This is a genomic window from Streptomyces sp. NRRL B-1140 (assembly GCF_001280065.1).
Classification (GTDB): Bacteria; Actinomycetota; Actinomycetes; order Streptomycetales; family Streptomycetaceae; genus Streptomyces.
Window position 1 is genome coordinate 1 of the sequence record NZ_LGEA01000097.1, and the last position, 57,671, is coordinate 57,671.

48 protein-coding genes and 3 pseudogenes (1 of these 51 running past the window's edge) are annotated in these 57,671 nt (G+C 70.5%); 22 read left to right on the top strand and 29 right to left on the bottom strand.

What is annotated here, in order from left to right:
* Window positions 1-99 (top strand): annotated as a pseudogene (locus ADK65_RS38080) (IS481 family transposase); the annotation flags it as partial.
* Here ADK65_RS38080 and ADK65_RS17875 read toward each other — a convergent pair.
* From ADK65_RS17875 to ADK65_RS17885, 3 genes are all read right to left on the bottom strand, one after another.
* The gene (locus ADK65_RS17875; protein WP_053671176.1) at window positions 96-1,202 is read right to left on the bottom strand and encodes an amidohydrolase family protein; all 1,107 of its coding nucleotides are present in this window, start codon (window positions 1,200-1,202) and stop codon (window positions 96-98) included. The pseudogene ADK65_RS38080 and the gene ADK65_RS17875 overlap by 4 nt on opposite strands.
* A gap of 177 nt (window positions 1,203-1,379) precedes the next feature.
* Complete coding sequence (locus ADK65_RS17880) at window positions 1,380-1,712, bottom strand: hypothetical protein (RefSeq protein WP_053671177.1); 333 nt, start codon at window positions 1,710-1,712, stop codon at window positions 1,380-1,382.
* Window positions 1,713-1,770: 58 nt separating this feature from the next.
* Entirely contained in the window at window positions 1,771-2,688 is a 918-nt protein-coding gene (locus ADK65_RS17885) for a heme o synthase (RefSeq protein ID WP_199825656.1), read from the bottom strand.
* Between the two features lie 383 nt (window positions 2,689-3,071).
* On the opposite strand from ADK65_RS17885, the gene tkt reads away from it, so the two are divergent.
* Genes tkt through pgl form a run of 5 tightly spaced genes read left to right on the top strand, consistent with a single transcriptional unit; the run spans window position 3,072 to window position 9,752 of the window.
* Entirely contained in the window at window positions 3,072-5,159 is a 2,088-nt protein-coding gene (gene tkt / locus ADK65_RS17890) for a transketolase (protein WP_053671179.1), read from the top strand.
* A 34-nt stretch (window positions 5,160-5,193) separates the two neighbouring features.
* Entirely contained in the window at window positions 5,194-6,312 is a 1,119-nt protein-coding gene (gene tal / locus ADK65_RS17895) for a transaldolase (RefSeq protein ID WP_053671180.1), read from the top strand.
* A 4-nt stretch (window positions 6,313-6,316) separates the two neighbouring features.
* Window positions 6,317-7,840, top strand: coding sequence for a glucose-6-phosphate dehydrogenase (zwf, locus tag ADK65_RS17900; protein WP_053671181.1), 1,524 nt, complete (start codon window positions 6,317-6,319; stop codon window positions 7,838-7,840).
* Entirely contained in the window at window positions 7,837-8,970 is a 1,134-nt protein-coding gene (opcA, locus tag ADK65_RS17905) for a glucose-6-phosphate dehydrogenase assembly protein OpcA (protein ID WP_053671182.1), read from the top strand. Before zwf ends, opcA begins: the two co-directional genes overlap by 4 nt.
* Window positions 8,967-9,752, top strand: a complete 786-nt coding sequence (gene pgl / locus ADK65_RS17910; RefSeq protein WP_078956028.1) for a 6-phosphogluconolactonase — start codon at window positions 8,967-8,969, stop codon at window positions 9,750-9,752. The genes opcA and pgl overlap by 4 nt, the downstream gene beginning before the upstream one ends.
* 168 nt (window positions 9,753-9,920) lie before the next feature.
* Here pgl and ADK65_RS17915 read toward each other — a convergent pair whose 3' ends face one another.
* The 5 genes from ADK65_RS17915 to ADK65_RS17935 all read right to left on the bottom strand — a co-directional run bounded on the left by ADK65_RS17915 (window position 9,921) and on the right by ADK65_RS17935 (window position 16,577).
* A complete protein-coding gene (locus tag ADK65_RS17915; RefSeq protein WP_053671183.1) occupies window positions 9,921-10,760 on the bottom strand; it encodes a carbohydrate ABC transporter permease in 840 nt (279 codons plus the stop codon).
* Complete coding sequence (locus ADK65_RS17920) at window positions 10,757-12,118, bottom strand: carbohydrate ABC transporter permease (RefSeq protein ID WP_053671184.1); 1,362 nt, start codon at window positions 12,116-12,118, stop codon at window positions 10,757-10,759. Before ADK65_RS17920 ends, ADK65_RS17915 begins: the two co-directional genes overlap by 4 nt.
* Window positions 12,119-12,124: 6 nt before the next feature.
* Window positions 12,125-13,450, bottom strand: coding sequence for an ABC transporter substrate-binding protein (locus ADK65_RS17925; protein ID WP_053671322.1), 1,326 nt, complete (start codon window positions 13,448-13,450; stop codon window positions 12,125-12,127).
* 52 nt (window positions 13,451-13,502) lie between these two features.
* A complete protein-coding gene (locus ADK65_RS17930) occupies window positions 13,503-15,152 on the bottom strand; it encodes a glycoside hydrolase family 13 protein (protein ID WP_199825657.1) in 1,650 nt (549 codons plus the stop codon).
* A gap of 153 nt (window positions 15,153-15,305) precedes the next feature.
* Window positions 15,306-16,577 carry an ABC transporter substrate-binding protein gene (locus ADK65_RS17935; RefSeq protein ID WP_053671186.1) on the bottom strand — a complete coding sequence of 424 codons (1,272 nt, stop codon included), beginning with the start codon at window positions 16,575-16,577 and terminating at the stop codon, window positions 15,306-15,308.
* 122 nt (window positions 16,578-16,699) lie between these two features.
* Here ADK65_RS17935 and ADK65_RS17940 point away from each other — a divergent pair, with 122 nt between their 5' ends.
* Genes ADK65_RS17940 through ADK65_RS17950 form a run of 3 tightly spaced genes read left to right on the top strand, consistent with a single transcriptional unit; the run spans window position 16,700 to window position 20,292 of the window.
* Window positions 16,700-17,215: a PadR family transcriptional regulator gene (locus ADK65_RS17940; protein ID WP_053671187.1), complete on the top strand. Its 516-nt coding sequence runs from the start codon at window positions 16,700-16,702 to the stop codon at window positions 17,213-17,215.
* On the top strand, window positions 17,212-17,970 hold the full coding sequence (locus tag ADK65_RS17945) for an ABC transporter ATP-binding protein (RefSeq protein ID WP_107092316.1): 759 nt from the start codon (window positions 17,212-17,214) through the stop codon (window positions 17,968-17,970). The genes ADK65_RS17940 and ADK65_RS17945 overlap by 4 nt, the downstream gene beginning before the upstream one ends.
* A gap of 39 nt (window positions 17,971-18,009) precedes the next feature.
* The gene (locus tag ADK65_RS17950; RefSeq protein WP_053671189.1) at window positions 18,010-20,292 is read left to right on the top strand and encodes an ABC transporter permease; all 2,283 of its coding nucleotides are present in this window, start codon (window positions 18,010-18,012) and stop codon (window positions 20,290-20,292) included.
* 19 nt (window positions 20,293-20,311) lie between these two features.
* On the opposite strand, the gene ADK65_RS17955 is transcribed toward ADK65_RS17950, so the two are convergent.
* From ADK65_RS17955 to uvrC, 13 genes are all read right to left on the bottom strand, one after another.
* Window positions 20,312-21,244 carry a hypothetical protein gene (locus ADK65_RS17955; protein ID WP_053671190.1) on the bottom strand — a complete coding sequence of 311 codons (933 nt, stop codon included), beginning with the start codon at window positions 21,242-21,244 and terminating at the stop codon, window positions 20,312-20,314.
* Between the two features lie 92 nt (window positions 21,245-21,336).
* Window positions 21,337-22,989, bottom strand: a complete 1,653-nt coding sequence (gene pgi, locus ADK65_RS17960; RefSeq protein ID WP_053671191.1) for a glucose-6-phosphate isomerase — start codon at window positions 22,987-22,989, stop codon at window positions 21,337-21,339.
* A 69-nt stretch (window positions 22,990-23,058) separates the two neighbouring features.
* Window positions 23,059-24,327, bottom strand: a complete 1,269-nt coding sequence (locus tag ADK65_RS17965; RefSeq protein ID WP_053671192.1) for an MFS transporter — start codon at window positions 24,325-24,327, stop codon at window positions 23,059-23,061.
* Between the two features lie 151 nt (window positions 24,328-24,478).
* A complete protein-coding gene (locus ADK65_RS17970; RefSeq protein WP_003957010.1) occupies window positions 24,479-24,814 on the bottom strand; it encodes an RNA polymerase-binding protein RbpA in 336 nt (111 codons plus the stop codon).
* A gap of 209 nt (window positions 24,815-25,023) precedes the next feature.
* Window positions 25,024-25,260, bottom strand: a complete 237-nt coding sequence (gene secG, locus ADK65_RS17975) for a preprotein translocase subunit SecG (RefSeq protein WP_094052663.1) — start codon at window positions 25,258-25,260, stop codon at window positions 25,024-25,026.
* A gap of 95 nt (window positions 25,261-25,355) precedes the next feature.
* On the bottom strand, window positions 25,356-26,132 hold the full coding sequence (gene tpiA / locus ADK65_RS17980; RefSeq protein WP_053671193.1) for a triose-phosphate isomerase: 777 nt from the start codon (window positions 26,130-26,132) through the stop codon (window positions 25,356-25,358).
* Window positions 26,133-26,138: 6 nt separating this feature from the next.
* Window positions 26,139-27,350 (bottom strand): phosphoglycerate kinase, encoded by a 1,212-nt coding sequence (locus ADK65_RS17985; RefSeq protein ID WP_053671194.1) that lies wholly within the window; start codon window positions 27,348-27,350, stop codon window positions 26,139-26,141.
* Between the two features lie 143 nt (window positions 27,351-27,493).
* Window positions 27,494-28,501, bottom strand: a complete 1,008-nt coding sequence (gene gap, locus ADK65_RS17990; protein ID WP_053671195.1) for a type I glyceraldehyde-3-phosphate dehydrogenase — start codon at window positions 28,499-28,501, stop codon at window positions 27,494-27,496.
* A 227-nt stretch (window positions 28,502-28,728) separates the two neighbouring features.
* Window positions 28,729-31,683, bottom strand: a complete 2,955-nt coding sequence (locus tag ADK65_RS17995; protein WP_053671196.1) for a M14 family metallopeptidase — start codon at window positions 31,681-31,683, stop codon at window positions 28,729-28,731.
* A gap of 151 nt (window positions 31,684-31,834) precedes the next feature.
* On the bottom strand, window positions 31,835-32,824 hold the full coding sequence (gene whiA / locus ADK65_RS18000) for a DNA-binding protein WhiA (protein ID WP_033310739.1): 990 nt from the start codon (window positions 32,822-32,824) through the stop codon (window positions 31,835-31,837).
* Window positions 32,815-33,900 carry a gluconeogenesis factor YvcK family protein gene (locus ADK65_RS18005; RefSeq protein WP_053671197.1) on the bottom strand — a complete coding sequence of 362 codons (1,086 nt, stop codon included), beginning with the start codon at window positions 33,898-33,900 and terminating at the stop codon, window positions 32,815-32,817. Before ADK65_RS18005 ends, whiA begins: the two co-directional genes overlap by 10 nt.
* Window positions 33,897-34,856: an RNase adapter RapZ gene (rapZ, locus tag ADK65_RS18010; RefSeq protein ID WP_053671198.1), complete on the bottom strand. Its 960-nt coding sequence runs from the start codon at window positions 34,854-34,856 to the stop codon at window positions 33,897-33,899. Before rapZ ends, ADK65_RS18005 begins: the two co-directional genes overlap by 4 nt.
* Window positions 34,853-36,937 (bottom strand): excinuclease ABC subunit UvrC, encoded by a 2,085-nt coding sequence (gene uvrC / locus ADK65_RS18015; RefSeq protein ID WP_053671199.1) that lies wholly within the window; start codon window positions 36,935-36,937, stop codon window positions 34,853-34,855. Before uvrC ends, rapZ begins: the two co-directional genes overlap by 4 nt.
* 263 nt (window positions 36,938-37,200) lie before the next feature.
* Here uvrC and ADK65_RS38860 point away from each other — a divergent pair, with 263 nt between their 5' ends.
* The 4 genes from ADK65_RS38860 (at window position 37,201) to ADK65_RS18030 (ending at window position 40,638) form a co-directional block, all read left to right on the top strand.
* The gene (locus ADK65_RS38860; protein WP_199825658.1) at window positions 37,201-37,353 is read left to right on the top strand and encodes a hypothetical protein; all 153 of its coding nucleotides are present in this window, start codon (window positions 37,201-37,203) and stop codon (window positions 37,351-37,353) included.
* 251 nt (window positions 37,354-37,604) lie between these two features.
* Entirely contained in the window at window positions 37,605-38,552 is a 948-nt protein-coding gene (locus ADK65_RS18020) for a hypothetical protein (protein ID WP_053671200.1), read from the top strand.
* 140 nt (window positions 38,553-38,692) lie between these two features.
* Window positions 38,693-39,736, top strand: a complete 1,044-nt coding sequence (locus ADK65_RS18025; protein WP_053671201.1) for a LacI family DNA-binding transcriptional regulator — start codon at window positions 38,693-38,695, stop codon at window positions 39,734-39,736.
* Complete coding sequence (locus ADK65_RS18030) at window positions 39,733-40,638, top strand: carbohydrate kinase family protein (protein WP_053671202.1); 906 nt, start codon at window positions 39,733-39,735, stop codon at window positions 40,636-40,638. The genes ADK65_RS18025 and ADK65_RS18030 overlap by 4 nt, the downstream gene beginning before the upstream one ends.
* A 125-nt stretch (window positions 40,639-40,763) precedes the next feature.
* Here the strand turns inward: ADK65_RS18030 and uvrA are convergent, their stop codons facing one another.
* Window positions 40,764-43,796 carry an excinuclease ABC subunit UvrA gene (uvrA, locus tag ADK65_RS18035; RefSeq protein ID WP_053671324.1) on the bottom strand — a complete coding sequence of 1,011 codons (3,033 nt, stop codon included), beginning with the start codon at window positions 43,794-43,796 and terminating at the stop codon, window positions 40,764-40,766.
* A gap of 222 nt (window positions 43,797-44,018) precedes the next feature.
* Here uvrA and ADK65_RS18040 point away from each other — a divergent pair, with 222 nt between their 5' ends.
* From ADK65_RS18040 to ADK65_RS39940, 3 genes and pseudogenes are all read left to right on the top strand, one after another.
* Complete coding sequence (locus ADK65_RS18040) at window positions 44,019-44,711, top strand: maleylpyruvate isomerase family mycothiol-dependent enzyme (RefSeq protein WP_053671203.1); 693 nt, start codon at window positions 44,019-44,021, stop codon at window positions 44,709-44,711.
* Window positions 44,712-44,721: 10 nt separating this feature from the next.
* The gene (locus ADK65_RS18045; protein WP_053671204.1) at window positions 44,722-45,372 is read left to right on the top strand and encodes an MBL fold metallo-hydrolase; all 651 of its coding nucleotides are present in this window, start codon (window positions 44,722-44,724) and stop codon (window positions 45,370-45,372) included.
* A 7-nt stretch (window positions 45,373-45,379) separates the two neighbouring features.
* Window positions 45,380-45,564, top strand: a pseudogene (locus tag ADK65_RS39940) (IS701 family transposase); the annotation flags it as partial.
* Between the two features lie 25 nt (window positions 45,565-45,589).
* Here the strand turns inward: ADK65_RS39940 and ADK65_RS18050 are convergent.
* Window positions 45,590-45,880, bottom strand: a complete 291-nt coding sequence (locus ADK65_RS18050) for a protealysin inhibitor emfourin (RefSeq protein ID WP_234352906.1) — start codon at window positions 45,878-45,880, stop codon at window positions 45,590-45,592.
* A gap of 2 nt (window positions 45,881-45,882) precedes the next feature.
* A complete protein-coding gene (locus ADK65_RS18055) occupies window positions 45,883-47,088 on the bottom strand; it encodes a M4 family metallopeptidase (RefSeq protein ID WP_053671206.1) in 1,206 nt (401 codons plus the stop codon).
* Between the two features lie 448 nt (window positions 47,089-47,536).
* Here ADK65_RS18055 and ADK65_RS37215 point away from each other — a divergent pair.
* The 4 genes and pseudogenes from ADK65_RS37215 to ADK65_RS18070 form a co-directional block, all read left to right on the top strand.
* Window positions 47,537-47,677 (top strand): annotated as a pseudogene (locus ADK65_RS37215) (MBL fold metallo-hydrolase); the annotation flags it as partial.
* A 361-nt stretch (window positions 47,678-48,038) separates the two neighbouring features.
* Window positions 48,039-48,911, top strand: a complete 873-nt coding sequence (locus ADK65_RS18060) for an ABC transporter substrate-binding protein (RefSeq protein ID WP_053671207.1) — start codon at window positions 48,039-48,041, stop codon at window positions 48,909-48,911.
* Complete coding sequence (locus tag ADK65_RS18065) at window positions 48,908-49,804, top strand: amino acid ABC transporter permease (protein WP_053671208.1); 897 nt, start codon at window positions 48,908-48,910, stop codon at window positions 49,802-49,804. The genes ADK65_RS18060 and ADK65_RS18065 overlap by 4 nt, the downstream gene beginning before the upstream one ends.
* Window positions 49,801-50,553 (top strand): amino acid ABC transporter ATP-binding protein, encoded by a 753-nt coding sequence (locus ADK65_RS18070; protein WP_053671209.1) that lies wholly within the window; start codon window positions 49,801-49,803, stop codon window positions 50,551-50,553. The genes ADK65_RS18065 and ADK65_RS18070 overlap by 4 nt, the downstream gene beginning before the upstream one ends.
* 54 nt (window positions 50,554-50,607) lie before the next feature.
* Here the strand turns inward: ADK65_RS18070 and aroQ are convergent, their stop codons facing one another.
* Complete coding sequence (gene aroQ / locus ADK65_RS18075; RefSeq protein WP_053671210.1) at window positions 50,608-51,081, bottom strand: type II 3-dehydroquinate dehydratase; 474 nt, start codon at window positions 51,079-51,081, stop codon at window positions 50,608-50,610.
* 112 nt (window positions 51,082-51,193) lie between these two features.
* Here aroQ and ADK65_RS18080 point away from each other — a divergent pair, with 112 nt between their 5' ends.
* Window positions 51,194-52,240: a S66 family peptidase gene (locus ADK65_RS18080; RefSeq protein ID WP_053671326.1), complete on the top strand. Its 1,047-nt coding sequence runs from the start codon at window positions 51,194-51,196 to the stop codon at window positions 52,238-52,240.
* A 93-nt stretch (window positions 52,241-52,333) separates the two neighbouring features.
* Window positions 52,334-53,608: an MFS transporter gene (locus tag ADK65_RS18085; protein WP_053671211.1), complete on the top strand. Its 1,275-nt coding sequence runs from the start codon at window positions 52,334-52,336 to the stop codon at window positions 53,606-53,608.
* A 50-nt stretch (window positions 53,609-53,658) separates the two neighbouring features.
* Here ADK65_RS18085 and ADK65_RS18090 read toward each other — a convergent pair whose 3' ends face one another.
* The 4 genes from ADK65_RS18090 to ADK65_RS18105 all read right to left on the bottom strand — a co-directional run.
* Window positions 53,659-54,759, bottom strand: coding sequence for a calcium:proton antiporter (locus ADK65_RS18090; protein ID WP_053671212.1), 1,101 nt, complete (start codon window positions 54,757-54,759; stop codon window positions 53,659-53,661).
* Between the two features lie 72 nt (window positions 54,760-54,831).
* Window positions 54,832-55,134, bottom strand: a complete 303-nt coding sequence (locus ADK65_RS18095) for a hypothetical protein (RefSeq protein ID WP_053671213.1) — start codon at window positions 55,132-55,134, stop codon at window positions 54,832-54,834.
* A 130-nt stretch (window positions 55,135-55,264) separates the two neighbouring features.
* A complete protein-coding gene (locus ADK65_RS18100; RefSeq protein WP_078956030.1) occupies window positions 55,265-56,266 on the bottom strand; it encodes a TerC/Alx family metal homeostasis membrane protein in 1,002 nt (333 codons plus the stop codon).
* A gap of 222 nt (window positions 56,267-56,488) precedes the next feature.
* On the bottom strand, window positions 56,489-57,671 hold the 3' portion of the coding sequence (locus ADK65_RS18105; protein ID WP_053671215.1) for a TerD family protein. 833 nt of this gene lie beyond the right edge of the window; 1,183 of the gene's 2,016 nt are visible here — the last part of the coding sequence; its start codon lies beyond the right edge, outside the window; the stop codon is at window positions 56,489-56,491.

The following is a 57,671-nucleotide window of genomic DNA, read 5'->3' on the forward strand; positions in this document are numbered from 1 at the left end:
GACTTCCTCCACGTCTACAACTACCATCGCTGCCACACCGCACTCGGAGGCCAGCCACCGATCAGCCGTGTGAACAACGCTCCAGGTCAATACACCTAGTCGAGCCCGTAGACCCGTCTCGCGTTCCCCGACGCCAGCATGCCCGCCACCCGCTGCGCGTCGGCCGGTGACCAGGCGCCCTCGGCTACCCAGGTGCCGAGCACCCGCCCCAGGGCCTCACGGAACAGCCGGGCCCCCACCACGTGCAGCTCGGGCAGGCCCTGGGCGCCGGTGGAGAAGAGGATCTTGCCGAAGGGGGCCAGCTCCAGGATCTCCGCGAGGACGGTCGCGGCCCGGGCGCCCGTGCGGACCAGGGCCGCGCCGCAGTCGACGTGGACGTGCGGGAAGACACCGGCGAGATGGGCGGCCTGCCGGTGGTACGGGTAGCCGTGCAGCAGGACCAGGTCCGTGCCGAGACCGGCGGTGGCCCGAACGAAGTCCGTCAGGAGCACCGGGTCCGTCCCGTCGGCCCGCAGCCCCGGTGCGCCGAGCCCCGCGTGCAGCTGCAGCGGCAGCCCCGAGGCGACCGCGCTCCACAGCAGGTGCCGTAGCAGCACCGGATCGCTCAGCTCTTCGCCGACCCCGCGCCCGGCGAGCCAGCGGCCGGCCGCGCCCCGCACCTCCCCCGGCCCGGGCGGCTCCGGCGCGAGGGCGAGGCCGTGCCGTGTGCCGGCGACCGAGGTGAAGGCGACGGCGGTCGCGGCGGCCGCGTGCACCGACTCGGCGAGGTTGGCGAGGAAGGACTCGACGGTGCCGGAGGTGTCGGCGACCTGCTCGGCGAGGAGTTCCAGGCGCACGATCTCGCGGGCCCGGGCGGCTCCCGCGCTGGCCAGTTCCCCCGGTTCCGTCAGGTCGCCGGGGAGGCCGGTGTCGACCAGGTAGGTGGTGATGCCGCTGCCGCGCAACAGGCGGCGGCCGGACTCCAGGACGCCCAGTTCCCGGCGTCGGGCCAGGTAGCGCGCGGGTGTGCAGTGGGATTCGAGGCCGAGCAGCGGCGGGCACCAGCGCCGCACGGCGAAGCCGGTCTGGGTGTCGAAGAGGGTGGTGCCGGGGGCGGGTGGGCCCTCGGTGCGGCTGAGGTGGGCCTCGAAGGTGCCGAGGCCCAGCTCCGTCCGGAGTACTCCGTGGCAGTACTGGTCCACCAGTGACGGCGTTTCGATCATCCGGGCCTCCCGGGGTGGACCCTGTTGCTCTCAAGGGTCCTAACGGGTGAACCGGGTGTGAGGTCGCGGGGCCGTCGTGGGAGTACCGGTGGGTTCGGCGGGTGCGGGGCCGTTGTGGCTGGTCGCGCCCACGCGGCGGAGCCGCACATCGATACAGCCCCGCGCCCCCGAAACGGGTCAGTCGTTCTTGGGGCCGCCGACCTGGATGCCGGCCATGCGCGACCACTCGTAGCGGCCGGTCTTGACCTTGGCCGCGAACTCGCCGTCGAAGGACTCGTGGCGGGTGATGCCCGCCTTCTGCACGGCCTGCTCGGCGATGTCGTAGGACGGGGCGACCAGGTCGCCCCAGTTGCCGTCCTCGCCGACCAGGACGATGCGGGCGCCGCGCTCGCCGAGGTAGGCGACCTGGCCCTCGGCGCCGCCGTGGGCCGCGGAGAAGGAGGAGATCTGCTTGGCCAGCCGGGCCACCTTGCGCTCGGCCTTCGGGTCAACCTGCTGCGTGTCTGCCATGGCCAGGATGCTACTCACGAGTAGATCGACTCGCGAGGGCGGGGCGGTGTGACGTGCGTCAGCGCAGGAAGGGGTCGACCGCGACCGCCACGAAGAGCAGCGACACATAGGTGATCGACCAGTGGAACAGGCGCATCTCCTTCAGCTTCGCGCCCGTCACCTCAGCCTTGGCGCGGTTCTGCAGGCCGTGCGCCTCCCAGAGCCAGAAGCCGCCCGCCAGCAGGGCCACCGAGGTGTAGAACCAGCCGGTGTAGCCCAGCGGGGTGAGCAGGAGCGAGACGCCGACCATGACCCAGCTGTAGATCACGATCTGCTTGGCGACCACCTTGTTGGAGGCCACCACCGGCAGCATGGGCACGCCCACGCGCGCGTAGTCGTCCTTGACCTTCATGGACAGCGGCCAGTAGTGCGGCGGCGTCCAGAAGAACATGACCATGAAGAGGATGACCGGCGCCCACGACATCGAGTTCGTGACCGAGGACCAGCCGATCAGCACCGGCAGGCAGCCGGCGATGCCGCCCCACACGATGTTCTGCGAGGTGCGGCGCTTGAGGATCATCGTGTAGACGACGACGTAGAAGAGGAGCGCGCCGAGGGCGAGCCAGGCGCTCAGCCAGTTCACGGTGAGGCCGAAGAGCAGGGTGGACGTGATGGCCAGGGTGATGCCGAAGGCCAGGCACTCGCGCGGGCTGACCATGCCGGTGACCAGCGGGCGCTGCGAGGTGCGGTCCATGAGCGCGTCGATGTCGCGGTCGATGTACATGTTGAGCGCGTTCGCGCCGCCCGCGGACAGGTAGCCGCCGAGACACGTCAGCAGCACCAGTGTCAGGTCGGGCACGCCCTGCTGCGCCAGGAACATCACCGGCACCGTGGTGATCAGCAGCAGCTCGATGATCCGCGGCTTGGTGAGAGCCACGAAAGCCATGACACGGGCCCCGAGCGGCCGGTGAGCCGGGCTCTGGTCCGCCCCGGTCATCCCCGCTGGACGGGATTCAACGGCCGTCACGCACACCCCTACAGAGACATCCCAGCAAGCCTCACCGCTGTGAAGTCCCGGTAAAGGCTCGCGCGTACCACGCCACTTTAGACGTTGCCCAGACTCGGACATTCGCGGGGGTCGTCTCGTGTTGGCGGGCACCTTCCGAAGGGCGCGCCGAAGCTCGATTGAGCACCCGGATGAGCGGCTCCGTATTCACCTGTCGAATACGGTACGGCCCAGTCAGGAAGCGGATCGGGATCCGTCCCGGCACTCTGGAGTGACTCGAAAAAACGCACGTCCCACGGGGGTAGGCTCGACTGCGGCCGGTGGGCGCCCCGATACACCGGCATCCGACATGTGGAGAGGAGCCCTGACCCAGGGTGAGCACCAAGCCGACCACCACAGACCTCGAGTGGACCGAGTTGGACCAGCGGTCCGTCGACACCGCGCGTGTCCTGGCCGCCGATGCCGTACAGAAGGTCGGCAACGGCCATCCGGGTACGGCGATGAGCCTGGCGCCTGCCGCCTACACCCTCTTCCAGAAGGTGATGCGGCACGACCCGGCGGACGCCGACTGGGTCGGACGGGACCGCTTCGTGCTGTCCGCCGGCCACTCGTCCCTGACCCTCTACACCCAGCTGTACCTGGCCGGCTTCGGCCTGGAGCTGGACGACCTGAAGTCCTTCCGCACGTGGGGCTCCAAGACCCCCGGTCACCCCGAGTACGGGCACACGACCGGTGTGGAGACGACGACCGGCCCGCTCGGCCAGGGTGTCGCGAACGCGGTCGGCATGGCGATGGCCGCCCGCTACGAGCGCGGCCTGTTCGACCCGGAGGCCGCCGAGGGCGAGTCGCCCTTCGACCACTTCGTCTACTGCATCGCCGGTGACGGCTGCCTCCAGGAGGGCATCTCCGCCGAGGCGTCCTCGATGGCGGGCCACCAGAAGCTCGGCAACCTGATCCTGCTGTGGGACGACAACCACATCTCGATCGAGGGCGACACCGAGACGGCCGTGTCCGAGGACACCGTCAAGCGGTACGAGGCGTACGGCTGGCACGTCCAGCGGGTGGAGCCGAAGGCCGACGGGGACCTGGACCCGGCCGCGATCTACGAGGCGATCCAGAAGGCCAAGGCCGTGACGGACAGGCCGTCGTTCATCGCGATGCGCTCGATCATCGCCTGGCCGGCCCCGAACGCGCAGAACACCGAGGCCGCGCACGGCTCGGCGCTGGGCGACGACGAGGTCGCGGCGACCAAGCGGGTCCTCGGCTTCGACCCGGAGCAGTCCTTCGAGGTGTCCGACGAGGTCATCTCGCACACCCGCAAGGCGCTGGAGCGGGGCCAGGCGGCCCGCGCGGTGTGGGAGAAGGCGTACCAGCAGTGGCGGGACAACAACCCCGAGCGCGCCGCGGAGTACGACCGGATCGCCAAGGGTGAGCTGCCCAAGGGCTGGGAGGAGAAGATCCCGGTCTTCGAGGTCGGCAAGGGTGTCGCCACGCGCGCCGCCTCCGGCAAGATCCTCCAGGCGCTCGGCGGGGTCGTCCCCGAGCTGTGGGGCGGATCGGCCGACCTGGCCGGCTCCAACAACACCACGATCGACAAGACCAGCTCCTTCCTCCCGGCGGACAACCCGCTGCCGGAGGCGGACCCGTACGGCCGCACGATCCACTTCGGTATCCGCGAGCACGCGATGGCCGCCGAGATGAACGGCATCGCGCTGCACGGCAACACCCGCATCTACGGCGGCACCTTCCTGGTGTTCTCCGACTACATGCGCAACGCGGTGCGGCTGTCGGCGCTGATGCACCTGCCGGTGACGTACGTGTGGACGCACGACTCCATCGGTCTGGGCGAGGACGGCCCGACGCACCAGCCGGTCGAGCACCTCGCCTCGCTGCGCGCGATCCCGGGCCTGAACGTCGTGCGCCCGGCCGACGCCAACGAGACCGCCATCGCCTGGCGCGAGATCCTCAAGCGCTGGACGAAGGAGTTCGGCAAGGGCCAGCCGCACGGTCTGGCGCTGACGCGTCAGGGCGTGCCGACGTACGCGCCCAACGAGGGTGCCGCGCGCGGCGGTTACGTGCTGTTCGAGGCCGACGGCGGCGAGCCCGAGGTCATCCTGATCGCCACCGGCTCGGAGGTGCACGTCGCCGTCGAGGCGCGCGAGCAGCTCCAGAGCGCCGGCGTGCCCACGCGCGTCGTGTCCATGCCGTCGGTGGAGTGGTTCGAGCAGCAGGACCAGGGGTACCGGGACAGCGTCCTGCCGCCGTCCGTCCGGGCTCGTGTCGCGGTGGAGGCCGGTATCGGTCTCACGTGGCACAAGTACGTGGGGGACGCCGGCCGCATCGTTTCCCTGGAGCACTTCGGTGCTTCGGCCGACGGCAAGGTCCTCTTCCGCGAGTTCGGCTTCACTCCCGAGAACGTGGCCGCCGCCGCGCGGGAATCGATCGCCGCAGCTCAGCGCTGACGCTTATACACGACACGTAGGAGATGGAATTTCCATGACAGACGCACTGAAGCGCCTCTCCGAGGAAGGCGTGGCGATCTGGCTGGACGACCTGTCGCGCAAGCGGATCACGTCCGGCAACCTCGCCGAGCTGATCGACCAGCAGCACGTCGTGGGCGTCACCACCAACCCGTCGATCTTCCAGAAGGCGATCTCGCAGGGCGACGGCTACGACACGCAGCTGACCGACCTCGCCGCCCGCAAGGTCACGGTCGAAGAGGCCATCCGCATGATCACGACGGCGGACGTCCGCGACGCCGCCGACATCCTGCGCCCGGTCTTCGACGCCACCGGCGGCCAGGACGGCCGGGTCTCGATCGAGGTCGACCCGCGCCTGGCGCACCACACGCGGGCGACGGTCGCCGAGGCCAAGCAGCTCGCCTGGCTGGTGGACCGGCCCAACACCCTCATCAAGATCCCGGCGACCGAGGCGGGCATCCCGGCCATCGCCGAGACCATCGGCCTGGGCATCAGCGTCAACGTCACGCTGATCTTCTCGCTGGAGCGCTACCGCCTGGTCATGGACGCGTTCCTGGAGGGCCTGGAGAAGGCCAAGGAGCGCGGCCTGGACCTGTCGCAGATCCACTCCGTGGCCTCGTTCTTCGTGTCCCGCGTGGACACCGAGATCGACAAGCGGATCGACGCGCTGGGCACCGACGAGGCCAAGGCCGCGCGGGGCAAGGCCGGTATCGCCAACGCCCGGCTGGCCTACCAGGCGTACGAGGAGGTCTTCTCCTCGGACCGCTGGAGCGCGCTGGAGAAGGCGGGCGCCAACAAGCAGCGTCCGCTGTGGGCGTCCACCGGCGTGAAGGACAAGGCGTACAAGCCCACCCTGTACGTCGACGAGCTGGTCGCGCCCAACACGGTGAACACCATGCCGGAGGCGACGCTGTTCGCCACGGAGGAGCAGGGCGAGATCCGCGGCAACGCCGTCGCCGGTACGTACGAGCAGGCCCGCGCCGACCTCGACGCGGTCGAGAAGCTCGGGATCAAGTACGACGACGTGGTGCGGCTGCTGGAGGAGGAGGGCGTCCAGAAGTTCGAGGACTCCTGGACCGACCTGCTGAAGTCGACCGAGGCCGAGCTTCAGCGCCTCGCCCCCTCGGAGGGCTGAACAGGTGTCGAGCAGCAACCCGCTGCGTGACCCCGCGGACCGACGGCTCCCGCGCATCGCGGGGCCGTCGGGCCTGGTCATCTTCGGCGTCACGGGGGACCTGTCCCGCAAGAAGCTCATGCCCGCCGTGTACGACCTCGCCAACCGGGGTCTGCTGCCGCCGGGCTTCTCGCTGGTCGGCTTCGCCCGCCGCGAGTGGGCGCACGAGGACTTCGCGCAGGAGGTCCACGACGCCGTCAAGGAGCACGCCCGCACGCCCTTCCGCGAGGAGGTCTGGCAGCAGCTCATCCAGGGCATGCGCTTCGTGCAGGGCACGTTCGACGACGACGACGCCTTCGAGCGGCTGCGCTCCACGATCGAGGAGCTCGACAAGGCACAGGGCACGGGCGGCAACTTCGCCTTCTACCTGTCGGTGCCGCCGTCGGCCTTCCCGGTGGTCATCAAGCAGCTGAAGAAGCACCAGCTGGCCGACCAGACGGGCGGTTCCTGGCGGCGCGCGATCATCGAGAAGCCGTTCGGCCACAACCTGGAGTCGGCCGAGGAGCTCAACAAGCTCGTCCACGAGGTCTTCGCCCCGGACCAGGTCTTCCGCATCGACCACTACCTGGGCAAGGAGACCGTCCAGAACATCCTGGCGCTGCGCTTCGCCAACACCATGTTCGAGCCGATCTGGAACCGGTCCCTCGTGGACCACGTGCAGATCACCATGGCCGAGGACATCGGCATCGGCGGCCGGGCCGGGTACTACGACGGCATCGGCGCCGCCCGGGACGTCATCCAGAACCACCTGCTCCAGCTGATGGCCCTGACGGCCATGGAGGAGCCGGCCTCCTTCGACGCGGACGCGCTGGCCGCGGAGAAGACGAAGGTGCTCGGCGCCGTGCGGCTGCCGAAGGACATGGGCCGCGACACCGTGCGCGCCCAGTACGCGGCCGGCTGGCAGGGCGGCGCGAAGGTGATCGGCTATCTCGACGAGGACGGTATCGACGCCTCCTCGAAGACCGACACGTACGCCGCGATCAAGCTGGAGATCGACAACCGCCGCTGGGCGGGCGTCCCCTTCTACCTGCGCACCGGCAAGCGCCTGGGCCGCCGGGTGACGGAGATCGCGGTCGTCTTCCAGCGGGCCCCGCACTCCCCCTTCGACTCCACCGCCACCGAGGAGCTCGGCTCCAACGCGATCGTCATCCGCGTCCAGCCGGACGAAGGCGTGACGGTCCGCTTCGGCTCGAAGGTGCCGGGTACGTCGATGGAGATCCGGGACGTGTCGATGGACTTCGCCTACGGCGAGTCCTTCACGGAGTCCAGCCCGGAGGCGTACGAGCGTCTGATCCTGGACGTTCTGCTCGGTGACTCGAACCTCTTCCCGCGCACCGAGGAGGTCGAGCTGTCCTGGAAGATCCTCGACCCGATCGAGGAGTACTGGGACAAGAACGGCAAGCCCGCCCAGTACCCGGCCGGTACCTGGGGGCCCGTCGAGGCGGACGAAATGCTCGAGCGACACGGACGGAGCTGGCGCCGGCCATGAAGACAGACCTCACGGACACCACGGCCAGCAAGGTCAACAAGGCCCTGGTGCAGGGGCGCCGGGCGATCGGCACTCCGGCGGTCGGCATGGTGCTCACGCTGGTCATCGTGACGGACGAGGAGAACGCCTACGACGCGCTGAAGGCCGCGAGCGACGCCGCGCACGAGCATCCCTCGCGCACGCTCGTGGTGATCAAGCGCGTCTCCCGCTCGCCCCGCGACCGCACACAGTCCCGTCTGGACGCGGAGGTCCGGGTCGGCGCGGACGCGGGCACCGGTGAGACGGTCGTGCTCCGGCTGTACGGCGAGGTCGCGGACCACGCCCAGTCGGTGGTGCTGCCGTTGCTGCTGCCGGACGCCCCGGTGGTGGTGTGGTGGCCGGTGAACGCGCCGCTGGACCCGGCGAAGGACCCCCTGGGTGCCCTCGCGCAGCGCCGCGTCACCGACACCTACGCCTCCGAGCAGCCGGTCCGCGACCTTGCGACCAGGTCCCGGGCCTACACCCCCGGTGACACGGACCTGTCCTGGACCCGCATCACGCCCTGGCGTTCCATGCTGGCGGCGGCCCTCGACCAGGTGGCCTGCGAGGTGCGGGCCGTCGAGGTGGAGGGCGAGGAGTTCAACCCGAGTTGTGAGCTGCTGGCGATGTGGCTCGCGGACCGGCTGGACGTCCCCGTGAAGCGCTCGCTGTCCAGCGGCCCGGGTCTGACGGCGGTCCGGATGGACACCAACTGCGGGCCGATCAAGCTGGACCGTGCCGACGGTTCGCTGGCGACGCTCTCCATCGAGGGCCAGCCGGACCGGGCCGTCGCGCTCAAGCGCAGGGAGACCGCCGAGCTGATGGCGGAGGAGCTGCGCCGCCTGGACCCGGACGACACATACGCGTCGGCGCTGCGGTTCGGGGTGGACCGGCTGAAGTCGTCCTGGTCGGCTCCGGCGCCGCGGGTCCCCGGGGACTCGGCCGCCAAAGGAGAGCGCGGAGAGCCCAAAAGTGACGGGCGAGGACGACTCGCCCTCCCCGCTCCCGTTGAAGCGGCTGCGAAAGCTCCCGCTTCACAAGCGACGGCGGAGGAACCGGTGAGGCAGGAACCGCCCGCGCTGGAACCGGTACGGAAGGCGACGACGAAGTGAGTACGGCACCGCAGCTGGTCGTCCACCGCGACAAGGAGCTGATGGCGCAGGCCGCGGCGGCGCGGCTGATCACCAGGATCGTGGACGCGCAGGCCTCCCGGGGTTCGGCGTCCGTGGTCCTGACGGGCGGCCGCAACGGCAACGGCCTGCTTGCCGCGTTGGCCGCGGCGCCCGCCCGGGACGCGATCGACTGGAGCCGGCTCGACCTCTGGTGGGGCGACGAGCGGTTCCTGCCCGAGGGCGACCCCGAGCGCAACGTCACCCAGGCCAGGGAGGCCCTGCTCGACTCGGTGCCGCTCGATCCGAAGCGGGTGCACGCGATGCCCGCGTCGGACGGGCCGCACGGGACCGACGTGGACGCGGCGGCCGCCGCGTACGCGCAGGAGCTGGCAGCGGCGGCGGGCCCGGAGAACCACGGGCCGGTGCCCACGTTCGACGTGCTGATGCTGGGCGTCGGGCCGGACACGCATGTGGCGTCACTGTTCCCGGAGTTGCCGGCGGTGCGGGAGACGGAGCGTACGGTCGTGGGCGTCCACGGCGCGCCCAAGCCGCCGCCGACCCGGGTGACGCTGACGCTGCCGGCGATCCGGACGGCGCGTGAGGTGTGGCTGCTGGCGGCGGGCGAGGACAAGGCGCAGGCGGCGGCGATCGCCCTGTCGGGGGCGGGAGAGATCCAGGCTCCGGCGGCGGGGGCGTACGGCAGGAGCCGGACCCTGTGGCTCCTGGACGGGGCGGCGGCGTCGCAGCTACCGCGTTCGCTGTATCCGCCGGCTTCGGCCTAGGCACACCAGGGGGCTCCGCCCCCTGGACCCCCATTCCTTCGCCCACCCACCACCCGAAGCGGTCAGCCAGGAGGCTGAACTCACGAGTTGCCCCCTGTCAGGGCAGTTTCGGGTGGTGGGTGGGCATAGGTCCGGGGGTCCAGGGGGCGGAGCCCTCTGGTACAGCGGCTACTTGACCGATCCGGCCATCACGCCCTGCACGAAGTGCCTCTGGAACGCGAAGAACACGACGACGGGGACGATCAGCGACACGAACGCCCCCGGTGCCAGCACGTCGATGTTGCTTCCGAACTGCCGTATCTGCGACTGGAGTTCCACGGTCAGCGGCTGTGACGTGCTGTCCGCGAACAGCAGCGCCACCAGCATGTCGTTCCATACCCAAAGGAACTGGAAGATGGCCAGGGAGGCGATCGCCGGCCGCCCCACGGGCAGGACCAGCCGCGTGAAGATGCGCCACTCACTGCCCCCGTCCATGCGAGCCGCCTCCAGCATCTCCTTCGGCATCTCGGCGAAGTAGTTGCGGAGCAGGAACACCGCGAACGGCAGGCCGTAGGCCACGTGGAAGAGGACGACACCGGGAATCGTGCCGAACAGGCCCAGTTGCCCGAAGAGTTTGGCGACCGGCAGCAGTCCGATCTGCACGGGCACCACCAGCAGCGCGACCACGACCAGGAAGATCGTCTCCCGCCCGGGGAAGTCCAGCCACGCGAAGGCGTAGCCCGCGAGTGCCGCGATCACCACGACCAGAACGGTCGTGGGCACCGATATCAGCACCGTGTTCCAGAACGCCTGGGTGATCCCGGCGTTGCCCAGCAGGGACGAGTAGTTGTCGAAGGACAGCTGCCCGGGGCTGGAGAACACCGTCCACCAGCCGCCCTTGGCCGTGTCCTCGGCGGACCGCAGCGAGGACAGGAACAGCCCCGCCAGCGGCGTCATCCACACCAGGCCGATCAGGACGAGGAAGGCCTGGACGGCCCCGTTGCCCAGTCCGCGCCGGACCGCGTTCATCGCTGACTCCTTCGGAAGCGGCGGACGTTGAACACCATGGCCGGGACGACCAGCAGCAGGAGCAGTACGCCGAGGGCGCTGCCGAGTCCCTGGTTGTTGCCGCCGCCGAACGACACCAGCCACATCTGCGTCGCGAGCACGGTCGCGTCCTCCTGCACGGGGCCGGGCGCGATGATGTAGACGAGGTCGAAGACCTTCATCACGTTGATGACGAGGGTGATGAACACGACCGACAGCACCGGTGCCAGCAGCGGCACCGTGATCCGCCGGAAGATCTGCCACTCGTTCGCGCCGTCCATCCGCGCCGCCTCCAGGGCGTCCCGGGGCAGTGTCGACAGTCCCGCCCCGATCAGCACCATGGCGAAGCCGGTCCATATCCACAGGTAGGCGCCGATGATCGCCGGGGTGACCAGCGCCGGCCCGAGCCAGGAGACGCCGTCGTAGGGCTGGGCGAAGTTCGACGACGGCAGTCTCACCTCGTAGGAGCCCGACGCGAGGCCCTCGAAGCGGAAGGAACCGTCGGCGGTCGTGGTGGTCGCGGCGATCGTCTCGCCGTCGCGGACCGCCTCGACCTTCATCTCCGGCAGCCCGCTCTCCCCCCGGTCGACCTTGCCCTGCTCCCCTCCGCCGCCGGGCTTGAAGTCGAGGTAGACGACTCCGCGCAGTTCGTCGGCGGCGGCCTTGCGTGCCGCCGCCGCGTAGGCCGGCTCGGCTCCGCCCGGCAGGTCGTCGGGCTGCACGCCGACCAGGCCCAGCGCCACCGCGTCGCCGGGCGCCACGCTCGTGCTCGTGCGGTACGAGCCGTCCTTGTCCTTCGTCAGGCCGTGGGCGTCGCGTGCCCGGGCCGTCGGGTAGGAGGACTCCCCCTTAAAGGCGTCGTGGACGGAGACGACCGCGGCGTTGAGCACGCCCTTGTCGGGATCCTCGTCGTAGGCGAGCCGGAAGATGATGCCGGCGGCGAGGAAGGAGACGGCCATCGGCATGAAGAGGAGCAGCTTGAAGGCCGTGGCCCAGCGGACCTTCTCCACCAGGACGGCGAGGATCAGCCCGAGGCCGGTGAGCAGAGCCGGGGCGATGACGACCCAGATGGCCGTGTTGCGGACGGCTTTGAGAGTCGCCGGGTCCCGGAACATCTCGGCGTAGTTGTCGCCGCCGACGAAGCTCGTCCCGGAGGCGTCGAAGAAGCTGCGGCCGATGCTGAACAGCACCGGGTAGACGACGAGCGCGCCGAGCAGCAGCAGTGCGGGCAGCACGAACAGCAGGGCGATGATCTTCCCGCGCCGGCGCAGTCGCCGGGTGCGGTCGGCGACCGGGCCGGGGGGTGGTGAACTCGTCTCTTGCGCGAGGGTCGCTGTCATGGCGTATCAGTCCTGGTACGCCTTGGCCGCCGCGGCCTCCAGCTTCGCCGCGGTGCCCTTCGGGTCGGACGGGTCGCGCAGGAAGTCCTGCAGCAGCTTCCACTCGCCGGTGCCCTTGGTGCCGCCGAACGCGGCCGGGGCCTGGTCGGACATGTCGAAGCGGACCGAGTCGCCCGCCTGGACGAGTGACTTGGCAGTGGCACGGGTGACGTCGTCGCCGTAGGAGGAGAGGTCGACCTTCTTGTTCGGCGAGAGGAAGCCGCCCGCCTCCGCCCACACGGCCGAGGCCTCGGGGGTCGACAGGTACTCCAGGAGGGCCTGCGCGGCCTTCTGGTTCTTGCCGTCCTTGAGGACGACGGCGGCGTCGCCGCCGCTGACGACCGGTGCCTCGCCGCCGCCGACCGCCGGGAACGGGAAGAAGTTCGCGTCCTGGCCGACCTTCTTGCCGAACTGGTCCTTGGCGACACCGGCGACGAAGTCACCCTCGTAGACCATGCCGGCCTCGGGCTCGGGGCCGAACACCTTCTCTACCGAGCCGGGGAAGTCGGTGTTCAGGGCGCCCTTCTGGCCGCCCGCGATGAGCTGCTTGTCCTTGAAGAGCTTGCCGAGCGTGGTGAGGGCGTCGACGACGGACGCGTCGGTCCACTTCAGCTTGTGGGCGGCGAGGGCGTCGTATTTCTCGGGTCCGGCCTGGGAGAGGTAGACGTTCTCGAACCAGTCGGTGAGGGTCCAGCCGTCCTGCCCGGCGACGGAGAACGCGGCGAGCCCGGAGTCGGACACGGTCTGCCCCGCCTTGAGCATCTCGTCGTAGCTCTTGGGGGGCTTGACGCCGGCCTGCTCCAGGGCGTCGGGGCTGTACCAGACGGTCGACTTGTGGGCGGCCTTGAAGTACAGGCCGTAGAGGGTGCCGTCGACGCTGCCGTACTTCTTCCACACGGGGGCGTAGCCCGCGTCGACGGCCTGCTCGGTCTTCTTCGACAGCGGCTTGAGCCAGCCCTTCTGCGCGAACTGCTTGAGCACGCCGACCTGCGGGACCATCACGACGTCGGGGGCGTTGCCGCCCTCGATCTTGCTGCCGACGACGGTGGAGACGTTGTCGCCGGTGGACGTGAACTGCGTCTTGGCGCCGGTCTTCTCGGTGAAGGCGTCCAGCACCTTCTGGAAGTTCTTCTGCTCGGTGCCGGACCAGACACCGGCCACGGTGACCGTCTGGCCGCCGAGCGCCTTGTCGCCGCCGCCGGCCGAGACGGGTCCGCCGCCGCAGGCGGTCGCGCCGAGCGCCAGGACGAGAGCGGTGCAGCCGGTGAGCAGGGTGGTACGTCGTCGCATCATCATTGATGTCCCTTCGGGAAGTTGACTTGCGAAGCGTTCGCTTGCGAGGCGTTCAGGAACGGATCCACCAGGCGGCCGTCGAGCCGGAGAGCACTCCGGACGGGCAGGGGCCACTGGCGAGCAGGGGGGCGCCGGGGACCGGCGCGGGGGTGGGGGCCGTGCCGAAGTTGACGGCACAGACCAGGTCGTCGCCGCGTTCGAAGGCCAGCACACCGGGCGGGGCGTCCAGCCAGCGCAGCGTGCCCTCACCCAACTGGGGAAGCGCGGAGCGCAGTTGGAGGCCGTCGCGGTACAGGTGCCAGAAGGAGCGGGTGTCGGCGAGGGCACGGTCGGTGGCGTACTCGGCGAAGTACTCCGGCTGCGGCAGCCACGGCTTGGCGCTCTCCACGCCCGGCGTGAAGCCGAACGGTGAGGCCTGGCCCGACCAGGGCAGGGGCACCCGGCAGCCGTCGCGGATGCGGGCACGGCTGCCGGTGCGGCGGAAGATCGGGTCGGTGAGCACGTCGTCGGGCAGGTCGACGACCTCCGGCAGCCCGAGCTCCTCGCCCTGGTAGATGTAGGCGGCGCCGGGCAGGGCCAGCATGAGCAGCGCCGCGGCGCGGGCGCGGGCGGCGCCGAGGCCGCTGCCCTCGGTGGCGGGTTCGCCGTAGCGGGTGACGGTGCGGACCTGGTCGTGGTTGTTGAGGACCCAGGTGACGGTCGAGCCGGTCCCGGCGATGTCCTGCATGGCCTCCGAGATGACCTTCTGGAAGGCGTCGGCGTCCCAGGAGGCGCTGAGCAGGTCGAAGAAGAAGGCCTGGTGCAGCTCGTCGGAGCGGACGTACTGCGCGTGCTCGCGGGCGGTCGGGACGGACACCTCGCCGACGAGGAGGCGTTCGCGGTCGTCCCGCTCGGTGTACTCCTCGCATATGGAGCGCCAGCGGCGCCACACGTCGTGCACCTCGGGCTGGTTCCAGGCGAGCGGGTTGACCGAGTCGCGGGTGCGGGCGTCGGCCTCCGGGTCGTCGGAGTCGGGCAGCTCGGGGTGCTTGTAGAGGCCGGCGGCGACGTCGATGCGGAAGCCGTCGACGCCCCGGTCGAGCCAGAAGCGCAGGACCCGGTCGAACTCGGCGGCGACCTCGGGGTCGCGCCAGTTCCAGTCGGGCTGCTCGGGCGTGAACATGTGCAGGTACCACTGGCCGGGCGTCCCGTCCGGCTCGGTCACCCGGCTCCACGCCGGGCCGCCGAACATGGCGTGCCAGTTGTTGGGCGGCTCGGCGCCGTCCGGGCCGCGGCCGTCGGCGAAGTGGAAGCGGGCGCGGGCCGGGCTGCCGGCTAGCGCCTCGCGGAACCAGGGGTGCTCGCTGGAGCAGTGGTTCGGGACGATGTCGAGGAGCACCTTGACGCCGAGTCGCCGCGCGGCCCCGACCAGCTGGTCGAACTCGTCGAGGTCACCGAAGAGCGGGTCGACGTCGCAGTAGTCGGCCACGTCGTAGCCGTGGTCGTGCTGCGGCGAGGGATAGAAGGGGCTCAGCCAGATCCCGTCGACGCCGAGCTTCTTGAGGTACGGCAGTCCGGCCCGGACGCCGGCGAGGTCGCCGATGCCGTCGCCGGTGCTGTCGAGGAAGCTGCGGACGTACACCTGATAGATCACTGCGTCACGCCACCAGTGGTGCCTGTTCAACCCATCGACCTGTCTCTGAGGAGGGCAGCGGTTATGCATGCATGTTAAGTAGGCGTGACGAGAGGGTGTCAATGAAAAGTCAGCAGGTATCGCATGCTTGGGGAGCCCAAAAAGGGACATAAAGGGGTGAACATCAGCGAGATGAGACGCCCGCGTTACCTAACAAGTAAGTAGGAAGGGCGAGAGAAAGCGCTAGCCGCGCGAGATGACGGCGAGCTCGCGCGCCAGTCGCCGCACCGCCGCGGCGGGCGTCTGGTGCCCGGCCATCGCGTCGTGCACGACCGCCTGCACCACCAGGCTCACCTGGCCGTAGCGCGGACTCTTGGGGCGCGGCTCGGCGGCCAGGACGCTCGTCCGCAGCGTCGGCAGGTAGGGGAACCTGCGGATGAGCGCGGGATCCCGGTAGAGATCCGCGCGCACGGGCGGCAGCGCGCCGCGCGTGAGCACCTGCCGCTGAACGCCCTCACTGGTGAGGTACGCGATCAGGCGGGCCGCCGAGTCGGGGTGGCGCGCATGCGCGCTGACGGCCAGGTTGGAGCCGCCCAGGACGCTGGTCCCCGGCCCGCCGGGTCCGGGCAGGGGTACGGCACCGACCTTCCCGGCGACCTTCGAACCGGGGGCGGAGGCACCGACGTAGGCGTAGGGCCAGTTCCGCAGGAAGAGCAGCCGGCCGTCCTGGAAGGCCTGTTTGGACTCCTCTTCCTTGTACGTCAGCGCTTCCCTCGGGATCCAGCCCTCGCGCACTCCGCGCGCCAGGAACCCGATGCCCTCGCGGGCCGCCACGGAGTCGACGGTGACGCGCTCGCCCTCGTCGCCGAGGATCGAGCCGCCCGCCGAGTAGACGGCCTCGGCCGCGTTCACGGTGAGGCCCTCGTAGGGCAGGAACTGCCCGGCATAACCGTCGAGGCCGTGCCTCGGGGCGATCGTCTTCGCGTACCGCTCCAGCTCCGCCCAGGTCCTCGGCGGATCGACGCCCTCCTTCGCGAGGACGTCCTTGCGGTACAGCAGCAGGCCGGCGTTGGTGACGTACGGGACGGCGTAGAGCTGTCCGTCGTAGGTCGCCGTGTCCACGACCGGCTGGAGGAAGGTCTTCAGGGGGAAGCGGTCCCGCGGCAGTGGCCTGATCCAGCCCGCAGCGGCGAACTCCGGGGTCCAGTTGACGTCGATGTTGAGCACGTCGAACCGGCTGCGGTCGACGTCGCGCAGGTCGGTGATCATCTGCGCCTGGGTCTCGTCGGCCGAGTCCGGCAGCTCGACGAGGGTCACCTTCTCGCCGAGGTGGGTGCGGTTCCAGCCCTCCAGCAGAGGGCCGAGATAGCCGGTGAGGTCCCCCGCGGTGGCCAGCGTGAGCGGCCCGCGCCCGTCCCCGGAGGGCTCGCCCGCCTGTGCTCCGGCGGCGACGTAGCCTGTCAGGACCACGACGAGAACAAGGAGGGCCCTACCCGCGGCATGGATCCACCGCATAGGTTCCTCCCTGTACACCGGCGCTGGGCACCCTTGCCCGGAATCAGAGGCCATGTATACCTGTTAGGTATGGGCGATACTAGGGCCTGGAGCACATTGGACCGGACAGGAGGACTGCACGCGTGCGCCTGCCCCTCCTGGCCCTCCTCGCCCGCGGACCCGCCCACGGCTACGAGCTCAAGCAGGACCTTGAGCAACTGCTGGGCTCCGCGTACCCTCAGCCGAATGTCGGCCAGATCTATGTGACCCTCGGCCGCCTCGAGAAGTCGGGACTGATCGAGGGCGAGGACGTGGCGCAGTCCAGCCGGCCCAATAAAAAGGTCTACCACCTCACCGACGCCGGGCGGGAGGAGCTGCGCGCCTGGTTCGAGGAGCCCGAGGACGAGCCGCGGGTACGGGACGAGTTCTTCATGAAGCTGGCGCTCGCTCCGCAGACCGGCCTCGCCGAGCAGATCACCCTGATCAACCAGCAGCGGCGCCAATACCTGAACACCATGCGGCAGCTGTCGAAGCTGGCCGCCGCCGAAGACCGCGACAACCGCATCGCCCAGCTGCTGATCGAGGGTGCGATGCTGCACCTGCAGGCCGACCTCGACTGGCTGGAGCGGTGCCAGGAAGAGCTGGAGGAGCTGGAGTGAGCGACGACCGTCCCGCTCCTGTGCTGCGCGCCGAGGGGCTGGTGAAAACCCACCACGGCGAGGGCGCCCCGGCCCACGCCGTGCGCGGGGTCGACCTGTGCGTACGGCAGGGCGAGTTCGTGGCGATCACCGGCCCGTCCGGCGCGGGCAAGTCGACGCTGCTGCATCTGCTCGGCGGACTCCAGCGGCCGGACGCGGGCCGCATCTGGCTCGACGGCGAGTCCACCGACACCTACGGCGAGGCGCGCTGGGCGGTGGAGCGCCGGAAGCGCATCGGCATCGTCTTCCAGTTCTTCAACCTCGTCTCGAACCTGTCCGTCGCCGACAACGTGGAGCTGCCCGCCCTGCTCGCCGGGACCCCGCCGAAGCAGGCGCGCGCCGAGCGGGAGGGGCTGCTGGCCGAGCTGGGCCTGACGGGCAAGGAGCGCAGCATGCCCGGCGAGCTGTCCGGCGGTGAGCAGCAGCGCGTCGCCCTGGCCCGGGCCCTGGTCAACCACCCGCCGCTGCTGCTGGCCGACGAGCCCGCGGGCAGCCTCGACAGCAAGGGCACCCGCGAGGTGATGCGGCTGCTGTCCCGCTTCCACCAGCGCGGCCAGACGATCGTGCTGGTCACCCACGACGCCCGGCTGGCGAGCGCCGCGGACCGGGTCATCAGCTTCTTCGACGGCAGAATCGCCGACGACGCGGCACTCGACGGCGGCAGCACCCCGCCGCGCCGGTCCGGCATATCCGGTGTGCTGGAGCTGAAGGACTGACATGCGGGTGCTCGACGACCCCCGGAAGGGCTGACCCGGATGCGAGCCACCCTGCGCTGGGCCCACTCCGATCTGCGCACGCACCGCGGCGAGGCGCTGTTCCTCGTCCTCGCCACCGCCGGCATCGTCGCCTCCCTGCTGCTGGCCACGGCCTTGTTCGGATACGCCACGAACCCCTGGCAGCGCGTCTTCACGCAGTCGCACGGCGCGCATGTGTGGCTGCACACGGACACGGCGGCCGACACCGGGAAACTGGCCGGTCTGGACGGCGTGGAATCCGTCGTCGGTCCCTACCCCAGCGCCGCCACCACCGTCGCCGCGCGTGGCAGCCGCGCCGCCGTCGAACTGCGCGGCATGCCGGAAGGGTCCTCCGACGGCCGCCCGCCGCTGGTCTCCGGGCACTGGCTGGACCCGTCGCGTCCCAACGGCGTGGTTCTGGAGAGCCGCCTGGCCCGTGCCCTGCTGGCCGGGCCCGGCGACACCCTCGACGTGCCCGGCACCGCCCGCGAGCTGACCGTCGTGGGCCTCGCCGACAGCGCCGAGCCGCGCTACCGGCCCGGGGAGCAGCCGGGTCTGGTGTGGGCACTGCCGTCGGCCGTGCCGGACCCCGGCGGCCAGGTGATCGGGCTGCGGCTGACGGACCCGGGCGACACGTCCTACATCGTCCAGCGCGCGGTGACGATGCTGGGCTCCGGGGCGATCGGCGAGGTCTCCACCTGGCAGCAGGCGCGGGCCGAGGCGCAGGGCGACAACCGGCTGCTCGGTCAGGTGCTGGGGCTGTTCGGGCTGGGTGCGCTGGTCGCGGCCGGACTCGCCGTGCACGGGGCGATCGGCACCCGCATCCGCGGGCACCTGCGCGACCTCTCCGTTCTGAAGGCCATCGGCTTCACGCCCGGCCAGGTGGTCCGCATCTTCCTGCTCCAGCACCTCGCCTACGCCCTGCTGGGCGCCCTGGCCGCCGCCGCCCTCGCCGAGGCCCTGGGCAGCCGCATACCCGGGCGGCTCGGGGACGCGGTCGGCGTGTGGCAGGGGCTGCCCGGCCACACCGCGGCGCTGCTCGTGGTGCCGGTGGGCGCGGTGCTGTTCATCGGCGCGACCACCGGGCTGGCCGCCTGGCGGGCCGGGCGCGTGCCGCCGGTGCCGGTGCCGAGATCCGCCGCGACTCCGGGCGGACGGCTGTCCGGCGTGGCGCGGCGGGCCCTCGGCGTGCGGGTACCGCCCGCGCTGGTGCTCGGGTGGCACCGGGCGTTCACGCGCCGCCCCCGGTCCCTGGCCACGGTCGCCCGGCTCACGCTGCCCCTGCTGCTGATCGTCGTGGCGGTGAGCGCCTGGACTACCCTCGACCGCTTCCACAGCGAACCCGAGCGGATCGGCCTGCCCACCACGCTCAGCGTCCGCGCCGACGCCGGTATGGGCGAACAGCAGGCCCGCTCCCTCCTGGAGAGCGACCCGGAGGTGACCGCCGCCTACCCGGGCGTGGAGACGACCGCCCTGGGTCCGAGCCAGACCGCGACCATCGCCCTGCGCGGCCTCGGCACCCGGCAGGATCCCTACCCCTACACCCTCGCCGAGGGCCGTCCGGCCCGCGGCACCGACGAGGCCGTGGCCGGGCAGGGGCTGCTGGACCTGCTGGACGTGCGCGTGGGCGCCTGGGTCCGGATGACCGTCGGCGACCAGCCGCAGATCCTGCACATCGTGGGCCGCAGCATCGAGCCGGAGAACGCCGGCCGGGTCATCTCCACGTCCCTCGACACCCTGCGCGAGAACAACCCGGGGCTGCGCCCGACCCTCTACGAGCTCCGCCTGGACCCCGGGGCCGACCCGCGGGAGGTCGCCGACCGGCTCGCCGCCGCAGGGCGCGGTCATCTGGACGTGCACAGGGTGGCGAACCCGGCGGACGGACTGTCCCCGTTGCGTGCGGTCGTCGCCTGGCTGATCGCCGTCCTCGCCCTCATCGGGCTCATCGAGCTGCTGACCGCGATCGGCGGCACCGTCCGGGAGAGCGAACGGGACCTGCTGGCCCTGAAGGCCATCGGGCTGTCCCCCCGGCAGATCACGGCGATCACCGTCACGGCCACCGGCCTCACGGCCCTGGCGGCCGTCCTCGCCGCCATCGCCCTGGGCCTGCCCCTGGCCCGGTGGCTGATCGACGCCCAGGGCAGGTCCAGCGGCATCGGCTCCGGGATCGCCCAGGGCCCCTCGGCGATCCTGATGGTGCTGCTCGGGGCGGCGGCGGTGCTCTGCGCAGCCGCACTGGCGGCCCTCCCCGCGGCCCGGGCGGCCCGACGGCGCCTCGCGGACACGCTGAGCGCGGTGGCCTGACGCCGTCACCGCCCAGGAGTCAGCCCCCGTAAGGGTGCTGAGGGGGGTACGGGGGCCGGGGGTACGGGGTGTACGGCTGCTGGGGATGTGCGGCGTACGGGTACTGCCCGTTCGGCGCGTAGGGATACCGATACCCGTACGGGTTCCCCTGCGGGGGCACGTGGGGCGAGCCGGCCGGGGGCATCGGAGGGACCGGCCCGGGCACGGGCGGGTGCGTGGCCGGATGGGCGTTCAGCCGGATTCCGTACCGGCGCTTCAGCCGCCGCATCTCCAGCAGCGCGATGGCGGTGACCGTCACGGGCGCGCCCAGGATGAAGACGATGCCAAGGGTGAGGCTGAGCCCGTGCAGATCACCGGTCACCAGGTCCGGGACGGCCACCAGCCAGCTGGTCACCAGGGCGAGCAGCGGCGGCAGGCAACGGTGGACGGCGGCCGTTCCGAAGAAGTTACCCGAGACCCGCACGGCTCCGGAGGCCGTGAAGGCGAGCAGCCAGAGCATCAGCATGCCGAACCCGATGATCCCGGCGACGTTCCCGGACGCGTTCACCGTTCGCACCAGCAGCAGCACGGCGGCCACGCAGCCTACGAACAGCACGAGCAGCGCGAGGGACCTGAGCAGCGGCGCCCTCAACTGCCGTACCGTGCCGCCACGCCGCCACACCCACAGCATCGCCCCGACGGTGAGCGGGGTGAGGAAGAGCAGGACGACCGAGGCCGTCATCGCGTTCTCCAGCAGCTCCGTGAGGTCGAAGCCGCCCTCGACGAAGGTGTAGACACCGAGCGAGGCGACCGCGCCGGCGATGACACGGAACCGCTTCAGGCGCTCCACGGACGGGTCGAGCGACTGCGGGATCCACGCGGGATGGAACACCGCCCGGGCCGCGTCGTGGGGTTTCAGCACGGCCCCCGCCGTCAGGGTGCCGCCCGTCCAACTGCCGCGTGTGCGTGCCACTTCGCGCTCCCCCGAGCACTCGCCGTGATGATCGCCCGGGAGTCTACGGGAAGCGGACGGCGCGCTGCCGCCCGCTTCCCGTACGGCGGTGGTCACCTTCGGCCGCGCAGCTCCCGGTACGTGGCGACCAGCGCCTGTGTGGAGGCGTCCAGGCCCTCGACCTCGGCGTCCCCGGTGAGCGCGGGCTCGACGCGCTTGGCGAGGACCTTGCCCAGCTCCACGCCCCACTGGTCGAAGGAGTCGATGTTCCAGACGGCGCCCTGCACGAACACCTTGTGCTCGTAGAGGGCGACCAACTGGCCGAGCACGGACGGCGTCAGCTCGGGCGCGAGGATGGTGGTCGTCGGGTGGCCGCCCCGGAACGTCTTGTGCGGCACCAGCTCCTCCGGCACTCCCTCGGCCCGCACCTCCTCGGGGGTCTTGCCGAAGGCGAGCGCCTGCGTCTGGGCGAAGAAGTTGGCCATCAGCAGGTCGTGCTGTGCCTTCAGCTGCTCGCTCAGCTCCGCGACGGGCCGGGCGAAGCCGATGAAGTCCGCGGGGATCAGCTTGGTGCCCTGGTGGATGAGCTGGTAGTAGGCGTGCTGCCCGTTGGTGCCCGGCGTGCCCCACACGACGGGACCCGTCTGCCATTCGACCTCGCGCCCGTCCCGGCCGACGTACTTGCCGTTGGACTCCATGTCGAGCTGCTGCAGGTAGGCGGTGAACCTGGACAGGTAGTGGCTGTACGGCAGCACCGCGTGCGACTGGGCGTCGTGGAAGTTGCCGTACCAGATGCCCAGCAGGCCCAGCAGCAACGGCACGTTGGACTCGGCGGGCGCGGTCCGGAAGTGCTCGTCGACGATGCGGAACCCGTCGAGCATCTCCCGGAAGCGGTCCGGGCCGATGGCGATCATGAGGGCGAGGCCGATCGCCGAGTCGTAGGAGTAGCGGCCGCCGACCCAGTCCCAGAACTCGAACATGTTGGCCGTGTCGATGCCGAACTCGGCCACCTTCTCGGCGTTGGTCGACAGCGCCACGAAGTGCTTGGCCACGGCGGCGTCGTCACCGAGCGCGTCCAGCAGCCAGGTGCGCGCGGACGTGGCGTTGGTGACCGTCTCGATGGTGGTGAAGGTCTTGGAGGCGATGACGAACAGCGTCTGTTCCGGGTCCAGGTCCCGGACCGCCTCGTGCAGGTCGGCGCCGTCCACGTTGGATACGAAACGCACCGTCAGCGAGCGGTCCGTGAAGGCGCGCAGCACCTCGTAGGCCATGGCGGGGCCGAGGTCGGAACCGCCGATGCCGACGTTGACGATGTTCCGGATCCGCTTGCCGGTGTGGCCGGTCCACTCGCCCGACCGCACCCGGTCGGCGAAGTCCGCCATCTTGTCGAGGACCGCGTGCACCTCGGGCACCACGTTCTCGCCGTCGACCTCGATCACCGCGTCCCGCGGGGCGCGCAACGCGGTGTGCAGCACGGCGCGGTTCTCGGTGGTGTTGATCTTCTCACCGCGGAACATGGCGTCGCGCAGCCCGAAGACGTCGGTGGCGGCGGCCAGTTCGCGCAGCAGACGCAGGGTGTCGTCGGTGACGAGGTGCTTGGAGTAGTCGACGTACAGGTCGCCGACCCGGAGGGTGTACCCGGTGCCGCGGCCGGCGTCGGCGGCGAACAGCTCGCGCAACCGGACGTCGCCGAGCTCCTCGCGGTGCTTGGCCAGTGCCGTCCACTCGGGCATCTGGTTGAGTCTGGTACGGCCGTCTGCGTTCATCTCGGACTTCAGCCTTCTTTCCTGTCCTGCCTGCGTACCTTGCCCCGCTGCCGGTCCCAACCTAGTTGATCAGCGTGTGGCGTCGGCTGTCGTGGTGCCGTCCTCCGGCTCGACGACAGATACGTTCACCGTGCGCACGGGTATCAGCGCGATGACGGCGAGGACGAAGAAGGCGGCCGTGAGCAGGGGCGGGGTGCTGGGTCCCCAGGCGGTGGCGACGGCTCCGCCCAGCAGGGCGCCGAGGGGGACTCCGGCGAAGGCCAGGGTCCGGAAGGCCGAGCTGACCCGGCCCAGGAGCCCTGCGGGACTGCGTTCCTGCATGAGCGTGGTCGTGTTGACGTTCCACACCATGCCCAGGAGCCCGAACACGGCCAGCGCGGCGACCAGCACGGTCAGGCTGCGCACGGTGCCCATGACGACGAGAAGGGCGGTCTGCACCGAGCCGGCGAGGAGCACCGACCGCAGCCGGCCGAGGCGCGCCACCAGCCGGCCGTTCACCACTCCCCCGGCCAGGCTGCCCAGGGTGAAGGCGGTGCCCGCCGCCGCGTATCCCGCGGGGCCCGCCCGCAGCCAGTCGGTGACGAGGACGACCAGCAGGGCGAGCATGGTGCCCATGCCGATGTTGCACAGAGCCGTGGCGGTGCACAGGGCGCGCAGGGCCCGGTCGCGCCACAGGGTGCGCAGGCCCTCGGCGATCTCCCGGCGCAGGGTGCTGCCCGCGGGTCTCGGCTCGCGGTCGGGCCGGGCGGCCGGCAGGGAGCCGATCAGCGCCGCGGCCACGAGGAAGGTCACGGCGTCGGCCGCGAAGGGCGCGGCGGTCCCGGCCGCCAGCAGCAGGGGCACGACGGGGCCGCCGAGCAGGCCTCCGGCTATGCGCTGACCGGTCATCAGCCGGGCGTTGGCGCTGCCCAGCGCCTCCCGGTCGACCAGGGCGGGCAGCAGTGCCGTGGCGGCGTTGTCGAAGAGGGTCTGGAGGGTGGTGAGCGCGACGGCCAGCGCGATGAGCAGGCCGATCGAGGCATGTCCGAACGCGACGGCCAGCGCGAAGAGGGCCACCAGCAGCCCGCGCAGGGTCTCCACCGTCCACATGGCCCGCCGTTGGTCGACTCGGTCGGCGACGGCCCCGCCGAGCAGGCCGAAGACGATCCAGGGCAGATAACCGCACGCCGTGACGGACGCGATGAGCAGCGGATCGTCGGTCAGGGTGACGGCCAGCAGGGGCAGTGCGGCCGTGCGCAGCGCGTCGCCGAAGCTGGACAGCACGGCGGCACCCCACAACCGCCCGAAGCCACCGCGCCACGCGGGCGCGCGCACTCCCCCGGCCTCGACCGTCGCCACCGCTCCCCCTCATGGTTCGTCCGACGCACAAACCGTAGAGGGCACCACTGACAATCGGCTGACGGTGACGGCGGTGGGGCACGGACGGGGAGCACCCGCTGGTGCGAAAAGGCCGGCCGGGCACCCGCTGGTGCCCGGCCGGTCCCGACTTCTAGATCTCGCCCCGCAGTTTGGCGAGCGCCTCCGCGAGGATCGCCTCGCCGTCCGCGTCGCTGCGCCGCTCCCGCACATACGCCAGGTGGGTCTTGTAGGGCTCGGTGCGCGGCGGGTCCGGCGGGTTGTCCCGGTCCTGGCCCGCCGGGAAGCCGCAGCGGGGACAGTCCCAGGTGTCGGGCACCTGCGCGTCGCTGGCGAAGCTCGGCTGGGTCTCGTGTCCGTTGGAGCACCAGAAGGAGATGCGCAGCCGCGGCGCGGACTCGCCGCGCTCGGCCTCGCCCATCGGCCCCGCCCCGACCCGGCTTCCCCGGATCGCGTTGCCACTTGCCACGGTCGTAACTCCCTGCGTGATGGTGCCGCGAAGCGAGTCGGCGTTCCGCTTCGCCGCGAGCGCCTCAGTCTACGTAAGGCCCAACGCGCGTCCAGTGGCTGGAGTTACCAACCCTCACACCTGGACGCAAGCCCCATGATAGGCCGCGCTCAGCTGCGCGTACCGAACATGGGGCTCTACGTACGAGTTCCGTGCGGCGTGCGGCTCGGTCAGTTGTTCACCTTCATCAGGATGCCGAGCACGACGATGCACGCGAACCACAGCAGACCGATCACGACGGTGATCCGGTCGAGGTTGCGCTCGGCGACCGAGGAGCCGCCGACGGAGGACTGCATGCCGCCACCGAACATGTCGGAGAGGCCGCCGCCCTTCCCCTTGTGCATCAGCACCAGCAGCATCAGCAGCAGGCTGAAGACGATCAGGGCGATCGAGAACCCCAAAACCACGGCTGGACCAACTTCCTCGGATTCGGATGGACGACGCGGGGCCCAGCACGGCGCTGGACCCCGCAAGGGTACGACGGATCGCCGCTACCGCATACTCACTGGTCGCGGAAGCGCACGATCTTGACGAACTCGTCGGCGTCCAGCGAGGCGCCCCCGACCAGGGCACCGTCGATGTCGGCCTGGGCCATGATCTCCGCGACGTTGCCGGCCTTGACCGAGCCGCCGTACTGGATGCGGACCTTGTCGGCCAGGTCCTGCGAGTACAGCTCGGCGATCTTGCCGCGGATCGCCGCGCAGACCTCCTGGGCGTCCTCGGCGCCGCAGACCTTGCCGGTGCCGATGGCCCACACGGGTTCGTAGGCGATCACGACGGTCTCGGCCTGCTCGGCGGGGAGGTCCTTCAGACCGCCCTCGACCTGGGTGAGGGTGTGGGAGACGTGGTTGCCCGCCTCGCGGACCTCCAGTTCCTCGCCGACGCAGAGGATCGGGGTCAGGCCGTGCTTGTAGGCGGCCTTGACCTTGGCGTTCACCAGCTCGTCGGTCTCGGCGTGGTACTGCCGGCGCTCGCTGTGGCCGATGGCGACGTACGTGCACTTCAGCTTGGCCAGCATGGGGCCGGAGATCTCGCCGGTGAAGGCACCGCCGTCGTGCGCCGAGATGTCCTGGGCGCCGTACTTGATCTTGAGCTTGTCGCCGTCGACCAGGGTCTGCACGGAGCGCAGGTCGGTGAAGGGGGGCAGGACGGCGACCTCGACGGCCTCGTAGTCCTTGTCGGCCAGGGCGAAGGCGAGCTTCTGGACGTGCGCGATGGCCTCGAGGTGGTTGAGGTTCATCTTCCAGTTGCCCGCCATCAGCGGCGTGCGCGTGCTCATATGGGGTCAGTCCTCCAGTGCGGCGAGGCCGGGGAGCGTCTTGCCCTCGAGGTATTCGAGGGAGGCGCCGCCACCGGTCGAGATGTGGCCGAATGCGTTCTCGTCGAAGCCCAGGATGCGGACGGCGGCGGCGGAGTCGCCACCGCCGACCACGGTGAAGGCCTTCGAGTCGAGGAGAGCCTGGGCGACGGCCTTGGTGCCCTCGGCGAAATCGGGGTGCTCGAAGACGCCCATGGGGCCGTTCCAGAAGACGGTGGCGGCGTCGGTGATCTTCGAGGCGTACAGCTTGCGGGACTCGGGACCGATGTCCAGGCCCATCTGGCCGGCCGGCATCGCGTCCGCGGCGACCGTGCCGGGCCGCCCCGGAGCCTTGGTCTTGAGGTCCGGGAACTCCGGCGCGACCACGACGTCCACGGGCAGGACCAGCTCGACGCCGCTCTTCTCGGCGCGCTCGATGTACTCCTGGACGACCGGGAGCTGGTCCTCCTGGACCAGGGACGAGCCGATCTCGTGGCCCTTGGCCTTGAGGAAGGTGAAGACCATGCCGCCGCCGATGAGCAGGCGGTCGGCCTTGCCGAGCAGCTGGTCGATGACGGCGAGCTTGTCGGACACCTTGGCGCCGCCCAGGACGACGGCGTAGGGGCGCTTGACGTCGTCGGTGAGCTTCTTCAGGACGCCGACCTCGGTGGCGATGAGGTGGCCGGCGTAGTGCGGCAGGCGGGTCGGGAGGTCGAAGACGGAGGCGTGCTTGCGGTGCACCGCTCCGAAGCCGTCCCCGACGTAGAGGTCCGCGAGGGCGGCGAGCTGGTCGGCGAAGGCGCCGCGCTCGGCGTCGTCCTTGCTCGTCTCACCGGCGTTGAAGCGCAGGTTCTCCACGACGGCGACCTGGCCGTCGGCGAGGCCGGCGACCGTGGCCTGGGCGGACTCGCCGACCGTGTCGGTCGCGAAGGCCACCTCCGAGCCGAGGAGCTCACCGAGGCGCGCGGCGGCCGGGGCGAGCGAGAAGGCGGGATCCGGGGCACCCTTGGGACGGCCCAGGTGGGAGGCGACGACGACCCGGGCGCCGGCGTCGGCGAGGGCCTTGACCGTGGGCAGCACGGCGCGGATGCGGCCGTCGTCGGTGATGCGCGTGCCGTCCAGCGGCACGTTCAGGTCGGCGCGGACGAAGACCCGCTTGCCCGCCACTCCCTCGGAGAGGAGTTCGTCGATCGTCTTCATGAAGGGGACTCCTGAAAGAGCTCGTTATCGCTCGTAAGTGCTCGTGATCGAACAGCTCTGATCTGTACGTGCGTCAGGGCTCGGACGGCGCGACCGCGCGCTGCCCGAGCCCTGCTCTCACACCGTGGTGCCTGACTATTCGATCAGAGCTGGTTACCGACGAAGACCGTGAGGTCGACGAGACGGTTGGAGTAGCCCCACTCGTTGTCGTACCAGCCGATGACCTTCACGTTCTTGCCTTCCTGGACCATGGTCAGGGAGGAGTCGAAGGTGCAGGACGCCGGGGCGTTCACGATGTCGGAGGAGACGATCGGGTCCTCGGTGTACTCGAGGATGCCCTTGAGCTCGCCCTCCGCGGCCTTCTGGAAGGCGGCGTTGACCTCTTCCTTGGTGACCTCGCGCCCGAGCTCCAGGACCAGGTCGGTGACCGAGCCGGTCGGGACCGGGACGCGCATCGCGATGCCGTCCAGCTTGCCCTTGAGCTGCGGCAGGACCAGCGCGGTGGCCTTGGCGGCGCCCGTGGTGGTCGGGATGATGTTCTCGGCGGCGGCACGCGCGCGACGCAGGTCCTTGTGCGGGAAGTCCAGGATGCGCTGGTCGTTGGTGTACGCGTGCACCGTGGTCATCAGACCCTTGACGATGCCGAAGTTCTCGTCGAGGACCTTCGCCATCGGCGCCACACAGTTGGTGGTGCAGGAGGCGTTGGAGATGACGTGGTGGTTCGCCGGGTCGTACTTGTCCTGGTTGACGCCCATCACGATGGTGACGTCCTCGTCCTTGGCCGGAGCCGAGATGAGGACCTTCTTCGCGCCACCGGCGAGGTGCTTCTCGGCGTCGGCCTTCTTGGTGAAGATGCCGGTCGACTCGATGACGATGTCGACGCCCAGCTCGCCCCAGGGGATGTCGGCGGGGTTGCGCTCGGCCAGGACCTTGATGGTCTTGCCGTCGACCGTGATCGTGTCGGCGGTGTGGGTGACCTCCTGCTTGAGGCGGCCCAGGATCGTGTCGTACTTCAGCAGGTGGGCGGTGGTCGCGGTGTCACCCAGGTCGTTGACAGCCACGATCTCGATGTCTGCACCCTGCTCCAGCAGCGCGCGGAAGTAGTTACGACCGATGCGGCCGAAGCCGTTGATGCCTACGCGGATCGTCACGAACCGATCTCCTCGTTGGTACGCCGGCCATGAAGTGCCGGCGAGCTCTGTTTGGGATGTCCCCGACCGCCTACGACCCTACCTCCCTGGAGGGCCGGTGGTGACATCCAGATGCCTCATACACGGCAGGGCGGTCCGTACCCGCCAGTAGGGGTACGGACCGCCCACCGCCGCGAGCAAGATCACTCGATTTCGCTACCTCACGGGTTCCCTGTTGACCAGGGAACTCACCCGTCGAGGGAAGCGAGTGCCTTCCTCATCAGCGCCGTCCGCTCGGCCGCCGCGGTGACGTGCTCCAGGCCGAAGCCCAGCAGCACCGTGTCGTCCGTGGTGACCGCGCCGTACGTCTGGAACAGGGCGCCGGTGCGGGCCCAGTCCTTGAGGACGGCCGGACTGCCCGCGGGCGGCCCGGCCGGCTTCCAGGCACCGAGCGAGGTCTCGAAGCCCTCGGTCTCCTTCGCCGTGCCGCCGACGACGAGCGAGGCGTCGTCGGCGAGGACGCCGCGCCCGCCGCTGCCCGGGTCGGTGACGTAGCTGATGGAGAGTTCGACCGTCTTGCCGGCGTAGGCGCTCAGGTCGAAGTTCACCTGCTGCCAGCCGTTGGAGGCGCCGGTGAGGCTGTTCCACGTGCCGGTGGTGCCGGTCGCGGTGCAGCCGTCGGCGGCCACGGTCAGGTAGTGCTTCAGCCAGGGGTGCTCACCCACGTAGAAGCCGCCCTGGCACTCCGTCGGCACGGCGGTCCTGGTGGCGCCGCCCGCCTCGGGAAGGGTCGTCCAGTCGTCGGCGCCCGCGGTGCGGGCCTCGACGATGACGTGGTCGTAGCCGGGCTCGGTGTCCCACAGCAGCTGGGTACGCAGGGTGGGCTTGTCGCCCCCGGGGACACCGGTGAGGTCCACGGTGCGGGTGAGGCGCTTGTAGGCGTCGTCGGTGTGGACGGCGGCGGCCATCGAGGAGCCCGCGTACGGGCCGTAGGGGCTGGCCGTGCCGGCGAACCGCCCGGCGCCCTCGCTCGCGAACTGGGGGAACGTGTCGGGGCGCAGTTCGTCGGAGGTGACGCTGTAGGTGCCGGCCTTGTCCAGCGGGTTGCCGGGGGCGGCACCCAGCGGGCCGGAGACACCGCTCAGGTCGCCCGAGCCGGTGAAGCCGGTGGCCCCCGGCGTGGCGGTGCGGGTGTAGGCGCCCAGGTAGTACTGGCTGAAGTCGTTCGACAGCGCGCCGCCGCCGAGGTCGACGTTGCCGCCTGCCTGCTCACCGGCCTCGATCAGCCGGCCCCCCTCGTTGAGGTAGGCCCGAAGCTGGAGCTGGGTGGCGTTGCCCGGGACACTCGCGCCCGTGTAGTGGACGACGGTGCCGAAGTGGCTCAGGACGCCCAGTGCGTCCGGAGCCCCTTGCTCGGCCACATCCCAGACGACGGCCTTGCGGCCGCTCGCCTTGAGCGCGTCCACGTACGTCTGTGCCTGCGTGGCGGTCGCACCCTCTTCGGCGATCACGAGGGTGTTCGCCCGGGGCCGCTCGGCGACGGTGTAGGTGAAGCGCTCACTGGAGAGCTTCTTGCCGTTCTTCGCCTCGCCGGTGAACCACACCTCGACCTTGTCGCCCGGCTCGCCGTCCTTGACCTTCGCCCGGTACTCGTCGAAGTAGAGGTTGTCCTCACCGCCGTAGGTCTCGCCGCCCTTCCAGGGCCTCAGCGCCATGTCCCAGGTGCGGCCGCCGTTGACGCGGTACTTGAGCTCCTTGTCGCGCACCGACTTCCGTACGACGACGGAGACCTCCTGGTCGGCGCCGCGGGAGTACGAGGTGGTGAACGCGGCCGGGGTGAAGTCGGCGGCACTCAGGCCGACCGCCGAGGACGGCCGGTCGGGGTGTGCGGCGGACTCGGCGACGGAGAGCGCGAACGGGACGTTCTTGGCGAACTCCTGCTGGATCAGCTTCTCGTCGTCCGGGAAGGTGAAGACCGACTGGCAGTCGGAGGCCTTCCACTCGTCGTTCGGGTTCAGGTCCGAGGCCGTCTGACAGGTCGACATCTCGGGGGTGAACATCGCCAGGCCGTTGACGTTGGCCGCGTGGCCGTCCGCTTCACCGTTGGTCGTGTACAGCTCGGAGGAGAGCTGCGGGTGGTAGCCCGGGATCGCGGAGTTGTCGGGCGTGCCGGCGAGCGCCTCGTACACGACGTCGTCCGGGGTGTGCGTGGCGACCTGCCAGCCGACCCCGTAGAGGAGGAGTTCGGCGGCGGAGTGGTAGTTGATGCCGTACGTGAAGCCGATCCGCTTCTGGAAGGCGTCCAGGGCCTTCGTCTCCGGCTCGGAGTTCGGGCCCGCGCCGCGGTAGGTCTGGCTGGTGGGGTTGGGGGACGAGCCCTCGTCGTCGTAGCCCCACTTGTAGGCGAAGTTGCGGTTGAGGTCGACGCCGTCGCCGGTGGTGATGGCGCCGTCGCCGTTGACGTCCCGCAGGTTCTTGCGCCACTGGCGGTTGGCGGGGTCCGCGAAGGTGTAGTCGTAGCCGTCGGGGTTGGCCGACAGCAGGAACCACAGTTCGGTGGAGTCGACGACCTTCTTGACGCGCCGGTCCTTCTTGTAGTTGTCCAGGTAGTGGTGCATCAGACGCCGGGTCATCTCCGGCGTGATCCATTCGCGCGCGTGCTGGTTGGACATGTACAGGACCGAGGGTTTGGAGCCGTCCTTCGTCTTCTTCGCGCCCTTGGTGAGCTTCAGCGCGAGGATGTCCTGGCCCTTGATCGTCTTGCCGATGGAGACGACCTTGGTGAGGTCCGGGTGGTCCTGGGCGGTGCGCAGGAGCTCCTCCCGCAGGCCGCCCTTGCCGCTGTACGGGCGGAACACGCCCTCGGCGGCGTCCTCGACCCGGGCCGCGGCCCGGGTGGAGAGTTCGTGCTCGGTGAGGTCGACGCCCTCTTTCTCCAGCTTCTTCGCCTGCTGGTCCGTCAGGTAGACCTCGACGGTCGCGGTGCCCTTCTCCGGCACCCGCTCACTCAGTTCGTGGCCGTCCTGGCCGGCCGCCAGCAGCAGGGGTACCTGCTTCTGCGTGACGTCGGCGCGGAAGACCTTGACTTCCTCCGGGTCGGACAGGGCCGGGCTCCCGGGTCGTGCCTGGGCGATGGGTGCGAAGCTCGCTCCGCCGATCAGGAGCGCGCCGACAGCGAGGATCGATCTCGCTCTTCGTCTCATGAACCCCCCTAGCGTGGGTCCGCCACAGCAGCGAACAGATGCCAGGCTCATGACAGAGCATGATCGAGTCAAGGGTGCCTCAGCGACACGCAAAAACCGGTGCCGGTCACCCAAATGGGCGCCGACACCGGCTTTTTGACGTGGCGTGGGATCAGCCCACCAGGTTGTCGGCGAGTTCCTCGCTGAGGTTCGCCTCCGTGCCCGGGATGCCGAGATCGGAGGCGCGCTTGTCGGCCATGGCCAGCAGGCGGCGGATCCGGCCTGCGACGGCGTCCTTGGTCAGCGGCGGGTCGGCGAGCGCGCCCAGCTCCTCCAGGGAGGCCTGCTTGTGCTCCATGCGCAGCCGGCCGGCGGCGGCGAGGTGCTCGGGCACGTCGTCGGCGAGGATCTCCAGCGCGCGCTGCACCCGCGCCCCGGCGGCGACGGCCGCGCGGGCCGAGCGGCGCAGGTTGGCGTCGTCGAAGTTGGCGAGCCGGTTCGCCGTGGCGCGCACCTCGCGGCGCATCCGGCGCTCCTCCCAGGCCAGCACCGACTCGTGGGCGCCGAGCCGTGTCAGCAGCGCGCCGATCGCGTCACCGTCGCGGACGACGACCCGGTCCACGCCGCGCACCTCGCGGGCCTTGGCGGCGATCGACAGTCGGCGGGCGGCGCCGACCAGGGCGAGCGCGGCCTCGGGGCCCGGGCAGGTCACCTCCAGGGAGGACGAGCGGCCCGGCTCGGTGAGCGAGCCGTGCGCCAGGAACGCGCCACGCCAGGCGGCCTCGGCGTCGCAGGTGGCCCCCGAGACCACCTGCGGGGGCAGGCCGCGGATCGGGCGGCCCCGCCCGTCGACCAGGCCGGTCTGGCGGGCGAGCTGGTCGCCGCCCGCCACCACCCGCACCACGTAGCGCGAGCCTCTTCGCAGCCCGCCCGGAGCCATCACGATCAGCTCGGAGCCGTGGCCGAAGATCTCCAGGATGTCCCGCTTGAGACGGCGGGCCGCCATGGCCGTGTCCAGCTCCGCCTCGATCACGATCCGACCGCTCACCAGGTGGAGGCCGCCGGCGAACCGCAGGATGGCGGAGACCTCCGCCTTTCTGCAGCAGGTCCGGGTGACGGGGAGCCGGGAGATCTCGTCCTTCACCGCTGCCGTCATCGCCATGGGCCGATCCTTCCATGCATCCGAAAAATACGGTCGTACGCGGCGGCCAACAGCTCCGGGTCGTGCCTCGGGGTCCCGTCGGGTCTGGCCACCGGCGCCAGCTCGACCGCGGCCCCGAACCGCTTGGCGGCATCGGTAAGGGAGTCGCGGTCGGGCACGGCGGCCTCGTCGGCCAGCACCACGTCCAGGGCGAGTTTAGGGGCGTGTCGTCCCAAAACCTCCAAATGACGCTGCGGGGAGAAGCCCTCGGTTTCTCCGGGCTGCGGCGCGAGGTTCAGGGAGAGTACCCGGCGGGCCTTCGTCTGCGTGAGCGCGTCCAGCAGCTCGGGCACGAGCAGGTGCGGAATGACCGAGGAGAACCAGGAGCCGGGGCCGAGCACCACCCAGTCGGCGTCCAGGACGGCCTCGACCGCCTCGGGCACGGCCGGCGGGTCGCACGGCACCAGGTGCACGGACTGCACCTCACCCGGGGTGAGGGCGACGGTCGCCTGGCCGCGGACCGTGTCGACATCCTCCGGGCGCTCCGGGTCATGGCCCTTGACCATGGCCTGGAGCTCCAGCGGCACGGCGGACATCGGCAGCACCCGGCCCTGGGCGCCCAGCAGCCGTCCGACCAGGTCGAGGGCCTGGACGTGGTCGCCGAGCTGCTCCCACAGGGCGACGATCAGCAGATTGCCGACCGCGTGCTCGTGCAGGTCGCCCTGGGACTGGAAGCGGTGCTGGATGACCCGGGCCCAGGTCTGGCCCCAGTCGTCGTCGCCGCACAGGGCGGCCAGGGCCTTGCGCAGGTCTCCGGGCGGCAGCACGCCCAGCTCGTCGCGCAGCCGGCCGCTGGAGCCGCCGTCGTCGGCCACGGTGACCACGGCGGTGAGGTCGCCCGTGATCCGGCGCAGCGCGGCGAGCGAGGCGGACAGGCCCATGCCGCCGCCGAGCGCGACGACCTTGGGCTGGGCGCCCCGGCGGCGCGGTCTGCCGCCCCGGGCCTCGGCGGGCCGGCCGCTCTTGCCGCCGGGGCTGCCCTTGCCCTCGGGCACCACTCGGCGCAGCCGGCTCAGCCGCGGTGTACGCGGTGTCATTCGCGTCCCATGTCCCGGTGTACGACCACCGTCTCCACGCCCTCGGCGGCGAGCCGGGCGGCGAGCTTCTCCGACATCGCGACCGAGCGGTGCTTGCCGCCCGTGCAGCCCACGGCGATGGTCACGTAGCGCTTGCCCTCCCGGCGGTAGCCGGTGGCGATGAGCTGGAGGAGCTCCGTGTAGCGGTCGAGGAACTCCTTGGCACCGGGCTGGTTGAAGACGTACCCGGAGACCTCCTCGTTGAGGCCGGTGAACGGGCGCAGCTCCGGGACCCAATGCGGGTTCGGCAGGAAGCGGCAGTCGACGACGAGGTCGGCGTCGACCGGGAGGCCGTACTTGTAGCCGAACGACATGACCGTGGCCCGCAGCTCCGGCTCCTCCTCGCCCGCGAACTGGGCGTCCATCTTGGCGCGCAGCTCGTGGACGTTCAGACTGGAGGTGTCGATCACCAGGTCGGCGTCGCCGCGCAGCTCGCGCAGCAGCTCGCGTTCGGCCGCGATGCCGTCGACGATGCGGCCGTCGCCCTGCAGGGGGTGCGGGCGGCGCACCGACTCGAAGCGGCGCACCAGGGCCTCGTCGGAGGACTCCAGGAAGACGATCCGCCGTGTGACGTTCTTCGCCTCCAGGTCGGCGAGGGACTCGCGGAGGTTGTCGAAGAAGCGGCGGCCGCGGACGTCGACGACGACGGCGATCCTCGCCACGTTGCCCTGGGAGCGGGCGCCGAGCTCCACCATGGTGGGGATCAACGCCGGCGGCAGGTTGTCGACGACGAACCAGCCGAGGTCCTCCAGGCACTTCGCGGCCGTGGAGCGGCCGGCTCCGGACATGCCGGAGATGATCACCAGCTCGGGAATGGCCGCGTCCGGGACCTGGGCCTTGTCGTTGGGGGTGCCCGTACTCACCTGTGCTCCGTCTCCGGCTTGCTCGTGTTGCCCGTCGTGCTCGTTCACATTCATGTCTCCTGCCCCCGTCGTTCGTCCGGGGCGCCCGCTGCCACGGGTTCCCCACTGGAACCCATCGTGCCCGGTTCCTCTTCCATGATCTCTCCGGTCGCCGTGTTGACGGCGGGTGCGGCCGGAGCCGAGCGGGCGAGGGCCACGGCGATCGTCTCGGCCGTCTTGCGGCCTATGCCGGGGACCTCGCAGATCTGGTCGATCGTGGCGGATCGCAGTTTCTTCAACGAACCGAAGTGCTTCAGAAGTGCCTGCTTGCGTGTGTCCCCGAGGCCGGGAACGTCGTCCAGAGGGCTGGAGCGGAAGCGCTTGGACCGCTTGGCGCGCTGGTAGGTGATCGCGAACCTGTGGGCCTCGTCACGGACGCGCTGGAGCAGGTACAGGCCCTCGCTGGTGCGCGGCAGGACCACCGGGTCGTCGTCGCCGGGCAGCCAGACCTCCTCCAGGCGCTTGGCGAGGCCGCACACGGCGATGTCGTCGATGCCGAGCTCGTCCAGGGCGCGCCGGGCGGCCGCGACCTGCGGGGCGCCGCCGTCGACGACCACGAGCTGGGGCGGATAGGCGAATTTCCTCGGGCGGCCGTCGTCCTCGGTGGGGCCGGACCCGACGATCTCGCCTCTGCCGTCGATCTCGGGGGTCTCACGGGTCCCGGCGTTCTCGCCGTCCGTCCACTCCCCCGTCTTCTCCTTCTCGGCGAGGTAGCGCCGGAAGCGCCGGGTGATCACCTCGTGCATGGAGCGGACGTCGTCCTGCCCCGCGAAGCCCTTGATCTGGAAGCGCCGGTACTCGCTCTTGCGGGCCAGCCCGTCCTCGAAGACGACCATGGAGGCCACGACGTCGTCTCCCTGGAGGTGGGAGATGTCGTAGCACTCGATCCTGAGCGGGGCGCTGTCCAGGTCCAGGGCGTCGGCGATCTCCTCCAGGGCGCGCGAGCGCGTGGTCAGGTCGGAGGCACGCTTGGTCTTGTGCAGCACGAGCGCCTGCTGGGCGTTGCGCTCCACGGTCTCCATCAGCGCCTTCTTGTCGCCGCGCTGCGGGATGCGCAGGGACACGCCGGAGCCGCGCCGGCCGGTGAGCCACTCCTGGACCGGCTCGACGGGGTCGGGCAGGGCGGGGACGAGGACCTCCTTGGGGACCGCGTCACCGGTCTCCTCGCCGTACAGCTGCTGCAGGGCGTGCTCGACGAGGGCGCCGGTGGTGATCTCCTCCACCTTGTCGGTGACCCAGCCGCGCTGGCCGCGCACGCGCCCGCCGCGCACGTGGAAGATCTGGACGGCCGCCTCCAGCTCGTCCTCGGCGACCGCGATCAGGTCGGCGTCGGTCGCGTCGGCGAGCACGACCGCGTTCTTCTCCATGGCCTTCTTCAGGGCCCCGATGTCGTCGCGCAGCCGGGCGGCCCGCTCGTACTCCATCTCGTCGGCGGCCTCCGCCATCTGCCTCTCCAGCCGGCGGATGTACGTGTTGGTCCGGCCGGTCATGAAGTCGCAGAACTCGTCGGCCAGTTCGCGGTGCTCCTCGGCGGAGACCCGGTCCACGCAAGGGGCCGAGCACTTGCCGATGTAACCGAGGAGGCAGGGGCGGCCGGTGCGGGCGGCGTTCTTGAACACGCCCGCCGAGCAGGTGCGCACGGGGAAGACGCGCAGCAGCAGATCGACGGTGTCGCGGATCGCCCACGCGTGCGCGTAGGGACCGAAGTAGCGGACGCCCTTCTTCTTGTGACCGCGCATCACCTGCACGCGCGGGTACTCCTCGTTCATCGTGACCGCGAGGTAGGGGTAGCTCTTGTCGTCGCGGTACTTGACGTTGAACCGGGGGTCGTACTCCTTGATCCACGAGTACTCCAGCTGGAGCGCCTCGACCTCCGTGGACACCACCGTCCACTCCACGGACGCGGCCGTGGTGACCATGGAGCGGGTGCGCGGGTGCAGGCCTGCCAGGTCCTGGAAGTAGTTCGCCAGGCGCTGGCGCAGGCTTTTCGCCTTTCCGACGTAGATCACCCGGCGGTGCTCGTCACGGAACCTGTAGACCCCCGGCGAGTCGGGGATCTCACCCGGTTTGGGGCGGTAGCTGGAGGGGTCGGCCATGTCTCACACCCTACTGGCGGGCACCGACAGTCAGGCGCGGCGGAGGGGCATGATCAGGGATCCGGCGGCAGGCAGTTTCCAACGGCATGGGCCGTGCGGGGGTTACGGCCCTTCGGGAGCGGGAATGTGGCTCACCCACGGCACACGTCGACGCCCGGCGGGCGGAGTCCGTGCCGGTGCAGGCACAGGTTGTCGGTGCGGACCGGCCGTTTCCGGTGGGGAGCGGGCGGGCCACGGGTCGGAGGGCTGCGCAGATGAAGCGGATGCGGATCGAGAAAACCCGGCGGACGGTCCGTGCCCGCCGGTACGCGGACGACCCGTTCGCGCTGCCCGACGCCCAGGACCCGCGCGATCCCGACATCGTGCGGGCCAAGCGCCTGGCCCTGAGGGAACAGGGCGGAAGCGACCACTCCTGACGGCACACGTCCATCGCGAACGCCCGGGGCGTGCGCCCCGGGCGTTCGCATGTCCGGACCGAGCCGGCCGGCAGGACGTGGGTCACTGTCCGGCATCAGGTGTTGTCGGGACCGGGTCAACACGCTTCAATGCGGGGGAACTCGGGCCCTGAACGACGGCGTACGCATGCGAAGACCTGCCCCGCGCCGGCGGGAGGGCCCCGCGCAAGCGGTCTGACCAGCCGTTGCCGACCCTGAGAAGAGGCCCCTGCATGCCGCACGCCCCACAGCACGTGGACGTCGCCACCGCGGAACTGGAATCGGCCCTGCGGGGCGGCCCCTTCCACGTCGCCCTGCGGGCCGCGATCGCCGCCCGCGGCCTGCCCCTGCAGCGCGTGCAGCATCATCTGTCCCGCCACGGCGTGAAGGTCGGCGTCACGAGCCTGAGTTACTGGCAGCAGGGGGCCAGGCGCCCGCAGCGCCCCGAGTCACTGAGGGCCGTGCGCGCACTGGAGGAGATCCTGCAGCTTCCCGAGGAGTCGCTGATCCGGCTGCTCACCGAGTCCGGGGAGAGCCCGTCGGGGCCGCGGTCCGCCGCCCGCTCCTACCGCTCCCTCGTGGAGGCGTCCGGCGTCCTGGATCAGTTGCTGGCGGAGCTGGACTGCCCGCCGGACGGGGGCCTGCACTCCCTCGGCCACCACGAGCGGCTCCGGATCGGGGCGCGGCGCGAGCTGGCCGAGCGCGAGTCGCACCACATCGTGCGTGCCCACCGGGACGGCATCGACCGTTTCGTCGCCGTCCACCACGGCGACCTGGGGGCCGTGCCGGAGCACATGCGGGTACACGCCCTGGAGAACTGCCGCACCGGACGCGTCCGTTGGCACCGAGACACCGGGGTCCTCGCGGCCGAGCTGCTGTTCGACACCCGGCTGCGGGCCGGCGACACCTTCCTGTTCCGGTACGGCGTCGAGGACGGCACGGCGGGTCCGTCTTGCGAGTACGTGCGCGGCTTCGACTGCCCCGGCGGCCAGTACGCCCTCCAGGTGCGCTTCGACGCGGCAGCCGTGCCGGTGCGGTGCCACCGCTTCGCCCAGCCCTCGGCGGCGGCGCCGCGCAGCGGATGCCAGGACCTGGCGCTGAGCGGCCGGCACCGGTCGGTGCACCTGGTCGAGCCCCGGGTACGGGCGGGATTCCTCGGGATCGGCTGGGCCTGGGAGTAGCCGGGCCGTCCGAGTCCCGGACGTCTTTCGCGCCGGCCCGGGACGTGAGCTGACGTAAGCGATTGCGCAAACGTTTACGTGCGCCGCCGAGTGCGATACGTTCCCCGCCGGGGGCAGCCGAAGCACCGGAGGTGACGTTCATGGCGACCATGGCCGACGTCGCGCGGAGCGCCGGTGTCTCCGTGGCCACGGTCTCGCATGTCCTGAACGGCACCCGGCCGGTGCTGCCGCACACCCGCCAGGCGGTGCTGGACGCCGTGGAGGAGCTCGGCTACACCACGAACACACTGGCCCGTTCCCTGGTGACGGCCCGCACCCGGTCCATCGGGCTGGCGGTGTCGGCGATCAGCAACCCGTACTTCACGGAGATCCTCCAGGGCGTCGAGGCGGCCGCGCTGGACGCTGGATACAGCCTGCTGATCGCCGATCCGCACGACGACCCGGAGCACGAGTGCAAGGTCGTCCGGCTGCTGCACGAGCGCCGGGTCGACGGCATGATCGTCGCGCCCTCCGCCGATCCGCGCGGACTGCTCGCCTACCTGGGACGGCACGACGTACCGGCGGTGTTCCTGGACCGGCTGGTGGAGGCGCCCGGCACGGACGGCGGTCCGCTCTTCGACCAGGTGTGCGCCGACAACGCCGAACCGGTGTCCCGGCTGGTCACCCATCTCGCCGGGCTCGGTCACCGGCGGATCGGTCTGGTGGCGGGGCGGCCGGGGCTCAGCACCACGAGCGAGCGGATCACCGGTTACCGCAGCGGGCTGGCGTTCGCGGGGCTGGCGTACGACGAGCGGCTGCTGGTGCACGGCGACTCCGAGTCCACGGGTGCCGAGCAGGCGGCCGAGGCGCTGCTGTCGCTGGGTGTGCCGCCGACCGCGCTGGTCACCGGCAACAACGCCATGACCATCGGAGTCCTGCGTGCCCTGAGCGCGCACGGCCTGTCCGTCCCGGGCGACATCGCCCTGTGCTGCTTCGACGACTTCGCCTGGGCGGATCTGTTCTCGCCCCGGCTCACCGCGATCGCCCAGCCCGGCAGGGACATCGGCGCCCGGGCGGTCCGCGTACTCCTGGAGCGTCTCGCCGAGCCGGACCGGCCCGTCCGGACCGTGCGTCTGCCCTGCACCTTCGTCCACCGCACATCGTGCGGCTGTCCCAGCCCGTCCGAGGAAGGAACCCCGTCGTGATCGTCGTCGCCGGTGAGGCACTGATCGACCTGGTACCGCAGGGCACGGGTGCCCTGGCGGCGCTGCGGCCCGCACTCGGCGGCGGCCCGTACAACACGGCCGTGGCGCTGGGCCGCCTCGGCTCCCCCGCCGCCTTCTGCTCCCGGGTGTCGTCCGACGCCTTCGGACAGGCTCTGCTGGACCGGCTGAGCGCGACCGGGGTCGACGTGTCCGCGGTGCAACGGGGCACCGAGCCGACGACGCTCGCAGTCGCCACGGTCGGCGCGGACGGCTCGGCGGCGTACTCCTTCTACGTCGACGGGACGGCGGACCGGCTCTTCGAGGCGCCCTCCACGCTGCCGCCGGACACCCGGGCGGTGTCGTTCGGCACCTGCTCGCTGGTGCTGGAGCCGGGCGCGAGCGCGTACGAGGAGATGATGCGCCGGGCGGCCGCGCAGGGCGTGTTCACCGCGCTGGACCCGAACATCAGGGCCGGGCTGATCCCGGACGCGGACGCCTATCGGGCGCGTTTCAAGAGCTGGCTGCCTTCGGTGTCGCTGCTCAAACTGTCCGTGGAGGACGCGCAGTGGCTCGGGGGTACGCCCCACGAATGGCTCGCGTCCGGCCCGGCGGCGGTCGTGATCACCCGGGGCGGCGACGGGCTGACCGCCTTCACCGCCGACGGGGAGTACACGGTTCCCGGCGAACGCATCGAGGTCGTGGACACGATCGGCGCGGGCGACACGGTCAACGCGGCCCTGCTGCACGGGCTCGCGGTGCGCGACGCCCTAAGTGCCCGGGGCCTGGCCGCACTGGGCCCCGAGGGCTGGACCGAGCTGCTGGGCTTCGCGGCCCGCGCGGCGGCGATCACCTGCTCACGGGCCGGGGCGGAACCACCGTACGCCCACGAGCTGGAGGGCTGAGGGGGCGGGGCGGGAGGGCTGACACGGGCCGGACGCCCTGGGTGCCCCGCCCTTCCGCCGGACGCGCCGGGCCCACAGGACATCTCCTGTGGGCCCGGCGGATTCGGTGCGTTCGGCGGGATACGTCAGTCCTTGCTGGACCGGGTCGTCTTCTTCGCGGCCGACTTGGTGGTCTTGGCCGCCGTCTTCTTGGCGGCGCTCGTGCTCGTGACCTTCTTGGTGGCGGTCTTTCGGGCCGAAGCCGTCTTGGCCGCCGCGACCGTCTTGCGGGCCGTCGTCTTGCGCGGCGCCTTCACCGAGGACGCGTCGCTGACGCGGTCGGCACCGAGGACCTCCCGCAGGAACTTGCCCGTGTGGCTGGCCGGGACCCCGGCCACCTGCTCCGGCGTGCCCTCGGCGACGACCAGACCACCGCCGGCGCCGCCTTCGGGGCCCATGTCGACGATCCAGTCGGCGGTCTTGATCACGTCGAGGTTGTGTTCGATGACGATGACCGTGTTGCCCTTGTCGACCAGTCCGGACAGGACCGTCAGCAGCTTGCTGATGTCCTCGAAGTGCAGGCCGGTGGTCGGCTCGTCCAGGACGTAGACCGTGCGGCCGGTGGAGCGCTTCTGCAGTTCGCTGGCGAGCTTGACGCGCTGCGCCTCACCACCGGACAGGGTGGTCGCCGCCTGGCCGAGGCGGACGTAGCCGAGGCCGACGTCCTTCAGCGTGTTGAGGTGCCGGGCGATCGCCGGGACCGCCTCGAAGAAGGAGGTGGCCTCCTCGATCGGCATGTTCAGCACCTCGGCGATGGACTTGCCCTTGTAGTGGACCTCCAGGGTCTCCCGGTTGTAGCGGGCGCCGTGGCAGACCTCGCACGGGACGTAGACGTCCGGGAGGAAGTTCATCTCGATCTTGATGGTGCCGTCGCCCGCGCAGTTCTCGCAGCGGCCGCCCTTGACGTTGAAGGAGAAGCGGCCGGGCAGGTAGCCCCGGACCTTCGCCTCGGTGGTCTCGGCGAACAGCTTGCGGATGTGGTCGAAGACGCCGGTGTAGGTGGCCGGGTTCGAGCGCGGGGTGCGGCCGATGGGCGACTGGTCCACGTGCACGACCTTGTCGACGAGGTCGTCGCCGTCCACGCGCGTGTGCCGCCCGGGTACGCTCCGCGCGCCGTTCAGCTCGCGGGCCAGGTGCGTGTAGAGGATGTCGTTGACCAGCGTCGACTTGCCGGAGCCGGAGACGCCGGTGACGGCGGTGAAGACGCCCAGGGGGAACGAGACGTCGATGTCCTGGAGGTTGTTCTCCCGGGCGCCGTGCACGGTGAGCTGCCGGGACGGGTCCAGCGGCCGGCGGATGTCCGGCAGCGGGATGGCCTTCTTGCCGGACAGGTACTGACCGGTCTGCGACTCGGCGTTGGCGAGCAGCTCCTTGAAGGAGCCGCTGTGCACGACCTTGCCGCCGTGCTCACCGGCGCCGGGGCCGATGTCGACGATCCAGTCGGCGACCTTGATCGTGTCCTCGTCGTGCTCGACGACGATGAGCGTGTTGCCCATGTCGCGCAGCCGGACCAGGGTCTCGATCAGCCGGTGGTTGTCGCGCTGGTGCAGGCCGATGGACGGCTCGTCGAGGACGTACAGCACGCCGACGAGGCCGGAGCCGATCTGGGTGGCGAGGCGGATGCGCTGGGCCTCGCCGCCGGACAGGGTGCCGGCCGCGCGGTTCAGCGAGAGGTAGTCCAGGCCGACGTCGACCAGGAACCGCAGCCGCTCGTTGACCTCCTTCAGCACGCGCTCGGCGATCTTCTTGTCGCGGGCGGTGAGCTTCAGCTCGCCCAGGAAGTCCGCGCAGTCGCTGATCGACATCGCGGAGACCTCGGCGATGGACTTGTCCATGATCGTGACCGCGAGGACGATCGGCTTCAGGCGCGTGCCCTCACAGGTCGGGCAGGGCACCTCGCGCATGTAGCCCTCGAAGCGCTCGCGGCTGGAGTCGCTCTCGGCCTCGCTGTGCCGGCGCTTGACGAAGGGGACGGCGCCCTCGAAGGCCGTGGTGTAGCGGCGCTCGCGGCCGTAGCGGTTGCGGTAGCGGACTTCCACCTGGGTCTTGTGGCCGTGCAGGAGAGCCTTCTTGGCGCGCTGCGGCAGGCCGCCGAAGGGGATGTCCGTGCGGAAGCCCAGCGCGTCGGCGAGAGCGCCGATCAGACGGCCGAAGTAGTCCTTGGTGTGGCCGTGCGACCAGGGGTGGATGGCGCCTTCGTCGAGGCTCTTGTCGGGGTCCGGGACGATCAGCTCCGGGTCGACCTCCATGCGTGTGCCGATGCCGGTGCAGTCGGGGCAGGCGCCGAAGGGCGAGTTGAAGGAGAAGGAGCGCGGCTCCAGCTCCTCGAAGGACAGGTCGTCGTACGGGCAGTACAGGTGCTCCGAGAACATGCGCTCGCGCTCGGGGTCGTCCTCGGGGAGGTCGACGAAGTCGAGCACGACCATGCCGCCGGACAGGCCGAGGGCGGTCTCCACGGAGTCGGTGAGGCGGCGCTTGGCGCCGTCCTTGACCGTGAGGCGGTCGACGACCACCTCGATGGTGTGCTTCTCCTGCTTCTTCAGCGTGGGCGGGCTCGACAGCTGGATCGTCTCGCCGTCCACCCGGGCGCGGGAGTAGCCCTTGGTCTGGAGGTCGGCGAAGAGATCGACGAACTCGCCCTTGCGCTCGCGCACCAGCGGCGACAGCACCTGGAAGCGGCTGCCCTCCGGGAGCTCCAGGACCCTGTCGACGATGGCCTGGGGCGACTGGCGCGAGATCGGGCGGCGGCACTGCGGGCAGTGCGGCTTGCCGATGCGCGCGAAGAGCAGACGCAGGTAGTCGTAGACCTCGGTGATGGTGCCGACCGTGGAGCGCGGGTTGCGCGAGGTCGACTTCTGGTCGATGGAGACCGCCGGGGACAGACCCTCGATGAAGTCGACGTCCGGCTTGTCCATCTGGCCGAGGAACTGCCGGGCGTACGAGGAGAGGGACTCCACGTAGCGCCGCTGTCCCTCCGCGAAGATGGTGTCGAAGGCCAGCGAGGACTTGCCCGACCCCGACAGGCCCGTGAAGACGATGAGCGAGTCGCGCGGGAGGTCGAGCGAGACGTTCTTGAGGTTGTGCTCGCGCGCTCCACGAACGATGAGACGGTCGGCCACGCCGGTCCGCACCTTTCTTGAGAGAAGTGACAGGGGCGGGGCCCCCGTCTTTCTCAGACTAGGGGGAGCCACTGACAACGCCGGTCGGGTTCACGGGTTGCCAACAAACCCCGGCTCTCCAGCATGCCCGACGCCACGTCCGACCATATAGCACGTGCTTTCGATTTACGGCACTGCTTCACCACCTTCACCCGAAGGAGTGGCCCAGCTAAGGTCAGCACCATGATTGATCACGCTCATGACCTGGCGTCTGTACATGACGCGACGGAGCGGCTGCTGACCGCGGTCGGCGCACTGGACAACGCGTCTGTGACGGAGCCGTCACGGCTGCCCGGCTGGAGCCGCGGCCATGTCCTGGCCCACCTCGCCCGGAACGCGGACGCCCTCGTGAACGTGCTCGAGGGTCGTCCCATGTATGTGTCCGGCGAAGCCCGGGACGCCGACATCGAGCGGGACGCCCCGCGCCCCCTCGACGTCCAGCTCGCCGACCTGCGCGAGAGCTCCGCCCGCTTCCAGGAGGCCGGTGACGCACCGGCGGACTGGTCGCGGACGGTGGAGCTGCGCAACGGGGTCACGGACTCAGCCTCCCGGGTGCCGTTCCGGCGGTGGGTGGAGGTGGAGCTGCACCACGTGGACCTGGGGATCGGCTACGAGCTGGAGGACCTTCCGGAGGACTTCACCGAGCGGGAGATCGGCTTCCTGGCCGACCGGTTCAGCGGACACCCCGACGTCCCGGCCACCCGCGTCACGGACGGCACGCGCGCGTGGAGCACCGGACGGAAGCCGGGCGGGCAGGGCCCCGAGGTGACCGTCACGGGGTCCGCGGCCGACCTGCTGGGCTGGCTCGCGGGCCGCCGCGACGGGTCCGCGCTGGCCCCGGCCGGCGGTCCGCTCCCGGCGCTGCCGCCGCTATAGGCTGGCGGACATGACGTACAGCGGAGAGGTGACGGTCGGCGGACCGGCCGATGTGCACGAGCTCAAGGACCTGATGATCACCAAGATCGCGGTGGGTCCGATGAACAACAACGCCTATCTGCTGCGCTGCCGGGCCACGGACGAGCAGTTGCTGATCGACGCCGCGAACGAGGCGGACACGCTGCTCGGCATGATCGGTGGCGACGGTATCGCGTCCGTCGTCACCACCCACCGGCACGGCGACCACTGGCAGGCGCTCGCCGAGGTCGTGGCGGCCACCGGCGCCCGCACCCACGCGGGCCGGGAGGACGCCGAGGGCATCCCCGTTCGGACCGACGTGCCGGTCGACGACGGCGACATCATCCGGGTGGGGCGCGTGGAACTGACCGCGCGCCACCTGGTCGGGCACACGCCCGGCTCGATCGCCCTCGTCTACGACGATCCGCACGGGCACCCCCATGTGTTCACCGGGGACTGCCTGTTCCCGGGGGGCCCTGGGCGGACAACACGCCCCGAGGACTTCAAGTCGTTGATGGCGGGCCTGGAGGCGAAGGTCTTCGTACTCCCGGACGAGACCTGGATCTACCCGGGCCACGGCAACGACACCACGCTCGGCACCGAGCGGCCTCACCTCGGCGAGTGGCACGAGCGGGGCTGGTAGGCGCCCTCGCTTCAGGCGTGTCCAGCCGCGTCGCAGAATGCGCGACTGCATCCGTGGCCTGCTGAGCCCGGTCGGAAGAACGGCTGGCAGCCGGCCGAATACGCCGGGCACCGCACCCCCGACCGCCTGCCAGCGGCTCCTCAACAGCACCGCTGGGACACCGACGAGCTGCGCGACGACCTCCGGCACTACGCGGAGTGGACATCACTGCAGCGCGTCAGGCGAAGTACTTCCTGAGCCAGGTGAGCAAAGACGCGAACGCAGGGCTCATGGCGCCGTCCGACTGTTCCAGCGCCGTCACACGGTCGCCGTCCTCTATCGTGATCGTGTAGCTCATCGCATCCCTGGCGCGGCCGTCGTCGTCTGCCATGGGCATCGAGACGGCCGCCGCCACCAGTTGGTCCAGCTCGGCTGCAGCGTTCTCGGGCAGGGCGTCCGTGTCCAGCACCTTCGGCCGGCGGCGGGAGTCGATCACCGCCGCCAGCCCGCCGTATTCCTCCAGAGTCACCCTCACCTGTAGGCCTTCAGTTCGGCCATGGACTTGGCCAGCCCCGTGACCTTGTCGTTCAGTGCTCCGATCTGCCTGCTGAGGGCTGCGTCATCCCGCGCCGTGGCACCGTTCCCGTCGACCGCGAAGCTCCGTACCCGGGCGACTCCGGTGGGGACACCGCTGATCTCGACTTCCACCTCCTGCCACGCCGACAGCACTGCCGACTGCTCGGTACTGCCCGCGCCGAACAATTCCCCGGCCTTCTGGAAGGTGGTGCCGGCAAAGTCCTGGAACCGGTCCTCGACGCTGGACGCCTTGAGCGACTCGTACCAGATCGTTCCGGCAGCCTCCCAGGCGAATCCACCGATACGTACGGCTGTCAGGTAGAACGCCTTGTTCGGAATGCCGGAGTTGTAGTGCACCCCGCCGTAATCCCCTTTCCGAGTGTCCGGCAAGTGGATGAATTTGCTCATGCGGTCGGGCTGGGGGTCCTTTCCGAACTGCGTATTGTTGTACGCATGCCCCGGGTCCTTCATCGATCTCATGGCGTCGCCACTGATTCCTGGAGTCCACACGTCAGCCCCGATAAGCCAGTCCGCCTCGTCGGCTGTCTGCTTCAGAGACCACTGTTTGACCAGCGACCCGAAGACGTCCGACATCGACTCGTTCAGGGCCCCCGGCTGATTGTGGTACTCGAATCCCGAGGTGTAATCGGTGACTCCGTGCGCCAACTCGTGGTAGATCACCTCGGGGGATTTGGTGAGGTCGGTGAACTTCCTTCCGTCCCCGTCGCCGAAGAGCATCGCCCGTCCGTCCCAGTACGCATTGTTGATCTCAAAGCCGTAGTGGACGAACCCATCCAGGCGCATCCCCCGGCCATCGATCGAATTGCGCCGGAACACCTCCCTGTAGAAATCGCGCGTGACGCCGAGTGCGTCGAACGCCCGGTTGACGGACGGGTCCGCAGACTCCGGGCCGTCTTCCGGCCTGGCCAGGACGGCGTTGGAGAGGAATTCCCGCTGCTCGCAGTCGAAGACTGTACGCCGACCGTCACCGGGGGCGGCCGCGCCGACGAAGGACGCCCGGAGCCCTCGCTCACCCCGCAGGCGAGCAGTGATCAGCAGGGTGTCGAAGGCTGCCTGGCGTACCTCACTGTCTTCGCTCTCCAGGAGCTTCTCGAGAATGTACGGAGGGACGATGCAGTTGATTGGGCGCGGCCTGCTCATGGGACACCTCCTGAGAGAGGACTGACATTGAGCATTCATCATTTCGACTGCGTTCTCGGCTGTTTCAGATCACCGCTGATCGTGGACCGAAGAAGGAAAGACTCGCGGAGGTCGACGTCGACTTCCAACCATCAACGCGAGGACGGTCTTCAGACGTTCAACTTTCAGCGACGCAGTCACGCTGATAGCACCAGTCTCCTGCCGTCCCCAGCGACTGGCAAACCCAACACGAGGAACGAGAGCTGCCCGAGACCGCCATCAGACGCCAGAAAATGAGGAACACCTAGCGATAGATGGCGGAACCGGCTTGGCACTTTCTGCGCCGGTTTGACCATCTCAGTGCATGCGCCCTGGTGAGAGAAGTTCAACAGCTTCAGAACGACGAGGCGTACCTGGACCTCGTCGAGCAGTAGGAGGAACGAGGCTGACGCGACATCACAACGGAACGGCGGGGCCGTTCCATGACGTCGAGACCAAGATCTTCGACGCCCTCCCGGACGAGACGCGGGTGTATCCGGGACACGGCAACGACACCTCCCTGGGCGCGGAACGCCCGCATCTGCCGGAGTGGCACGCGCGCGGGTGGTGAGTACCGCGGGGGTGCCTTCGCGGTGAGTGGGGCGCCTCGGCATCCCGGATCGGGCGCCTTCGCGCTGGGTGGTGCGCCGCGCACGCGCCCCGTGTGAATCGTTCGCACGCGCCGGTGTCGCACGCGCGCTCCCCCCGTACGTAGTTGCGCAGTCAACTGGTCTCAGCCCCGCGAAGGATGACGGCTCCTGAGCGGATGGGCCGCCGGCCTGTCGATCCCCGCCCTCGGCCGGCGGCCCCGGCGCATGCCGACCCGACGGCGAGCGGGGCCCGTTCACACCACCGCAACACCCGTTCCCACTATCCGGACAGGTGTTGCCGTGACCTCGACAAACGGGACCGTCGGCTGTCAATCTCCCGCCATGCAACCCGTCCCGCGTGCCCTGCGCCGCGCAGCCGTCGCCGTCGTCCTCCTCACCGCCGCCGTGGGCTGCGCTCCGCAGCCGGAGGAAGCGGGCAAGCCGTCCTCTCCCGCCGCGAACGCCTGCGAGAAGGGCACGCTGGCCACCCGGACCCCGGGCAAGCTGACGATCGCCACCGACGAGCCCGCCTACGAGCCCTGGTTCAAGGACGACAAGCCCGCCAACGGCAAGGGCTACGAGTCGGCGGTCGCCTACGCCGTCGCCGAACGGCTCGGCTACGGCAAGGACAAGGTCGCCTGGCAGACCGTCCCCTTCAACAAGGCCTTCGCACCCGGCGAGAAGACCTTCGACTTCGACATCAACCAGGTGTCCGTCAGCCAGGAGCGCAAGAAGGCCGTGGACTTCTCCTCCGGCTACTACGACGTACGCCAGGCCGTCGTCGCGCTGAAGGGCTCCAAGGCCGCGAAAGCGAAGAGCATCGCCGACCTGAAGGGCGTGAAGCTGGGCGCACAGGTCGGCACCACCAGCCTCGACTACATCGACGACGTGGTGAAGCCCGAGCAGGCCGCGGCCGTCTACGGCAAGAACGACCAGGCCAAGTCCGCGCTGAAGAACGGCCAGGTCGACGCCATCGTCGTCGACCTGCCGACCGCCTTCTACATCACCGGCGCCGAGATCACCGACGCGACGATCGTCGGCCAGTTCGAGAACCAGGGCGGCACGCCGGAGCAGTTCGGTCTCGTGCTCGACAAGGGCAGCGCGCTCACCTCCTGCGTCTCACGGGCGGTGGACGACCTGCGTCAGGACGGCACGCTCGCGAAGATCGAGCAGCGGTGGCTGTCGGACGCCGTCGACGCGCCGGTGCTCAAGTGACGGTGCACAAGGAGGAACTGGGCTCGGGCGCGCACGAGGCCGCCGACGGCTACGTCCCGTCGCGGCGGCGCCTGGACCGGGAGCGCCACCGGCGCGCCCGCGCCCGGCGCGCGACGGCGATCGGCGCGTTCTCGACCCTGGTCACGGCGGTCGTCCTCTACCTGGTCGTCGTCAACGCACCGGGCTGGCCGCGCACCAAGGAGACGTTCTTCGACGCCGGTTACGCGCGCGAGGCGTTCCCGAAGGTGCTCGAAGGGCTGTGGCTGAACGTCCGGCTGCTGCTGATCTGCGGGGTCGCGGTGCTCGTCCTCGGGATGCTGATCGCCGTGGCCCGCACGCTGCGCGGGCCGGTGTTCTTCCCGTTGCGCTTCCTGGCCGCCGCGTACACGGACTTCTTCCGGGGGCTGCCGCTCATCATCAACCTGATGATCGTGGTCCTCGGCGTCCCGGCGCTGCGGCTCCAAGGGGTGACCGTCGATCCGGTGCTGCTCGGCGGCACCGCGCTCACCCTGACGTACTCGGCGTACGTCGCCGAGGTGTTCCGCGCAGGCATCGAGTCCGTGCACCCCTCACAGCGCGCCGCGGCCCGCTCACTGGGGCTGAGCAACCGCCAGGCGCTGCGGTACGTGGTGCTGCCCCAGGCGGTGCGCCGTCAGGTGCCGCCGCTGCTGAACGACCTGGTGTCGCTGCAGAAGGACACCGGGCTCGTCTCGATCGGCGGTGCGGTGGACGCCGTACGGGCCGCCGACATCATCGTGGGCCGCAGCCTCAACTACACGCCCTACATCGTCGCCGGGCTGGTCTTCGTCGCGCTGACCATCCCCATGACCCGCTTCACGGACTGGGTGACGGCACGGATGGACCGCCGGCAGGCCCAGGGAGGAACCGCATGAGCGAGACGCCCGTGCTGCGCATGGAGTCCGTCCGCAAGACCTTCGGCGGCTCGGTCGTCCTGCGGGACGTCGACCTGGAAGTCGCCCCGCACACGGTCACCGCGCTGATCGGCGCCTCCGGCTCCGGCAAGTCCACCCTGCTGCGGTGCGCGAACCTGCTGGAGGAGATCGACGACGGGGCGATATGGCTCGACGACGAGGAGATCACCGACCCGCGCGCCGACCAGGACGCCGTGCGCCGCCGGATCGGCGTGGTCTTCCAGGCGTACAACCTGTTTCCGCACATGACGGTCCTGGACAACATCACGCTCGCCCCGCGCCGCGTGCACGGTGTGCCCCGAGCCGAGGCCGAGGCACGGGCGCGTGAGCTGCTGGAGCGGCTGGGACTGGGCGGGAAGGCCGCCGAGTATCCGGACCGGCTGAGCGGCGGCCAGCAGCAGCGCGTGGCGATCGTCCGCGCCTTGGCGGTACGTCCGCGGCTGCTGCTGCTCGACGAGATCACCGCCGCCCTCGACCCCGAGCTGGTGGGCGAGGTCCTCACCGTCGTCCGCGGGCTGAAGGACGAGGGCATGACCATGGTGCTGGCGACGCACGAGATGGGCTTCGCCCGGGAGGTGGCCGACCAGGTGTGCTTCCTGGAGGGCGGCGTGGTGCTGGAGCGCGGCACCGCCGAGCAGGTCTTCGGGGATCCGCGGCAGGAGCGCACCCGGCGCTTCCTGCGGCGGATCGTGGAGGCGGGGCGCCTGTAGGAACCGGGTGGTAAGGGGCGCTCGCCATGGTCGGCGGGGCTTACCGGCGACCTCTCACGTGTCGGCCTTGCCCGCCCCGGCCAGCGCCGCGACGCGCTCCACGCCGAACACGTACCCCTGCACGCCGCATCCCGCGATGACCCCGTCGGCGCGCAGCGAGACGTAGGAGTGGTGCCGGAACGACTCGCGCTGGTGGATGTTGGAGATGTGGACCTCCAGCACCGGCAGGCCGTCACAGGTGTTGAGGGCGTCCAGGAGGGCGACGGAGGTGTGCGAGTAGGCACCGGGGTTGATCACGATGCCGCAGTGGTTCAGCCGCGCCTCGTGGATCCAGTCGACCAGCTCGCCCTCGTGGTTGGACTGGCGGAAGTCCACGGTGCCGCCGTGCGCGGCCGCCGCCTTGGCACACAGGGCCTCGACGTCGGCGAGGGTGTCGGAGCCGTAGATCTCCGGCTGGCGCTGGCCGAGCAGGTTCAGATTCGGGCCGTTGAGAATCATGATCGGGGCGTGGGCCAGGGTGCGGGGCACGGTTCCTCCGGTCCGTTCGGGGTCGTGCGGCCCGTGGCGGACCGCTGCTCACAGCCGGTTTATCACGATGCGCCGGCAGGTCGGCGGGTCGTAGTCTCCGGGCATGACGAGCCTGACCAGCCCGAGCTATCCGCCCAAGCCGTCCCCCGGCGACCGCGTCGCCGTGATCTCGCCCTCCTCGGGCCTGCCGGGGCTCTTCCCGCTCCCCTACGAGCTGGGGCTCGAGCGGCTGCGCGAGGAGTTCGGGCTGGAGCCGGTGGAGTATCCGGCGACCCGGAGGATGGGCTCCACGCCCCGGGAGCGCGCAGACGATCTTCACGCCGCCTTAGCCGACCCGGAGATCAAGGCGGTCATCGCGTCGATCGGCGGGGACGACCAGATCACCGTGCTCCGGTATCTGGACCGGGAGTTGATCCGCGCGAACCCCAAGCCGTTCTTCGGGATGAGCGACAACACGAACCTGCTCGCGTTCCTGCGCACCTGCGGCATCGTCGGCTTCCACGGCGCGAGCGTGATGTGCGAGCTGGGCCGCCCCGGGGCCATGCACCCGCTGACCGCCGAGTCCCTGCGGGCAGCCCTGTTCTCCCCGGGGCCGTACGAGTTGAAGCCCGCCGAGCGGTGGCGTGACATCGACCGCGACTGGGCGGACCCGGCGACCTTCGACGCCGAGCCGGAGACCCGGCCCGGCACCGGCTGGACCTGGGTGAACCCCGGCCGGGTGGTCGAGGGCCGCAGTTGGGGCGGCTGCCTGGAGATCCTCGCCTGGCTGCTGATGGCCGACCGGGAGGTCGCCCGCGACCTGTCCGCGTACGACGGCGGCGTGCTGCTCCTGGAGACCTCGGAGGACATGCCGAGCGCCACGGAGGTCTTCCGCACGCTGCGCGGCATGGGCGAACGCGGACTGCTGGAGCGATTCTCCGCCCTGCTGATGGGCCGTGCCAAGACCTGGTCCTTCGAACGGCCCACCACCCCGCAGGAGGCGGCGCGTTACGCGGCCGACCAGCGTGAGGCCGTCCTCCGCGCCATGCGGACCTACGCCCCCGGCACCACCATCGTGTTCGACGTGGACTTCGGGCACACCGATCCGCAACTGGTGATCCCGTACGGCGGCATCGTGCGGGTGGACGGACCCGCCCGGCGCATCACGGTCACGTACTGAGAACCCCCGGGCCCCCGCGCGCCCCCGTAACCGGTGATCACGGTGGGTAGTTGACGCGGCATGCACGACGTACGCACCGTAAGGGCACCCTCCATGCCACGCCTCGCGGCCGCCTCGCTCGCCGGCACGGCCATCGAGTTCTACGACTTCTTCGTCTACGGCACCGCGGCGGCCCTCATCCTGGGGCCGTTGTTCTTCCCGACCTTCTCTCCGATGGCCGGGACGCTGGCCGCCTTCGCCACCTTCGGTGTCGGTTTCGTGGCCCGGCCGCTCGGGTCGATCCTGTTCGGGCACATCGGGGACCGGCGCGGGCGGCGGCCGGTCCTCGTCGCCTCCCTGCTGCTGACCGGGGCTTCCACGGTCGCCGTCGGCTGCGTGCCGACGTACGACTCGATCGGTGTGGTCGCTCCCCTGCTGCTCCTGGTCCTGCGCTTCCTCCAGGGGCTGGGGCTCGGCGGGGAGTGGGGCGGGGCGGTGCTGCTGGCGGTGGAGCACGCGCCGGCCCGGCGGCGGGTGCTGTGGTCGAGTTTCCCGCAGGTCGGGCCCGCGCTGGGGTTCCTGCTCGCCAACGGTGTCGTGCTCGGGCTGTCCTCGACGCTGACGGAGGCGCAGTTCGCCGCCTGGGGGTGGCGGGTGCCTTTCTGGGCCGCGGGGGTGCTGGCCGTCGCCGGGCTGTGGCTGCGGTCGTCCCTTGCCGAGAGCCCGAGCTTCCTCGAGATCGACGACCACGCGCGCGTGCCGCTCGCCGAGGTCGTCCGGAACCACTGGCGGCTCCTGCTGCTGACCGGCGGCGGCCTGGCGATCGGCTACGCGATCTTCTACGCCGTGACGACCTGGTCCCTCGCCTACGGCACGGAACGGCTCGGAGTGAGCCGCTCCGTCATGCTGACCTGCATCATGGGCGCGGTGCTCGTGAAGGGTGCTCTCACGCCGCTGGTGGCGCTGCTCGGCGACCGCTACGGCAGGCGCCCGCTGTGCCTGGCCGGTTGTGCGGGCGCGGCCCTGTGGATGTTCCCGATGATCGCGCTCCTCGCCACCGCGGCGCCGCTGCCGATGTTCCTCGGTTTCCTCGGGGCGATGCTCGCGTTCATCACGATGTTCGCCGTGATCGCCGCCTATCTGCCGGAGCTGTACGAGCCGCGGGTGCGCTGCACCGGCGCCGCCGTCGGCTACAACCTCGGCGGGGTCGTCGGGGGCGCGCTCACACCGATCGTGGCGACGGCGCTCGCCGAGCAGGGCGGGCGGGTGCCGTGGGGTGTGGCCGCGTATCTGACGGCGATCGCGCTGTTCAGCCTCGGGTGCTTCGCGTTGCTGCCGGAGACGCGCCCGGTGCGGGTGGGCGCGGCCGCGGAGGCCGCTGCCGGATGAGCCGCGGTGGCTGTCGCAGCGCCCGGCGGACACCTGCGCCGTACGCCCGCCTACGGGTTGATCGCCAGCTCCAGATACGCCGCGAACAGCACCAGATGCACTCCGCCCTGGAGCGGCGTCGCCCGGCCCGGCACCACCGTCAGGGAGGCCACCACCACGGTCAGGGCGAGCAGCACCATGTGTGTGGCGCCGAGGCCGAGGACGAGCGGGCCGGAGAGCCACAACGACGCGAGGGCCACGGCGGGGATGGTCAGGCCGATGCTGGCCATGGCCGAGCCGAGGGCGAGATTCAGGCTGGTCTGCACACGGTCGCGGCGGGCGGAACGCAGTGCGGCGATGGTCTCCGGGAGCAGCACCAGCAGGGCGATGATCACGCCGACGACGGCGTGGTGGAGCCCGGCGGCCTCGACCCCCGACTCGATGGTGGGCGAGACACCCTTGGCCAGGCCGACCACGCCCACCAGGGCCAGGCCGAGCAGGGCCAGGCTGATCCGGGCGGTGAGAGCGGTCGGCGCCTCGGCGTGCTCTTCGGCGGTGATGACCTCGCCGTGCCGCGTGATCGGCAGGAAGTAGTCCCGGTGCCGCACGGTCTGCGTGGTGACGAACAGGCCGTACAGGATGAGCGAGGACACCGCGGCGAAGGTCAGCTGGACGGTGGAGAACTCGGGTCCCGGCTTGCTCGTGGTGAACGTGGGCAGGACCAGGCTGAGCGTGGCCAGGGTCGCGACGGTGGCGAGTGCGGCGCCGGTGCCCTCCGGGTTGAAGACGGCCGTGCCGTGCCGCAGTGAGGCGACGAGGAGGCACAGGCCGACGATGCCGTTGCAGGTGATCATCACGGCCGCGAAGACCGTGTCCCGGGCCAGGGTGGAGCTCTTGTCCCCGCCGTCGGCCATGAGGGTGACGATGAGGGCGACCTCGATGATCGTGACGGCGACGGCGAGCACGAGGGAGCCGAACGGTTCGCCGACCCGGTGAGCCACCACTTCGGCGTGGTGCACAGCGGCCAGGACGGCTCCCGCGAGGACCAGGGTCACCAGGGCGACGACCGCGACCGGCAGATCGCGCCCCCAGGTCAGGACCAGCAGCACGACCGCGAGCAGGGGCACCAGGGTCGTCCACTGTGCCGCGAACCGCCTGAGCCGAGCGATCATGACGCGACCGTCGCAGAGGGGCAGGGGCCCTGCACTGCGGTGGTGCCGGGCTCCCGCGGGCGTGCCGAGGAGCTACTTGAGGTCACGTGCGTCCAGGAGGTCGCAGTTGGTGAACACTCTTTCGCCCGTGCTGAGTGCGTCCAGCCGCTGAGCCATCGCGCTGGTCTCGGGGTCGTCATTGTTGCGCATGGCCTCCTCGTACGAGCCGAACTCGATCAGCGCCAGATAGCGGCCGGGCTTGTCCCGGTCCTTGAGCAGCATGCTGTGGGTCGGGCCGTTCGTGCGGTCGGCGTTGCGCCGGCCCGCCTCCTCGAGCACCTGCTGCATCTCTTCCAGACGCTCGGTCTCGAACTCGATGATCTGCACGAACCTCATGGCACCTCCAGCCGGCCACCGCGGCCCCGGGCCGGGGGACGCGCTCAGGAACCAAGCAAGCATCGGGACCGGCGGTCGGCAATTCGCGGAGCGCCGGTCCCGGTGATGGTCGTTCCTACGCCCGACGCGGTCAGGCGTCGATGCTGTCCTTCGGAGCGCCTCCGCTCCCGCCCTGCGCCGCCTCGGCCGCCGCCTGCTTCTTGGAAGCGCGCAGGCTGGTGATCGTGGTGACGATCAGGACGGAGCAGATCACGCCGAGCGAGACCGGAATGCTGATCTCGGGGACATGCACCCCGGACTCGTGCAGGGCGTGCAGCACCAGCTTCACGCCGATGAAGCCCAGGATGATCGACAGGCCGTAACTCAGGTGGACCAGCTTCTTCAGCAGGCCCCCGATGAGGAAGTACAGCTGGCGCAGACCCATCAGGGCGAAGGCATTGGCCGTGAAGACGATGTACGGGTCCTGCGTCAGGCCGAAGATCGCGGGGATGGAGTCGAGGGCGAAGAGCACATCGGTGGTGCCGATCGCCAGCATCACGACCAGCATCGGGGTCATGACCCGCTTGCCGTTCTCCTCGATCCACAGCTTGGTGCCGTGGTACCGGTCCGCCACGCCGAAGCGGCGCTCGGCGGCCTTGAGCAGCTTGTTCTCCTCGAACTCCTCGTCCTCCTCGTCGGCCCGGGCCTCCTGGATGAGCTTCCAGGCGGTCCAGATGAGGAAGGCGCCGAAGATGTAGAAGACCCAGGAGAAGCTGGCGAGGATCGCCGCACCGGCGGCGATGAAGATCGCTCGCAGGACCAGGGCGATGAGAACACCGATCAGCAGCACGCGCTGCTGGTACTGCGACGGCACCGCGAACTTCGCCATGATCAGGACGAAGACGAAGAGGTTGTCGACGCTGAGCGACTTCTCGGTGATGAAGCCGGCGAAGAACTCACCGGCGGGCTGACCACCCGCGAACAGGAGCAGGCCGACCCCGAAGAGCGCGGCCAGCACGATCCAGACGATCGTCCAGATTCCGGCTTCCTTGATCGACACGTCGTGCGGCTTGCGGCCGATGAAGAAGTCGACCGCGATGAGGGCGGCGAGGCCCACGATCGTCAGGACCCATAGGGTCACGGAAACATCCACTGCGCCTCCGGCAGTCGTAACGGCAAATGTCAGCGTCGTCGCTGCCGGAGGTCTCTTCCACCCAAGGATGGGCCGACGCCCCGGGATCTGGCCTGATCCGTATTGACGGGTACGCCGCAGCAGACAGGGAGTACTCCCCTCCGTGCCGTCAACAGTACCCAATCACCAAGAACAGGTAAAGCGTTCGGCAAAAGAAATCCCAAAATCCCAGGTCAGATGGCTTTACATGAACTTGGTACGAGCGGTGGCCACCTGGCTCAGCACCTGCTGGAGGATCTGGCTGCCGGGCGGCACGAGCGCCGGCTCGTACGTCCACGCGTGACCGACCCAGGGGTCCGCGAGGTGATCGTCGGCCACCGGAGTCAGTCGCAGCAGCGAACGCCACAGGGGGTCGAGCAAAGGCCCGTACCCGGAGGACTCCTCCCGGTGGGCCACCATCATCAGATGGACGCCGAAGGCGGGGCCCTCGTCGGCGAGGTAGCGCAGCTGGTTCACGGCCCGGTCGTCGAAACCGTGCGGGAAGTCGTTGACGATCAGAAGCTGCTGGGAGATGTCGAAGCCGGGCGGGAGGGAGTCGGCGGCGCCGCCCCGGACCGCCATCTGCACCAGGTCGACCCGCTGGGTGAGCCGGCCCAGCACGTCCGCCACGCCGGCGGCCCCACGCGCCGGCGGAGCCGCGAGCACGCCCGTCTGTACGAGGGGCGCCAGCGACTGCGCCCCGGAACCGGCCGGGTCGATGACGTGGACGGTGAACTCGCCCGCCGGGTAGACGGCGAGCAGCCGGGCCGCGTGCGCGACGGCCGTCTCCATGGCGAGACGGCTCATGGCGTGGGAATCGGTGAGCGAGCCGCCGGACGATCCGGCCGCTCCGCTGTCGATCCACAGGCCTCGCTCCAGCGGCAGCCGGACCAGCATCGGGATCCGGATCCGGTCGGCCTCCGGAAGGTGGAGATCGCCCAGGCGCAGGGCCATGGGGATCTCCATCGGCACCCGGTAGGCGTGCCACACCGGGTTGTCCCAGCGGGCGTACGCCGGCGGCAGGGCCGGTTCCACGACGCCGGCCTCGGCGGCGAGCTGGGCCAGGTCCCGGTCGAGGGCCTCCTGCGCCTGGGCGACGAGCTCGGCGTACCGGGTCCGCGCGGCCTCACGGGCGGCGTCGCCCTGCCCGCCGATCCGGCTGCGCGGGTCGGAGAGGACCTGTTCCAGCTCCTTGTCCATGCGTGACTCCGCGAAGTCGACGGCGCTGCGGTAGGCGGCGGTGGTGCGGGCCAGGTCCTCGAACATGCCCCACACCTGGTTGTAGAGCCGCTCCTCCATGGACCAGCCGGTCGCGTCGCCCGCCACCGGCTGCGCGGGCTGCCCGGGCGCGGCCGGGGGCGCGGTCGGCGGGGGCGGCGGAGCGGCG

Bases quoted from the DNA above. Each gene is read 5' to 3' on its own strand.
- ADK65_RS17875 (WP_053671176.1), bottom strand. From the start codon at position 1,202: ATGATCGAAACGCCGTCACTGGTGGACCAGTACTGCCACGGAGTACTC.
- ADK65_RS17880 (WP_053671177.1), bottom strand. From the start codon at position 1,712: ATGGCAGACACGCAGCAGGTTGACCCGAAGGCCGAGCGCAAGGTGGCC.
- ADK65_RS17885 (WP_199825656.1), bottom strand. From the start codon at position 2,688: ATGACCGGGGCGGACCAGAGCCCGGCTCACCGGCCGCTCGGGGCCCGT.
- tal (WP_053671180.1), top strand. From the start codon at position 5,194: ATGACAGACGCACTGAAGCGCCTCTCCGAGGAAGGCGTGGCGATCTGG.
- opcA (WP_053671182.1), top strand. From the start codon at position 7,837: ATGAAGACAGACCTCACGGACACCACGGCCAGCAAGGTCAACAAGGCC.
- ADK65_RS17915 (WP_053671183.1), bottom strand. From the start codon at position 10,760: ATGAACGCGGTCCGGCGCGGACTGGGCAACGGGGCCGTCCAGGCCTTC.
- ADK65_RS17920 (WP_053671184.1), bottom strand. From the start codon at position 12,118: ATGACAGCGACCCTCGCGCAAGAGACGAGTTCACCACCCCCCGGCCCG.
- ADK65_RS17925 (WP_053671322.1), bottom strand. From the start codon at position 13,450: ATGATGCGACGACGTACCACCCTGCTCACCGGCTGCACCGCTCTCGTC.
- ADK65_RS17930 (WP_199825657.1), bottom strand. From the start codon at position 15,152: ATGCATAACCGCTGCCCTCCTCAGAGACAGGTCGATGGGTTGAACAGG.
- ADK65_RS17935 (WP_053671186.1), bottom strand. From the start codon at position 16,577: ATGCGGTGGATCCATGCCGCGGGTAGGGCCCTCCTTGTTCTCGTCGTG.
- ADK65_RS17950 (WP_053671189.1), top strand. From the start codon at position 18,010: ATGCGAGCCACCCTGCGCTGGGCCCACTCCGATCTGCGCACGCACCGC.
- pgi (WP_053671191.1), bottom strand. From the start codon at position 22,989: ATGAACGCAGACGGCCGTACCAGACTCAACCAGATGCCCGAGTGGACG.
- tpiA (WP_053671193.1), bottom strand. From the start codon at position 26,132: ATGAGCACGCGCACGCCGCTGATGGCGGGCAACTGGAAGATGAACCTC.
- ADK65_RS17985 (WP_053671194.1), bottom strand. From the start codon at position 27,350: ATGAAGACGATCGACGAACTCCTCTCCGAGGGAGTGGCGGGCAAGCGG.
- ADK65_RS17995 (WP_053671196.1), bottom strand. From the start codon at position 31,683: ATGAGACGAAGAGCGAGATCGATCCTCGCTGTCGGCGCGCTCCTGATC.
- whiA (WP_033310739.1), bottom strand. From the start codon at position 32,824: ATGGCGATGACGGCAGCGGTGAAGGACGAGATCTCCCGGCTCCCCGTC.
- ADK65_RS18005 (WP_053671197.1), bottom strand. From the start codon at position 33,900: ATGACACCGCGTACACCGCGGCTGAGCCGGCTGCGCCGAGTGGTGCCC.
- rapZ (WP_053671198.1), bottom strand. From the start codon at position 34,856: ATGAATGTGAACGAGCACGACGGGCAACACGAGCAAGCCGGAGACGGA.
- uvrC (WP_053671199.1), bottom strand. From the start codon at position 36,937: ATGGCCGACCCCTCCAGCTACCGCCCCAAACCGGGTGAGATCCCCGAC.
- ADK65_RS38860 (WP_199825658.1), top strand. From the start codon at position 37,201: ATGCGGATCGAGAAAACCCGGCGGACGGTCCGTGCCCGCCGGTACGCG.
- ADK65_RS18020 (WP_053671200.1), top strand. From the start codon at position 37,605: ATGCCGCACGCCCCACAGCACGTGGACGTCGCCACCGCGGAACTGGAA.
- ADK65_RS18025 (WP_053671201.1), top strand. From the start codon at position 38,693: ATGGCGACCATGGCCGACGTCGCGCGGAGCGCCGGTGTCTCCGTGGCC.
- ADK65_RS18040 (WP_053671203.1), top strand. From the start codon at position 44,019: ATGATTGATCACGCTCATGACCTGGCGTCTGTACATGACGCGACGGAG.
- ADK65_RS18045 (WP_053671204.1), top strand. From the start codon at position 44,722: ATGACGTACAGCGGAGAGGTGACGGTCGGCGGACCGGCCGATGTGCAC.
- ADK65_RS18055 (WP_053671206.1), bottom strand. From the start codon at position 47,088: ATGAGCAGGCCGCGCCCAATCAACTGCATCGTCCCTCCGTACATTCTC.
- ADK65_RS18060 (WP_053671207.1), top strand. From the start codon at position 48,039: ATGCAACCCGTCCCGCGTGCCCTGCGCCGCGCAGCCGTCGCCGTCGTC.
- ADK65_RS18070 (WP_053671209.1), top strand. From the start codon at position 49,801: ATGAGCGAGACGCCCGTGCTGCGCATGGAGTCCGTCCGCAAGACCTTC.
- ADK65_RS18085 (WP_053671211.1), top strand. From the start codon at position 52,334: ATGCCACGCCTCGCGGCCGCCTCGCTCGCCGGCACGGCCATCGAGTTC.
- ADK65_RS18090 (WP_053671212.1), bottom strand. From the start codon at position 54,759: ATGATCGCTCGGCTCAGGCGGTTCGCGGCACAGTGGACGACCCTGGTG.
- ADK65_RS18095 (WP_053671213.1), bottom strand. From the start codon at position 55,134: ATGAGGTTCGTGCAGATCATCGAGTTCGAGACCGAGCGTCTGGAAGAG.